Source organism: Burkholderiales bacterium (genome assembly GCA_035560005.1).
In the GTDB taxonomy this organism is placed as follows: Bacteria; Pseudomonadota; Gammaproteobacteria; order Burkholderiales; family Eutrophovitaceae; genus DASRFY01.
On sequence record DATMAN010000057.1, the window covers coordinates 1 to 57671 of the forward strand.

Below are 57671 nucleotides of genomic sequence, written 5' to 3' on the forward strand. Positions count from 1 at the left end.
CTGAGCCAGGATCAAACTCTTCAGTTCAATCACTGCTGCTGCCCGATTGCTCGGGCCGCCCAAACGTTCACTCTCAAAGAATCCACCAAGGATCCTTCAAAAAACGCATGAGCACTTCGTCAAACTTCAAGTCACCCAGCACCAAGATCCAGGCCCCCAGGCCACCTCTCTCGGCCCCTCAAGCCCAAATCCCTTCGCACCAGGCAGGCGCAATTCCCCCCGCGCTTCCACTCAAAGCACCCCAAAGCACCCACACGCTTCGGCTGTTCAGATTGTTAAAGAGCGGGATAGAAAAAATTGGTTGCGGGGATAGGATTTGAACCTATGACCTTCGGGTTATGAGCCCGACGAGCTGCCAGACTGCTCCACCCCGCGACCGTGTGAGCCGAAGATTCTAACAATCGGCACCTTGCAGCGTCAACGTAACAGCTCAGCCTGGTTCGAGCAGCCAAATGCCGATGGCCAACGACGCGCTACGCTGGAACGGCCGCCCCCTCCTTCCGCGGCGGTGCCGGGCCTTCTAGGCCACCTCTATGGCCAGCAACGCCCCTCGCGGTTCTCAATATTGTCGAACAGAATGTTAAGAGCTAAACATCAAGTTGTTTCTAAGTTAATGGACCGGCTCTGCAGGCGCTGCGCTCCAACGGGTCGTGTCCAAGTCAGCCACTCTTGGAGAAGTCGTAGCTGAGCTTTCCACCAGGGACCCCAAGTCGTCGAGCGGTGGCAACTCCTCCAGCGAGCGCAGCCCAAGGTCGTCGAGGAATGCTCTAGTCGTCGCATACAGTGCCGGCCGCCCGGGTGCTTCCTTGTGGCCGACCACGTCGATCCATCCCCTGGATTCGAGGACCTTCAAGATGTTTGACGAGACGGTGACGCCGCGGATTTCCTCGATGTCGCCTCGCGTAACTGGCTGACGATATGCAATGATTGCCAATGTCTCGAGCACGGCGCGAGAGTATTTGGGTGGCTTGTGGGGATTGAGGCGGTCCAGATATGGCTGGAACTCCGACCTCACCTGAAAACGCCAACCTGAAGCTACACTCTTGAGTTCGACGCTGCGGTTATCCCACTCAGCCCTCAGTTCCTCCAGAACGCGTCGAATCAGGTCCAGCCCATAGTCCTGGTCGAACAATCGGCGCAGATCCCCTAATGCGATCGGCTCTGGACTGGACAGCAGCGCCGCCTCTAGCACGCGCTTGATGATTTCCAACTCAGACTGCGGCAAGTCCATGATTCAACCTGATGTATATCGGTGAAAAGACCCCTTGCTGGGCCACCTGAACGAGGTTTTCGCGCGCGAGTTCCAATACCGCGAGAAAGGTCACAATGAGCACCGGGGCGCCCCGGGTGACATCGAACAGATCCTCGAACCTGACGAATTGCAGGTTCTGCAGGCGTCGCAAAATCAAGGTCATATGCTCGCGAACCGAGAGTTCTTCGCGAGTAATCCGATGATGCCGACGTACCCGGGCCCTGGCCAGGAGACCAAGCCAAGCTGCTCTGAGGTCCTCGGGATGGACGTCCGGGAGTCGTTCTTCGGCAGCCCTGTCCAACCAGACCTGAACGACAGCGAAATCGCGCCCCGCCTGCGGGAGTTCGTCGATCTTACGCGCGGCAAGTTTCATTCGTTCGTATTCCAGCAGCCGCCGCACCAGTTCCGCGCGAGGGTCTTCTTCCTCGGTCGACGGGGACACCTGCCTTGGCAGCAGCATCCGGGACTTGATCTCGATCAGCATTGCCGCCATGAGCAGATACTCCGCAGCCAACTCGAGATGTTGCGAGCGCATCATCTCGACATAATGCAGGTATTGACGGGTCAGTTCCGCCATCGGGATATCCAGTACATCGAGGTTATTGCGCCGGATCAGGTAAAGCAGCAGGTCAAGCGGTCCCTCGAATGCCTCGAGGAAGACCCTCAGGGCGTCTGGCGGGATGTAAAGGTCGGCCGGAACGTCGACAATCGCTTCACCCCGATAGCGGGCGACCGGAGCCGGCGAAGGAGCGCTCGATGCAGTTTCAGTAATCACGGTCCAGCATGTTAACCGCCTTTTGCCGGAATCGGCACTCGGCTGGCGGCCATGCTAGCAGCGCTGCGGAACATGCTGTTCCAAGTTGCTTGAAAATCAGCAAACAGCTGCCGTCCAATGCTAGCCCGCCCCAGCCGCAACCGCTGCGCTTTGCGGTGGTCGCACTCGCTCGAACGCGATCCTTCCTTCGGTCATGGTGACACGGATCGTGTCCTTGGGGCCATAGCGTCCCTCCAGCATCTCGCGAGCCAAAGGATTTTCTAGCATCTGCTGGATGGCCCGTTTCAGCGGTCGCGCTCCGTAGACCGGATCGAAGCCGATTCTCGCGAGTTCCGCAAGGACACTATCATCGACCTGCAGCTTCATTTCCATTGCCGCCAGCCGCCGCTCCAGGTGGCCGAGCTGGACCCGGGCGATCGACTTGATGTGCTGCTCGTCCAGCGCGTGGAACACCACGACTTCGTCGATGCGGTTGATGAACTCGGGGCGGAAGAAGCTCTTCACTTCGCCCATCACCGCCAGCTTGATCACCTGATAGTCGTCTCCTGCCATCTGCTGGATCATCTGCGACCCGAGGTTGGAAGTCATCACGATGACCGTATTCTTGAAGTCAACCGTGCGTCCCTGGCCGTCGGTCATGCGCCCGTCATCGAGCACCTGCAGCAGCACGTTGAAGACTTCCGGATGCGCTTTCTCGATTTCGTCGAGCAGGATGACCGAATACGGTTTGCGCCGCACCTGCTCGGTCAGCTGGCCACCCTCCTCGTAACCCACGTACCCCGGCGGCGCACCGATCAACCGCGCGACGGAGTGCTTCTCCATGTACTCGCTCATGTCGATCCGGATGAGGTGCTCTTCGGAATCGAACAGGAATTCTGCGAGCGCCTTGCACAACTCGGTCTTGCCTACCCCGGTGGGGCCGAGGAAGAGGAATGAACCGTAGGGCCGGTTCGGGTCCGCAAGCCCTGCGCGAGAGCGGCGTATGGCGTCGGCGACCAGTCTCACGGCTTCGTCCTGCCCGACAACGCGCTGGTGCAGCCGCTCCTCCATTTTTATCAGCTTTTCGCGTTCGCCTTCCATCATCTTCGCGACCGGGATTCCGGTCCATCGCGACACCACCTCCGCGATTTCCTCGGTACCGACCTGGGTGCGAAGCAGTCTGAACACCTGCTTCTTGCCGTTTCCCGTCTCGGCCTTCTTGAGCTGTGTCTCGAGCTGCGGAATCCGTCCGTACTGCAGCTCGGATACTTTTTGCCAGTCACCCTTGCGCTTGGCCGCTTCCATTTCAAATCGCAGCCTGTCGAGTTCTTCCTTGATGTGCTGAGCGCCCTGGACCTGGGCTTTCTCGGACTTCCAGACTTCCTCCAGGTCCGAATACTCGCGCTCGATCCTCTTGATCTCTTCTTCGATTAGCGCGAGGCGCTTTTTGGATGCTTCATCCGTCTCCTTGCGTATCGCCTCGCGCTCGATCTTGAGCTGGATCAACCGCCGGTCGAGACGATCAAGGGCCTCGGGCTTGGAGTCGATCTCCATCTTGATCCGAGCCGCGGCCTCGTCGATCAGGTCGATCGCTTTGTCTGGAAGGAAGCGATCGGTGATGTAGCGATGCGACAGTTCCGCTGCCGCCACGATCGCCGGATCGGTGATCTCCACACCATGGTGCAGTTCGTATCTCTCCTGCAAGCCCCGCAGGATCGCGATCGTGTCTTCGACCGTGGGTTCTTCCACGAGCACTTTCTGGAAGCGACGTTCCAGCGCGGCATCTTTCTCGATGTACTTTCGATATTCGCTTAACGTCGTCGCGCCGATGCAGTGCAACTCTCCGCGCGCCAGGGCGGGCTTGAGCATGTTGCCAGCGTCGATCGCGCCCTCGGCCTTGCCGGCACCCACCATCGTATGCAGTTCGTCGATGAAGACGATCGTCCGGCCTTCGTCCTGCGCCAGCTCCCGCAGAACACTCTTCAGCCGTTCCTCGAACTCTCCGCGGTACTTGGCCCCTGCCAGCAGGGCAGCCATGTCCAGTACCAGCACCCGCTTGTCCTTCAGAGAGTCTGGCACTTCGCCGTTGACGATTCGCTGGGCGAGTCCCTCCACGATCGCCGTCTTGCCCACCCCGGGCTCGCCGATCAGCACCGGATTGTTTTTGGTGCGGCGCTGAAGGATCTGGATAACGCGACGGATCTCATCATCGCGGCCTATCACCGGATCGAGCTTGCCCTGGCGGGCCCGCTCGGTCAGATCCAGCGTGTACTTCTTGAGCGCCTCGCGGCTGGATTCCGCCTCGGCGCTGGTGACGCTTTCTCCGCCACGGACCGCGACAATCGCCTGTTCCAGCGCCTTTCGGTTGGCGCCATGCTGTTTGAACAGCCGACCTGTCTCGCCTTTGTCCTCAAGCAGCGCCAGCAAAAACAGCTCCGAGGCCACGTACTGGTCGCCCCGTTTTTGCGCCTCCTTGTCGACCAGATTGAACAGGTTCGCCAAGTCACGGGACAAATTGACTTCCCCCCCATGGCCCTCAACCTTGGGTAGCCGGTTGATGGAGGCCCGCAGCGCTTCCCGCAAGGACTGCACGTTCACGCCGGCTCGCGCCAGCAGCGAACTGGTGCCACCTTCCTGCTGATCGATAAGTGCCGCGAGCAGGTGTTGCGGCTCGATATAGGGATTGTCCTGACCGACCGCCATGCTTTGCGCGTCGGCCAGCGCTTGTTGAAAGAGTGTGGTCAGTCTGTCCAGTCGCATGATTGCATCCCCCTTGGCATTTGGTGCCTAGGTGGGGGTTGTGGCGCGCTTTTCAACCGCAGGCACCAGCTGAAGTTGCCCGCTCGGTCCAAAACTGGCAAATTTGATTCGAGTTCCTGCACAAGTACCCCCGATCGACGACCAGTGGACCTGCGCCGGTTTATCGTGTTCTTGCTGATCGCGTTGCCCTGCACGGCCAGGGGGGATGACGTCGCCGCTCGCATGCAGGCCGCGCGTATCGTGGCCAACGAGCTGGCGCAAAAGCTCGGGGCCGCGCTCCGGGAGCAGTTGGCAGCTTCTGGCCCCGAAGGAGCCATCAGCGTGTGCAAAGACATGGCGCCGCAACTGGCTGGTGAACTGTCCCGGCGGACCGGGTGGCGCGTGGCTCGCGTCAGTCTCAGGACCCGCAATCCCCTGCTCGGTCTTCCCGACGCATGGGAACAGCTCGCTCTGCAGCGCTTTGACCAAGCCGCTGTGCGCGACGAGGCCCCCGAGAAGCTCGAGTTCGGCGAAATCGTCGTCGAGCCGCAAGGACAGTACTTCCGCTATGTGAAAGCTCTTCCGGTTCAGCCTCTGTGTCTGATCTGTCATGGTCCACAGGAGGTCATTGCAGAATCGGTGAGGAGCAGGCTTGCAGCCGAGTATCCCCATGACCGGGCGACCGGTTATGTAATGGGGCAGATCCGGGGTGCGGTCACGATCAAGCAGCCCCTCCGGGGAACCGCGCCGTGATTTTTCGTCAGCTGTTCGACCCGGGCTCCGCGACCTATACCTATCTGCTTGCATGTGCGCGCACGCGCGAAGCGGTGCTCGTGGATCCGGTGCGCGAGCAGTTCGAGCGCGACCTCGCCGTGATCGGCCAACTGGCCCTCAGACTCATGTACATCCTCGAGACGCACGTGCACGCCGACCACGTCACGGGAGCGCGCCGGCTGCGTGAGAGAACCGGTGCAAGAACCGCGGTGAGCCGCCATTGCGGGGCAAGCGGCTACGACCGACTGCTCGATGAAGGCGACGTGATCGTATTCGGCGACGAGGTGCTGCGTGCTATCGCTACGCCTGGCCACACGCCGGGCAGTACCTGTTTTCTGTGGCGCGACCGGCTGCTCACTGGGGATACGCTGTTGATCGGCGGCTGCGGCAGGACGGACTTCCAGCATGGTGATCCTGCCCTGCTCTACCAGAGCATCACCCGTCGGCTGTTCCAGTTGCCCGACGATACCTTGGTCTATCCAGGCCATGACTACAAGGGGCGGCGGGTCAGTACCATCGGGGAGGAACGCACGACCAACCCGCGGCTTGCTGGCAGATCCCAGGAGGAGTTCGTCGAGATCATGAAGAATCTCGATCTGCCGCTACCGAGCCGGTACGACGAGGCCGTGCCCGCCAATCTGCGCGGCGGAGACGGCTGAGCAGCCCGACCAGTGACCGCCTATCGCTGAACAAGACAATGCCTTCCCAGATCGGTGCCGTCGCATTCGATGCGTACGGAACGCTCTTCGACGTGCATTCGGTCGCGGCCGAGTGCGAACGGTGCTTTCCCGGCCTGGGGGCCCGGTTCTCGGCCCTCTGGCGCACCAAGCAGCTCGAGTACACTTGGCTGAAGAGCCTGATGGGGCGCTATGAAGCGTTCGAGGCAATTACGCGTGCGGCGGCCAAGACCGCGGCGGCCAACCTTGGGCTGGAGCTTTCGCATGCCACGCTCGAGCAATTGATGCGCGCCTATGACCGGCTCTGTCTGTTTCCGGACGCGAAAGAAGCCTTGGCCTCGCTCGACAGACACCGGCGCGCCATTCTTTCCAATGGCTCGCCGCGCATGCTCGACGCAGTGGTTTCAAATTCAGGCCTGGGCACACTGCTAGACCGCGTACTGAGCGCCCACGAGGCTGGCATATTCAAGCCGCATCCATCGGTCTATGCACTGGTTTGCACCGCGTTTGCGCTCCAACCAGGCGCAGTCGCCTTTGTCTCGTCCAATTTCTGGGATGTCGCGGGCGCATCCTCGTTCGGCTTCCGCACCTTCTGGATCAACCGAACGCAGTCCCCGCCCGAAGAGCTGGGCTGCCAGCCAACCGCCGTATTGACCAGCCTTACGGAGCTCGCTTCAAGGTTGGCCGGCTAGCGCTGTGGTTCCAAATTGCATGCACGTGCCGGACCTGGCTTCGGAAGTACGACGAAATGTCGCTGCCGCCTTGGTCGAAGACCTTGGCAGCGGAGATATCACTGCTGCGCTCGTTCCCGAGGCGGCTGAAGCCCGGGCCCATGTCATCACGCGGGAAGACGCAGTTCTGTGCGGCTGCGCCTGGTTCGAGGAAGTCTTCAGGCAGCTCGACTCTTCAGTACGCGTTTCATGGCAGGTTCCGGAAGGCTCGCGCCTGCGCACCGGCAGCACCATCTGCGAACTCGTCGGGAAAGCGCGCCCTCTGTTGAGCGGTGAGCGCACTGCGCTTAATTTTCTTCAGCTGCTTTCTGGCGTCGCTACCAGAACGCGACGCTACGTGGATACAGTGGCCGGAACCCGTGCAAAGATTCTCGATACCCGCAAGACACTCCCGGGGCTGCGCAGTGCGCTCAAATATGCCGTGAGAACGGGCGGAGGAACCAATCACCGCATGGGGCTCTACGATGGCGTCCTGATCAAGGAAAACCATATTGCGGCGGCGGGCGGCATCGCACAGGCTCTGGCCGCGGCTCGCGCGCTCGCGCCGTCGTTGCCGATTCAGATCGAGGTCGAAAGCCTCGCCGATCTCGCGTGTGCCATCGAGAACGGTGCAAGGCTGATCCTGCTCGACAATTTCGGCGTCGAAATGCTGCGCGAAGCGGTGCGAGTAGCGAACGGGCGCGCCGAATTGGAAGCCTCTGGTGGCATCACACTCGACAATCTGCGCGCCGTGGCGGAAACCGGCGTGGATCGCATCTCGATCGGAACTCTGACCAAGGATATCGAGGCAATCGACCTCTCGATGCGTTTTCTTTGATACCGCAAGGTGTCGTCCGCGGTTGCCAAGTGCGCCTGAAGCTGCAGCCGCCGTACCCGGTACCCGTACCACACGACGAATTACTTGCGCAGATGGTCGGTAATTACGCGTTCGATCGCGACACGGGAGGCGTCCACCACCATGGGTTGGGCGCTCTGGGCCATGGCCGTGTCCGGATCTTTCAGGCCATGGCCGGTCAGGGTGCAAACGATGGCACTGCCCTGCCCGATCACCCCGCGCGCGAGATCCTTGATCACGCCCGCCACCGAGACCGCCGAAGCCGGCTCGCAGAAAATTCCTTCGCAATCGGCGAGCAGTTTCTGCGTCTTGAGGATCTCCGCATCCGTGCACTCGTTGAACCAGCCGCCCGATTCCGTCTTGGCTGCCCAGGCGAGCTTCCAGGAAACCGGATGACCGATCCGGATGGCGGTGGCCACGGTTTCTGGGTCGTCCACCATCTGCCCACGGAGAAAAGGTGCCGCGCCCGCAGCCTGGTAGCCGATCATGATCGGACGGCGCCTCGCCAGACCGCCCGTGCGGTAAGCAAAGCTGCCTTCGAGCGGCGGTGCGCTCTCGGTCGGCACACCCAGCGCTTCGCTGTAACCGATCCAGTGCGCGGAGATATTTCCGGCATTGCCGACGGGCAGCGCATGGTAATCCGGCGCATCGCCCAGCGCCTCGACGATCTCGAAGGCAATGGTCTTCTGGCCATGCAGGCGATATGGATTGATGGAATTGACGATGTTCACCGGCATGTTGCTCGCGACCTCCTGCACAAGGCGCATGCCGTCGTCGAAGTTGCCGCGGATCTGGATCACCACCGCGCCGTGCATCATGGCTTGCGAGAGCTTGCCTAGTGCGATCTTTCCTTCCGGAATCAACACGAAGCAGGTTATCCCGGCCCGGGCCGCGTACGCGGCGGCGGCGGCGGAGGTGTTGCCGGTCGAAGCACAAATGATCGCGCGAGCCCCGGCCTCGACCGCTTTGGTCACTGCCATCGTCATGCCCCGGTCCTTGAACGAGCCGGTCGGATTGAGTCCTTCGAACTTGCACAGGATGCGTACGTCGCAGCCCAGCCGCTTGGGCACATTGTGTAGCTCGATGAGCGGCGTGTTGCCCTCGTTGAGCGTGATAATCGGGCTGTGCGCGCCGACCGGCAACCGCTCGCGGTAGCGATTGATCAATCCGGTGTAGTGAGCCGCCATCGCTATTTCCCGTCCAGGGACTCGATGCGGATGCGCGTGATTTTCTCCGCGACCACGGGCAATGCTTCGATGCGCGCGATCGCGATATCGACGTTCTTCTCGCGCGTCTTGTGCGTGAGCATGATGATGTCGACCTGTTGCTCGCCCTCCGGAGGCTCGCGCTGCAACATGGCCTCGATGGAGATCGACAGATCGGCCAGTATCCGCGTGATGTCGGCCAGCACACCGGGACGGTCCAATACCCGCATCCGCAGATAGTAGGAGGTCTGCACCTGCGGCATCGGCAGAATGGGCACGTCCGACAGCCGGTCAGGCTGAAACGCAAGATGCGGAACCCGGTGCTCCGGATCGGCGGTATGCATGCGCGTGACGTCCACGAGGTCCGCCACGACCGCCGAGGCCGTAGGCTCCGCGCCTGCGCCCGCTCCGTAGTACAGCGTCGGCCCGACCGCATCGCCTTTGACGAGGATCGCGTTCATCGCCCCTTCCACGTTGGCGATCAGGCGTCGGCGCGGAATGAGGGTCGGGTGCACACGCAACTCGATACCTTCCGGCGTGCGTTTTGTAATCCCCAGCAGCTTGATGCGATAGCCGAACTCCTCGGCACAGCGGATGTCTTCCTTGGTCAGCCGCGAGATGCCCTCGGTGTAGGCCTTGTCCAGTTGCATGGGAATACCGAAGGCAAGAGCGGCCATGATGGTGAGCTTGTGCGCAGCATCCACGCCCTCGATGTCGAAGCTCGGGTCGGCTTCGGCATAACCGAGCCGTTGCGCCTCGCGCAGCACCTCCTCGAAAGCGACACCTTTGTCGCGCATTTCAGAAAGGATGAAATTGGTCGTTCCGTTGATGATGCCCGCGATCCACTCGATGCGGTTGGCGGTCAGCCCCTCGCGGAGCGCCTTGATGATCGGAATGCCGCCGGCGACTGCCGCCTCGAAGGCCACCATCACGCCTTTGCGCTGCGCTGCGCGGAAGACTTCGTTGCCGTGCCGGGCCAGCAGCGCCTTGTTGGCAGTGACAACGTGCTTGCCCTCCTCGATCGCACCCAGAACGAGTGTTCTCGCAGTGTCTGTTCCGCCAATCAGTTCAACCACGATATCGATGTCCGGATCGCGCACCAGCAGGAACGGATCGTCGGTCAGACGTACCTCCGGGCCAACCACCTGGCGCGCCTTTTCCAAGTTGCGCGCGCAGCCCATTGTGACCCGGATTTCGCGGCCGGCGCGGCGGCTGATCTCCTCGCGGTTACGACGCAATACCGTGTAGGTACCGCCGCCCACCGTTCCGATGCCGAGCAAGCCGACGTTGATCGGTTTCATGTCAGCTCCTTTTTGAATCAGCATCCGGTGATCGTAAAATCTTCACGGCAATGGGGTCGCGCCCTTTCGCGCCGAACGCGACTCGGTCCGGACAGCCTGCGGTGGGCGGTCGCTTGAGGCGCAACCGGCGCCCGGTCAGTCCGCTCAGGCGGACGACCCGGACCTCATTCTGAATCATCGCGGGATTGGCCGGCGCCAACCGGCCCGCGCTCGAGTTGCCTTCAGCCTGTGGAGACCAGGCGCGGCGGCGTCATCAAGCCGTCGCGCCGGAACATCTCCTTGATGCCGCGAACGGCCTGGCGAATCCGCGCCTCGTTTTCGATCAGCGCAAAGCGCACGTGATCGTCACCATACTCGCCAAAGCCGACTCCCGGCGACACCGCCACCCTGGCGTCGCCGAGAAGCTTCTTGGCGAATTCCAGCGAACCCATCGCCTTGTACGGCTGCGGAATCTCCGCCCACACGTACATCGAGGCCTTGGGCACTTCGACCATCCACCCGGTCTCGTGCAGTCCCTTGACCAGCACATCGCGGCGCTTCTGGTATTTCGCGCAGATCTCGGCCACGCACTCCTGCGGCCCTTCCAGCGCTGTGATCGCGGCGACCTGGATCGGGGTGAAGGTACCGTAATCATGATAGCTCTTGATGCGTCCTAGCGCGGCCACCAGATCTCGGTTTCCGACCATGAAGCCCACCCGCCACCCCGCCATGTTGTAGCTCTTGCTCATGGTGAAGAACTCCACCGCGACATCTCTTGCACCGGGCACCTGCATCAGCGAAGGCGCCTTCCAGCCGTCGAAACAGATGTCGGCGTAGGCTAGATCGTGCACCACGAGAATATCGTGCTCCCGAGCCAGCGCGACGACGCGCTCGAAGAATTCCAGTTCGACGCACTTGGCGGTCGGATTGCTCGGGAAACCGAGGATCATCATCTTCGGTTTCGGAATCGATTCGCGGATCGCCCGCTGCAATTCCTCGATGAAATCGACCCCCGGTGTCATGCGCACGGAACGGATGTCGGCTCCGGCGATCACAGCCCCGTAGATGTGAATCGGGTAGCTGGGGTTGGGCACCAGCACCGTGTCGCCGTGATCCAGCGTGGCCAGCATCAGATGCGCCAGCCCTTCCTTCGACCCGATGGTGACAATCGCTTCCGAATCGGGATCGAACTCCACCCCGAAGCGTGTCTGATACCAGTTGCAGATCGCCCGGCGCAGCCGCGGGATGCCCTTGGACACCGAATAGCCGTGAGTGTCGTTGCGCTGCGCCGCTTCAACGAGCTTCTCCACGATATGCCTGGGCGTAACTCCGTCGGGGTTGCCCATGCTCATGTCGACGATGTCCTCGCCACGTCGCCGAGCCGCTTGCTTCAGCTCGCCGGTGATGTTGAATACATAGGGTGGAAGTCGCCGGATGCGCGGGAATTCCTTCATATTTGAATCTGCCGGACCGTGGACCTAAGCCATTGAAAGCTATAATGCTACCGGAAGCGTTTGCGCGCAGCAAAAAAACCTCACGGGAAGCATTCGAGTGAAATTGCATCTGACCACCGCCGACGGTCGCAATTTCTTCACCGCCTATGGACCCGGCTACGTGAAGGTGGGCAACGTGCGCCATGAGCGCAGCATCGTGGTTCTCCCGGACCGGGTGATCGAGAACTGGAGTGCAGTTTCGGGTGAACCGCTGGACGAGACCGCGGTGGCGCTGCTGGCGAAGCTCGGCGTGGAGATCGTGTTGCTCGGAACCGGCGAGAGTCTCGCCTTTCCTGAGCCTCGCGTGCTGCGCCCGCTAGTCGAGGCCGGGATCGGCTTTGAGGTGATGGACACGCGCGCCGCCTGCCGCACGTACAACATTCTGACGGCGGAGAACCGCAAGGTCGCAGCGGCGCTGATTCTGTAGTGCGTCGGCAACATTGGCGAGGCCGGGCGGCGCGCACCGTCTTTATGGCCTCATGCCGGAAATAAGGCGCGAGGCCGACGTGCGGGCCGCGAGCCCGAGCAGCGCTCAGCCAAAGCTGCCAAAGCGCGGCCGTTCAATCATCGATTCCGGACAGGGCTCGCAGATGTGCCGCCACGCTGCGCGCCAGCGCGCTCAGTTCATAGCCGCCTTCAAGCACGGACACGATCCTTCCGCGCGCCGAGCGCAGCGCCTGCTCACGGAGGCGACACGTCACCCAGGCGTAATCGGCTTCGGTCAGATTGAGCATCGCCATGTCGTCGTCGCGATGGGCATCGAAGCCTGCCGAAACGTAGATCATCTGGGGCGCGAACCGTTCGAGCGCAGGCATCCAGATCTGCTCCACCGCTTCCCTGAACTCGCGACTGCCGCTGTAGGCGGCCAGCGGAACGTTGACCATGCGCGGCGAGCGCGCATCGGTTCCGCTGTACGGGTAGAACGGATGCTGAAAGGTCGATACCATCATTACGCGCTCGTCCCGCGCGAAGATGTCCTCGGTACCGTTGCCGTGATGTACATCGAAGTCGACGACGGCCACTCGCTCCAGGCCGTGAGCCTCGAGCGCGTGAGCCACTCCCACCGCGACATTGTTGAAGAAGCAAAACCCCATGGCGCGGCGGCGTTCGGCGTGATGTCCGGGAGGGCGCACACAGCAGAAGGCGCTCTCGGCTTGCCCGGAGATCACCAGGTCGGTGGCTGCGACCGCCGAGCCGGCCGCGCGCAGCGCCGCCTGCCAGGAGTGCGGACACATCGCCGTGTCCGGATCGAGATGCACGATGCCGTGGCGCGGAACCGAGGACTGGAGCGCGTCGTAATAGGCCGGATCATGGACTCTCAGGATCTCCTCGCGGCTGGCGAGCGGCGCGTCTCGTTCAATCAAGTGCTGGAGCAGTCCGGTAGCGAGAAGATGATCCTCGATTGCATCGAGCCTGGCCGGACTCTCCGGGTGGTGCGCGCCCATATCGTGGAGCCGGCAGTCGGCATGGCGTAGTAAAGCGGTCGGCATCGCATCGGATCTCGACGTAGGCGATGATCTTAAATCTGGCTGTATCGCCTTGTCCACGCGAGCGGTAGCGTGTACAAGCTTGGTTTCGAAGGTCGTATCGAACGCGAAGCCCCCGCGCTCAAGCGCGTGGCCTGGTCGCTGGCGCACGTCTGACCTCTGCCCTGAGGTAAACTCTCGCCACGCCGGCAACCTTTCTTCCGGCCAGCCGCCCAGGTACGCAGACCGAATGGCACGCCCGATCGAAGCCGTCGTTGCCCAGATCAGCCGCATCATCCTCGGCAAGGAGCACCAGATCCGTCTCACGCTGGCTTGTCTGCTTGCCAGAGGACATCTGCTGATCGAAGATCTTCCCGGTGTAGGCAAGACTACCCTGGCACACGCGCTGGCCAAATCGTTGGGACTGGACTTTCAGCGCATCCAGTTCACCAGCGACCTGCTCCCCGCCGACATCCTGGGCGTATCGGTGTTCGACCGCAACAGCGGGTCGTTCAAATTTCATCCGGGTCCGGTGTTTTCGCAGGTCATTCTGGCCGACGAAGTCAACCGGGCCACACCCAAAGCGCAGAGCGCGTTGCTGGAGGCGATGGAAGAGCATCAGGTAACCATCGAAGGACAGACGCGGCCGCTTCCCGAGCCCTTTTTCGTCGTGGCGACGCAGAATCCCTCGCACCAGATCGGGACGTTCCCGCTTCCGGAGTCTCAGCTCGACCGCTTCCTGATGCGGATTCATCTCGGTTATCCGGATGCCAGCGCCGAGCGCGCGTTGCTGGAGGGTCGTGAACGGCGCGACATGATCGTGGATCTCGCGCCCGTGATCACGCCGCAGGAACTGGTTCCGTTACAGCGGCGGGTGCGCGAAATTTTCACGGCTCCGGCCCTGCTCGACTACCTTCAGGCGCTGATCGCGTACACGCGCCGTTCGGCCGATTTCGTCACCGGCTTGAGCCCGCGCGCCGGCCTGTACCTGCTCAACGCGGCGCGCGCTTGGGCCTTCATGGACGGTCGCCGCGAAGTCATTCCGGAAGACCTTCAGGCGGTGCTGCCCAGCGTGGTGGGGCACCGGCTGCATCCGGTGAACGGATATGCCTCGCTGTCGGGCATGGACCTGACGCAACGCCTGCTCGAAGAGGTGGCGATCCCCTGATGGCAGCGGATACCTCGGCCGCGCGCGATTGTCGCAGGCTGGGAAAGCGAGGATTGCCGCTGCGGTCGCGCTGCTCGGCAGACGCGCTTGTAATGCGATGCGCCTGAGCCGCATGCCGCCATCGGGTTTTGCCTCGGGTTCTCGTTCTGCGCTGGCATTGCGCGAGCGCATCGGAGACTGGATTTCTCCGCCAAGAGGCCCGGAATCGGGTCCGGTCGAGCTAACCCAGCGGCGCGTGTACATCCTTCCCACTGGCACCGGAGTGCTGTTCGCCGGGACGCTCGTGCTGATGCTGATCGGTTCGATCAATTACAACCTGAGCCTTGGTTACGGCCTGACGTTTCTGTTGGCGGGGACGGGCGTCGTGACGATGTTGCATACTTGGCGCAATCTTGCCCATGTGCAGCTGCGCCCCGGCAAGTCCATGCCGGTGTTTGCCGGTGATCGGGCGCGCTTCGTCGTGTTCGTGTCGGATCCCGGACGACTGACCCGCATCGGCCTGGCGGTGCAGTTTGCCGGACAGCAAGCCGCTTTCTTCGACCTGCCGGCCGCTGGCGAAACCGCGGTGAGAATTCGATTGCCCGTCACTCGCCGCGGCGTGTACCGGCCGGGACGGTTCCGGATTTTCACGACCTATCCGCTGGGCCTGTTCTACGCGTGGGCCAACGTCGAGCTCGACCTGTTCTGCCTGGTCTATCCAGCACCGGAGGCTGGCGTGGTGCCCCTGCCCGAAGAGCGGGCCGGCGCGGGGCAGGGGGTCGTCAGCACAAGAGGTGAAGAGGACTTCGCCGGATTGCGGCCTTACCACATCGGCGACTCGACGCGCCGCATCGCCTGGAAGGCCGTGGCACGCAGCGGCATCTTCGTCACCAAGCAGTTCGCGGGATCCGCGGGTGCCGATTTGTGGCTCGACTTGGCCGACACGCCAGCCAGCCTCGGACTCGAAGCGCGTCTGTCGCGGCTGGCGCGCTGGGTGATCGACGCCGATGCCTGTGGCGCGCGCTACGGCTTGCGCCTTGCCGGCAAGGAAATCGATCTCGGTGCGGGCGAAGGGCATCGCGCGCACTGCTTGGGCGCGCTCGCGCTGTTTCAGAGCAGCGAACGGGAATGACGACGACGGCTGCGCTGGGTCCGCGCAACCTTGCGGCGATCGTGATCTCGGTGGCGGTGGTCATGGCACCGCACGCGGCCCGCTCGCCGCTCTGGACCAGCGGCTTGTGTTGCCTAGCACTGGGGCTGCGGGTCTATCTCGGGTGGCGGCGCAAAGCAGCTCCCCGCCGCTGGATCGTCTTGGCGCTCGCGGCGGCGGGCGCGATCGGCGTGATCCTGTCCTACCGCACTCTGCTCGGGCGCGACTCGGGCGTGACTCTGCTGTTGGTGATGGCTGCGCTGAAGGTCCTTGAAATGCAGCACCCCCGCGACGTCACGGTGGTGATCGTGTTGAGCTATTTTCTTTCCATCACGAATTTCTTCTACACGCAAAGTATCCCTACAGCGCTCTACACGCTTGCCGCGGTGTGGCTGGTGACCGCGATGGTGGTAAGCCTGCAGCACCGGGCAGCGCCCGCGCGCCTGGCGTTCGTGGCACGCACCAGCGGCGTGCTGCTGCTCCAGGCGACGCCCCTGATGCTGCTGCTCTTCATCCTGTTTCCGCGAGTACAGGGGCCGCTGTGGGGGTTGCCGCAGATTCAAAGCGCAGCGCGCAGCGGGCTGTCGGACACGATGTCGCCCGGTACCATCGCCGATCTTTCGCTGTCCGACGAGATTGCGTTTCGCGCCGAATTCCTGACTCCGCCGCCCAACCCGCAGCAACTGTACTGGCGCGGCCCGGTCATGTGGGACTACGACGGCCGCACCTGGCGCACGGGGCTGCCGACTTCCCTGTCGTCTCCGCCCCACGAGAAGCGTTCCGCGCCAATCAGCTATGCGGTGACGCTGGAACCGCACCAGGAACGCTGGCTCTTTCTGATCGATCTGCCGTCTGGGCTGCCCCCGCGCAGCCTGCTCACGCGCGACTATCAGGTGCTGTCCTTTCGCCCGGTGCGCGAGCGCATCCGCTACGAGGCACAATCGGTGCTCGCCTACCGGATCGGTGCAGAGACGCTGCAGGGCGAGTTGCAGCGCGCGCTGAGTCTGCCCGACCAAGCAGCGCCCGAGGCGCGGGCGCTGGCGCGCGGCTGGCGTGCGGAAAGCAGCGACCCGCGAGCGCTCGTCGAACGCGCGCTGCAGATGTTCCGCGATCAGCCCTTCGTCTACACCTTGGCGCCACCTGAGCTGACGAAGGATCCGGTCGATCAGTTTCTGTTCGAGACGCGGCGTGGGTTCTGCGAGCACTACGCGTCGAGTTTCACGGTGCTGATGCGCGCCGCCGGGGTCCCGGCGCGCGTGGTGACCGGCTATCTCGGCGGAGAACTCAATCCGCTGGATGGCTACCTAGTCGTGCGCCAGTCGGAGGCTCACGCTTGGAGTGAAGTGTGGATTCCCGATGAAGGATGGGTGCGCGTCGATCCGACCGCGGCGGTCTCTCCCCTGCGAATCCAGCAAGGGCTGGCCACGGCCGTGCCGGCCGGCGATCCGTTGCCGCTGTTCAAGCGGGTGCGTGCGGAGTGGCTGCGCAAGGTGCGCCACACCTGGGATGCGGTCGGAAACAGCTGGAACCAGTGGGTACTCGGCTACAGCCCGGAGCGCCAGAACCGGTTGCTGACCACTATCGGATTCCCCGACGTGACCTGGCGCGATCTGATTGTCGCGCTCAGCGCGACGACTGGCGCTGTTGTTCTGGCCTTTATGCTGGTCATGTTCCGGCGCTTGCGCACCGGACGCAGGGATCCGGTCCAGCGGCTCTGGCTGCGGTTCTGCGAACTCATGGCGGCGCGCGGGCTGCCGCGCGGGCCGGCCGAGGGGCCGCGCGATTTCGCGCAGCGTCTTGCTGGGTCGCTGCCGCATTTGCGCGAGCGGATCGAGCAGATCGCGGCGCTGTATATCACGCTGCGCTACGGGCGCGAGCCGGACTCCGGTCAGCTCGCCCGCCTGCGCGGTCTCATCGGCGCACTGGGTTAAATCCGCACTTTGCTGCAGCAAGCGGGCCGCCGCGCGCCGCCAACCGATCCGCCCTAGAGCAGCGTTTCGCGCGACATGCCCGCGCGGCGCAGGATCTTGCGCAGCGAAGCGAGCGCCTCGATCTGAATCTGGCGTACCCGCTCGCGGGTCAGGTTAAGGTTGCGTGCCAGCTGCTCCAGGGTCTGGATGTCGGAGCCATTCAGGCCATAGCGGCGCTCGATCACGTTGCGGTGGCGCTCGGAGAGCTGCGACAGCCATTGGCGCACGTAGCCGGCGATCTCTGCGGCCTCCAGCCGGACTTCCGGCGCTGGCGTGGTCTCGTCGGCGATAGACTCGCCGATCGAGAGCATGGGATCAATTTCCAGCGGCGCATCGAGCGAGGTCATGCGCTCGTTGAGCGCGAGCAGCCGCCGTACGTCCTCCACGGTATATCCGAGCAGATGCGCCACGTCCTCGGGCGAAGGTTCGCGCTCGGAGTGGGTTTCGAGATGGCGCATCGCGCGCAGCACGGTGTTGAGTTCCTTGATCACGTGCACCGGCAGGCGGATGGTGCGCGATTGATACATGATCGCCCGTTCGATCGACTGCCTGATCCACCAGGTCGCATACGTGGAAAAGCGGAATCCGCGGTCCGGGTCGAACTTCTCCAGCGCATGGATCAGGCCGAGATTGCCTTCCTCGATGAGATCGAGGAGCTGCAGTCCTCGGCCGCTGTAGTGCTTGGCGATGTTGACCACCAGCCGCAGGTTGTGTTCGATCATCTTCTGCCGGGCCAGGAAGTCGCCCTGCTTCGCCAGCCTGGCATAGGTTTGTTCTTGATGTGCGGTCAGCAGCTCGTTCTGACCGATGTCGTTGAAATAGAGCTGGGTGACGTCGCTCAACAGGTCGGCATTGAGGAAATCGTCGCCGCTGTTGTCCTCGGACGGCGCCGATGGCTCGCTTTCTTCTTCCTGCGCCGGCAGGTATTCCTCGTTCATGAACTCTTTTCGGGCAAGTATTTCAGCGGATCGATGGGCTTGCCCAGCCGTCTGATCTCGAAATGCAAGCCCACCCGGTCGCTGTCGCTGTCGCCCATCTCTGCAATCTTCTGCCCCTGCGCAACCGTCTGCCCTTCCCTCACTAGCAGCTGGCTGTTGTGCGCATACACGCTCAAGTAGCTTGCGTTGTGCTTGATGATGATAAGTTTGCCGTACCCCCGCAGTCCACTGCCGCTGTAGACGACCCTGCCCGGAGCGCTTGCCAGCACCGGCTGCCCGATGGCACCGTCGATGCCGATGCCCTTGAAGTTCGGTCCTTCGCCGAACCCGTACAGCAGGCGGCCGTTGGTCGGCCATTCCCAGGTAAGCCGCTCGTCCGCAAGGTCGCTCATGCCGGCTTGTACAGATCTTGGGGCGCTTGCCGCCGGTTTCGGCGCCGCCGCCGCGGGTGGTGGCGAAGGCGGTGCCGCCGCGGTAGTCGGCGTGCGTCTGTGCACGGCGCTGCCGTACTGAGTAAGTTCGGCCAGCGCCTGCTCCGAGTAAGCCATGCGCCTGGCTTTAGGTTCGGTCAACGTAGGCACTGGCGGCGGTGCGGGCACCTTGGCGGGCGCGATCGTCGCGGGCGGCAGCGCAACCGGCTCGGGCGTCGCCAGGACGGCGGAATCGCCCGGAGGAAACAGCCGCAGGCGCTGGCCGACCTGAATGTAGGCAGGATCGGAGAGATCGTTCCAGGCGGCGAGATCGCGGTAATCGTGGCCATGGTCCAGCGCGATGCTGTAGAGCGTGTCGCCGCGCTTGACCGCGTAGTATTCAGGCCGCCAGTCGCCCTCGCGATACGGACGAATGGCCGGCGCATCGGCCTCCACCTCCTTTGGCGCCGAGGTCGGTGCCGCGGCGCGAACCGCAGGCGCCGGTTCCGGCGCTCCTACAGGTGCGGCCACCGGAGACCCGACCGGCTTGTCGAGGGAAGCGGTCGGCTTCGGTGGGAAGTCGCGCGCGGGCAGCGGTGGTCTGGGTGGCTCTACCGCTTTTGCTGCGCTAGCCGTCGTTGAAGGCGCCGGCGCGGGCCCGGCAGAGGGCATGGATGGCCCTGATGCGCTGCCCGTGCCACTGGGCGAGCGATCGATGATCGGTGCCGGCACATCGGTTGAGGCGCACCCTGCCAGGACCGCAAGGCCGCAGAGCGCTATCCCGATACGTATCATGCCGATACTCCACCCAGCAGCGGAACGAACTTCACCTCATCCAGCGTAGACTGCTCCACCCCAGCCGCGGTGCGGGCAATCAGCATCAGTCTTTGTTCGCGCGTGCCGAGCGGCAGAACCAGACGGCCGCCCTCCGCGAGCTGTTCGGTGAGCGCTTCGGGAACGTGGCTGGCCGCCGCGGACATGATGATCGCGTCGAAAGGCGCTGCTTCCTTCAGTCCCCGGTGGCCGTCGGTGTGTTTCAGTCTGACGTTACGGCAATTCAGCTCGCGGAGGCGCGTCCGCGCCTTGGCGATAAGGCCCGCGATGCGCTCGACAGAATAGACTTCCCGTGCCAACCGCGACAGGATCGCGGCCTGGTAGCCGCACCCGGTGCCGATCTCCAGTACACGCCCGAGTGGACGTCCGGCGCGGGCCAACTCGCACATGCGCGCCACGGTAAACGGGTGAGAAATGGTCTGGCCGAAGCCGATCGGAAGTGCGACATCGTCGTAGGCACGACTCGCGAGGGCTTCATCCACGAAGATGTGGCGCGGCACGTCGGACATCGCGCCGAGCACGACTTCGTCGCGAATCCCCTCCGTGCGCAACCGTTCGACCATGCGCAGGCGAGTGCGCTGCGAAGTCATCCCGATCCCGGACAGACGCGAGCTCATGGCACCAGCGCCGTCTCGCTTTGCGTGGCCTGTAGCCATTGCCGCACAGCGTCCAGACTGGCGTACTGCGTCAGATCGATCTGCAGCGGCGTGATCGACACCCGGCTCTCGGCGAGCGCGTGAAAGTCCGTGCCCTGCCCCGCATCCTGCGCATCGCCCGCCGCGCCGATCCAGTACACCGTTTCTCCACGCGGGTTCTTGGCCCTGATGACGCCCTCGGCTTTGTGGCGCCTGCCCAAGCGGGTAACCTCCACTCCGCGCAGGGCTTCGACAGGAACATCGGGAACATTCACGTTGAGCAGCACGGGGGTGGGGATCGGGTGCTGCCGAAAGCGTCGAATCAGGTCGCACGCTACGCGCGCCGCGCTCGCGTAGTTGCCGCCCTGCTTGCTGGCCAGGGATATAGCGAGTGAGGGGATACCGAGAAGAAAGCCTTCAGTCGCGGCCGCCACGGTCCCGGAGTAGATCGTGTCGTCTCCCATGTTCGCACCGTGATTGATGCCGGAGATCACCATGTCGGGGGGCGCTTCCAGCATTCCGGTCACGGCCAGGTGTACGCAGTCGGTGGGCGTGCCGTTGACATAGTAGAAGCCGGTATGGGCGCGCTTGACCTGCAGCGGGCGGTCGAGCGTGAGCGAATTACTGGCACCGCTGCGGTCGCGTTCCGGAGCGACGACCACGACATCAGCGAGCTTGGACACGGCTTCGGCCAGGATGGCGAGGCCTGGCGCGAAATACCCGTCATCATTGCTCAGCAAGATTCGCATGTCGGGGAGGTGCGGAAGATGCGAGATCGAATGACGGAACCGGAAAGATCTCCTTCCACCCGTCCACTCTGTTCAGGTATTGGCTTCCTCGTGTTTGCGCCGGAGGACTGGTCGGGGCGGCGAGATTCGAACTCGCGACCACCTGCACCCCATGCAGGTACGCTACCAGGCTGCGCTACGCCCCGTGACGGCTTGCGATTATATCAGCCGCAGTCCAGCGTTCGCGCGCAGGGTGCTCAGCTGCCCAGCAGCTCGATCACGCTCTGGATTTCCTTGCGCAGCTGCGCGGGTGAGAGCTTCAGGGAAGCGCCCGGCTTGTCGTCGCCGGCGCTCTGGTCGAGCCGCGCGCGCGCGCCGCTGATGGTGAAACCCTGCTCATAGAGCAACTCGCGGATCCTGCGGATGAGCAGCACTTCGTGATGCTGATAGTAACGGCGGTTGCCGCGCCGCTTGACCGGCTTGAGCTGCGTGAATTCCTGCTCCCAGTAACGGAGAACATGGGGCTTGACGCCGCACAACTCGCTGACTTCACCAATGGTGAAGTAGCGCTTGGCCGGGATCGGCGGCAGCTGCGTCTTACGGCTGCTGCTGTTGCTGTGACTGCTGCTGGTGCTGCTCTCCATGGTAATTCTTCTCTACCATCGCCTTGAGTTTCTGGCTGGCATGAAACGTCACGACGCGCCGCGCCGTGATCGGAATTTCCTCCCCGGTCTTGGGGTTGCGTCCGGGGCGCTGCGGTTTGTCCCTCAGTTGAAAATTGCCAAAGCCGGACAGCTTGACGCCTTCTCCGCGCTCCAGCGCCTGGCGCACCTCCTCGAAGAAGGATTCAACCATGTCTTTGGCTTCGCGCTTGTTCAGCCCGACCTTTTCAAATAGAAGATCGGCCAAGTCGGCTTTGGTGAGCGTCATGGTTTCCCCTTAATGCCTGAGCTTTGCTCCGTATTGTTGCTCCAGGACTTCAAGTAGACCCGCAACCGCGGCGTCCACCTCCGCGTCGGTGAGAGTTTTTTGAGTATCTTGCAATAACACCCGGAAAGCAAGACTTTTTTTCCCTGGACCGACACCTTTCCCGCGGTACATGTCGAACAGCGAAATGCTCTCTACGATCGCTGTTCTGCGCGCCTGCATGGCATCCAGAAGAGCCTGGACCGGGTAGCGCTCATCCACCTCCACTGCGAGATCGCGGCGCACCGGAGGGAACTTGGAGACTTCCCGGTAACGCGGAACCGGCTGATGTTGCGCCGCCTCAGCTTCGACCTCGAAGACCACCGCGGGCGCGGGAAGCTCGTACTTCTGGACCCAACGGGGATGAAGTTCCCCGATCCATCCGGCGGCATGTCCATCGAGCAGCACGCGCGCGCAACGCCCCGGATGAAACGCCGGATGGGTCCCAGACTCGAAGCGTGCTTTTCGCGGCGCCAACATCGCTTCCAGGTCCGCCTTGACGTCGTAAAAATCGACCGGCCGCTCCGCCTCGCCCCATTGCGCCTCCAGCGCGGGACCCAGAGCCGCCGCCGCCACCCGCAGCGGCTGGCGCAGTCCCGCGACCTTCAACGGCCCGTCGCCGCTTCCAGGATCCCGAAGGAACACGCGCCCGATTTCGAAGATCCTGACGCGCGGCAGCTTGCGCGCCACGTTGTATCGGAGCGCATTGACCAGGGATCCGATCAGGGATGAGCGCATGACCGACAGCTGGCTGGCGATCGGGTTGAGGACCCTGATCGGATGGTCCTCGCCGGCAAAATCGCGTTCCCACTGCGCATCGACGAAGCTGAAATTGATGACTTCCTGGTAGTCGCATGCCGCCAGGCGCTCGCGCAAGGCGTGCAGGGGCAGCTGCGCCTCCGCCGTGGCGCGCATGCGTGCCTGGCCTCGCGGGGGTTGTGCCGGGATCCGTTCAAAGCCGTAGACGCGCGCGATCTCTTCGATGAGATCCTCCTCGATTTCCAGATCAAAACGGTAGGATGGCGGGGTCACCGCAAACACGTCGTCCTGGACCGTGAATGGCAGCGAAAGCCGCTCGAAGATGTCAGCCGCCTCCTGGCGCGAGACCGCTATGCCGAGCACCTTTCGGGCGCGCTCCAGCCGCATGCGCACTGGCAGCCGTTCAGGCAGGCTAGCGACCTGATCAACGACCGGCCCGGGCTCTCCTCCGCAGATCTCCAGGATCAGCCGCGTGGCCCGCTCGATTCCGTCGACGTTGCTGCGGAAATCCACACCGCGCTCAAAGCGGTGCGAGGCGTCGCTTGCCAGGTTCCAGCGCCGCGCGCGACCGGCGATCGCCGCAGGGTAAAAGAACGCCGCCTCGAGGAATACGTGCACGGTATCCAGATCCGCCTTGGTGGACTCACCGCCCATGATTCCGGCCAGGCCGATCACCCCGGAGGAGTCGGCGATGCAGAGCACCGACTCGTCGAGCTCCACCTCCTGCTCGTTGAGCAACCGCACCCGCTCGCCGCGCTGCCCGAAGCGTACGTCGATCGGTCCCTCGAGCTTATCCAGGTCGTAGACGTGCAAGGGCCGGCCCAGCTCCAGCATGACGTAGTTGGTGACGTCCACCAAGGCCGAAATGCTGCGCTGACCGGCTCGCTCCAAGCGCTGCCGCATCCAGATTGGCGTCGCGGCCCGGGCATTGACGTTGCGGATGACGCGTCCGGTGAAACGGCCGCAGCCTTGCGGATGGGTGATGCGTACCGGATGCGCCCAGTGGCCAACAGCCGGCACCGGCGAGATCACCGGCGGCGCGAGCCTGCAGCGGCTCAGCGCCGCCAGCTCGCGCGCCACTCCCAGCACGCTCAGGCAATCGGCGCGATTGGGCGTTAGCTTGATGGTGAGCACGCGGTCGTCCAGCACCAGCACCTCACGCAGGTTTCGCCCTACCGGAGCCTCTTCGGGCAGTTCGAGCAAGCCCGCATGATCTTCCGACAGCCCCAGCTCGCGGGCCGAACACAGCATCCCGGTGCTTTCCAGACCACGGACTTTGGTGGTCTCGATCCGGATCGGCTGGCCCCCTGCGCCCGGCAGTAGAGCGCCCACCACCGCCAAGGGCGCCTTCATTCCCGGCCGGACGTTTGGCGCCCCGCACACCACCGTCACGCAGCGAACGCCGTCATCGACTTGGCACACCGTCAGCTTGTCGGCGTTCGGGTGCTTGTCGACCGAGACGACTTTCGCCACGACTACGCCCGAGAAGTCAGGCGCAACCGGCTCGATCGATTCCACCTCGAGGCCCGACATCGTGAGCAGATGCGCGACCTGCGCAGTCGAGAGCGGCGGATCGACCATGCTTCGCAGCCAGCTTTCAGGTACCTGCATGGTCAGCTAAACTGCCTGAGAAACCTCAAGTCGCCATCGAAGAACAAACGCAGATCGTCGATGCCGTAGCGCAGCATGGTCAAGCGCTCCAACCCCGAACCGAACGCAAAGCCGATGTAGCGCTCCGGATCCAGCCCGAAGTTACGCACGACGTTTGGATGGACCTGGCCAGCGCCCGAGATTTCCAGCCAGCGCCCTTCCAGAGGTCCGCTGTCGAACCGCATGTCGATCTCCGCCGAGGGTTCGGTGAACGGGAAGTACGACGGCCGGAAGCGCACGTCGAGCCCATCGGTCTCGAAGAACCGATGCAGGAAATCGGTGTACACGCCCTTCAGGTCGGCAAAGCTGATGTCTTCATCGATCCACAGGCCCTCGACCTGGTGGAACATCGGCGAATGGGTGGCGTCGGAATCGACCCGGTAGGTGCGTCCTGGCGCGATCACCTTGATCGGTGGAGAATGCATCCGCGCGTAACGCACCTGCATCGGGCTGGTGTGCGTGCGGAGCAGTAGCGGCCTGCCGTCCGCGTCCATGCAGTCGACATAGAAGGTGTCGTGCATCGAGCGCGCAGGATGATTCTCCGGCTGGTTCAGGGCGGTGAAGTTGTACCAGTCGCTCTCGATCTCCGGGCCATCCGCTACATCGAAGCCGATGGAACCGAATATCTGCTCGATGCGCTGCCAGGTGCGCATGACGGGATGGATGCCGCCTCGGCTGCGCCCGCGCCCGGGAAGCGTCACGTCCAGGGACTCCTCGGCCAGCCGTCGCGACAGCTGTGCGGCCTGGATCGCCTCGCGCCGTGCCGCGAGCAGCCGCTCGACCGCTTCCTTCGCCTGATTGATGCGCGCTCCTGCCTCTGGGCGCTGCGCTGCTGGCAATTTGCCCAGACTCTTGAGAAGCCCGGTGATCACGCCGCTCCGACCCAGGTAGCGCGCCTTGGCCTGCTCTAGCTCAGCTGGCTCGTCGATCGCCTCGAACGCGGCACGCGCTTCGGCAACGATATCCTCGAGATTCTCCATGGTGTAACAAAAAAGGAGGCTCGCGAGCCTCCTTCCCGGTCTGACTCGCGGTTCAGCCGCCCAGACTCGCCTTTGCTTGCAGTGCAAGCTTCTCGAAAGCGACCTTATCGGCCACGGCGAGGTCGGCGAGCACCTTGCGGTCCACGTCGATCGCGGCCTTCCTCAGCCCGTTCATGAGCCTGCTGTATGACAGTCCAAGCTCGCGCGCTGCCGCGTTGATCCGCACAATCCACAACGCCCGGAATACCCGCTTCTTCGCGCGCCGGTCCCGATACGCATACTGGCCTGCCTTGATCACCGCCTGCTTGGCAACCTTGAACGTGCGGCTGCGCCGACCCCTGAAGCCCTTGGCCTGTTCCAGCACGCGCTTGTGACGCGCACGGGTCGTTACCCCTCGTTTGACTCTTGGCATGGCTGTCCCTCGCTACGCGTACGGCAGCATCGCGCGCACGGCGCGCCGGTCGCCGGCAAACACTTCGGTTGTCCCGCGCAGCCGGCGCTTGCGCTTGGTGGGTTTCTTCGTGAGGATGTGACGTAGATTGGCCTGAGCGCGCTTGATGCGCCCGCTTCCCGTAATCTTGAAGCGCTTGGCCGCGCCACTCTTGGTCTTCAATTTCGGCATAGCAACTGACTCCTGTTCTGGCCTGGCGCCGGGTGGCCTTGCGGCGCTTGCGTTACCCGGACACCACTTCTGAAGGGCGGTCAACCGTTCGCCGCGAATCGCCCCGCCCATTGCTGCGAATCGCCCCGCAACTAGCAACTACTTGTGCTTCTTGGGCGCCAGCACCATGACCAGCTGCCGGCCCTCCAGCTTGGGAAACTGTTCCACCTGCCCATAGGGTTCCAGGTCCGCCTTGACGCGCTCGAGGAGCTTGATCCCGAACTCCTGGTGCGCCATCTCGCGCCCGCGAAAGCGCAGCGTGACCTTAGCCTTGTCGCCCTCGCCCAGGAATCGGATCAGGTTGCGCAGCTTGATCTGGTAGTCACCTTCGTCGGTTCCAGGCCGGAACTTGATTTCCTTGACCTGGATCTGCTTCTGCTTGAGCTTCGCCTCGTGCCGCTTCTTGGCCTCGGTGTACTTGTACTTGCCGTAGTCCATCAGCCGGCATACCGGCGGCTTCGCGGTCGGCGCGATTTCCACCAAATCGACCTCGTGCTGCTCGGCAAGCTGCAGCGCCTTTTCGATCGGGACGATGCCGACCTGCTCACCGTCCTTGCCGATCAGCCGGACTTCCGGCGCCGTAATCTCTTGGTTGATTCGGACTTCTCTTTCCTGAGCTATAGGCAGGTCTCCTTAGTACCAAAAAAAAATTACGCCGCGCCGCCCGGGAGCTCGGATTTCAGCCGCGTGATGAAATCAGCCAGCGGCATCTGCCCGAGATCGTCACCCCCCCGAGTGCGCACGGCGACCGTGTGCGCTGCCATCTCCTTGTCGCCCACGATGAGCTGGTATGGCAGCTTCTGCAAACTATGTTCCCGAATCTTATAGGTTATTTTCTCGTTCCTCAAGTCGGCAAAAACCCTGAGGCCGGCTTTGACGAGGGCCGCGGCAACTTCCTGCGCATACGCTGTCTGGTGTTCGGAGATGTTCATGACGACCACTTGCTGGGGAGCGAGCCAGAGTGGCAGCGCCCCCGCGTAGTGCTCGAGAAGAATACCGATGAATCGCTCCAGCGAGCCCACGATGGCGCGATGAAGCATGACCGGCACCTTCCGCGTGTTGTCTTCATCGACGAACTCGGCTCCGAGCCGGCCGGGCATCATGAAATCGACCTGGATCGTTCCGCACTGCCAGGCCCTGCCGATGCTGTCCTTCAGTTGGTACTCGATCTTCGGTCCATAGAACGCACCTTCACCCGGCAGCTCCTGCCACTGTACACCGCAGCTTCCAAGTGCTTGGCGTAGAGCGCTTTCTGCCTGGTCCCATACCGCATCGGAGCCGAGCCGCCTTTCGGGGCGCAGCGCCAGCTTGATCGTGACGTCGCTGAAGCCGAAATCGGCGTAGACCTTCAGCGCCAGCCGGTGAAAGGCCACCACTTCTGACTCGATCTGCGCCGGCGTGCAGAAGATATGACCGTCGTCCTGCGTGAAGGCCCGCACTCGCATGATGCCGTGCAGTGCGCCAGAGGGCTCGTTGCGGTGGCAGCTTCCGAATTCTCCATAGCGCAACGGCAGATCCCGGTAGCTGCGCAATCCGCTGTTGAAGATCTGGACGTGGCCAGGGCAGTTCATCGGTTTGATGGCGTATTCCCGGTTTTCCGACGAGGTGAAGAACATGTTCTCGCGGAAATTGTCCCAATGTCCCGAGCGCTGCCAGAGCGACACATCGAGAATCTGCGGGCAGCGTACTTCCTGATATCCGTTGTCGCGGTAGACGGCGCGCATGTACTGCTCGACCTGCTGCCAGATGGTCCAGCCCTTGGGGTGCCAGAACACCATTCCCGGCGCTTCGTCCTGGGTGTGGAACAGGTCCAGTTGCCGGCCCAGCTTGCGGTGGTCGCGTTTCTCGGCCTCCTCGAGTCTGAACAGGTAGGCGTCGAGATCCTCTTTTCTGGCCCAGGCGGTACCGTAGATCCGTTGCAGCATTTCGTTGCGCGAATCGCCGCGCCAGTAGGCTCCGGCCACCTTAAGCAGCTTGAAAGTCTTCAGCTTGCCGGTGGAAGGCACATGCGGTCCGCGACACAGATCGACGAAACCGCCCTGCCCGTAGAGCGAGATCGGCTCGCCCTCCGGAATGGCCTCGACGATCTGCGCCTTGTAGTGCTCACCCTGCTTTCTGAACAGCTCGATTGCCGCCCTGCGATCGATGACCTGACGCTCGATCCGGTAGTCGCGCCTGGCGATCTCGGCCATTCTTTTCTCGATCGCCGCGAGATCCTCGGGTGTGAACGGCCGCCGGTACGCAAAATCGTAGTAGAAACCGTCCTCGATGACCGGACCGATCGTGACCTGCGCATCGGGAAACAGCTCCTTCACCGCATGAGCCAGCAGGTGTGCCGTGGAGTGGCGGATGATCTCGAGACCGTCTTTTTCATCCGCGGTGACGATCGCCACTTCGGCGTCGCGGTCCACCACGAAGGCGGTGTCGACCAGCTTGCCGTCCACCCGCCCTGCTACAGCGGCACGTGCCAGTCCCGGGCCGATCGCGGCCGCGATCGCTTCCACTGTCATCGGCTTATCGAACGACTTTACCGAGCCGTCGGGGAGGCGAACATTGGGCATTGCTCTTCAAGTTGTGTCGAATCCAAAAAAAAAGTGCGGCAGAGCCGCACTTTCTTCTGAGGCAGAAAAACCGGCTCATCCGCCCTGTCGGCCGTTGGTCGTGAGCGCTTTCAAGAAGGCCATCTACTCTGCCCCGCAGTCCTGGTAGGCGCGATTGGACTCGAACCAACGACCCCCACCATGTCAAGGTGATGCTCTAACCAGCTGAGCTACGCGCCTTTGGAGCGGCCGATTCTAGCCGAATCGGCTCTCCGCTTCAAACCAGGCCGCGTGCTAGCGTCGCTGCGCGCCGTTTACGCCTGGCAGCGCGCGGATCTGCTTCAGCAGCAACTCCAGCTGTGTCACGCCTTCGACTTCCAGCGTCAACAGCAGGCGTGCGGAGAGATCGCGTACCTGGGAGTTGCTGGACAGTACCCGCACCTTTTCCCGCGACATTATGTCGAGCACGTCGCGCATGAGATTCGGATGGCCACTACCGAGTACCTCCACGTCCACCGCGAAGCGCGTGGACGAATCGCGCCGTCCCCATTGCGCGGCAATGAGCCGTTCCGCCGGCAGCTGCGCCACGTTGCTGCAGGCGACTCGATGGACCGTCACGCCGCGCCCACGGGTGACGAAGCCGATGATCGGATCGGGCGGCGCAGGCTTGCAGCAGCGCGCCAGTTGCGTGAGCAGCTTGTCTACCCCCACCAGCAGGATGCCAGAGGCAGGCTGCCGCGCCGGGAGTCCCGCCAGCGGCATCACTTGTGCCGCTGGGGCTACTGCGGCCCCCGGGCTCTTTAGCGCGTTCTGCAGGCTGCGCGCGCTGATCTCGCCGCGCGACTGGGCGAGAAACAGTTCCTCCACGCTGCCAAATTTCAGCGCCGCTGCCAGTTCCTCCAGTCCCGTGTGGATGCGCCCGAGGCGGGCCAGCTCCTTCTCGAGCGCAATGCGCCCTGCGGCCAACGCTTGTGCATGCTCGCGGCTGTTGAACCACTGGCGCACCTTTGCCCGCGCTCTGCCGCTGCGGATGAAGCCCAGCTCGGGATTGAGCCAGTCGCGCGATGGCCCCCCTTCCTTGGCGGCCACAATCTCGACCACTTCTCCGTTGGACAACTGGTAGTGCAGTGGGACCATCTGGCCGTTGACTTTGGCGCCGCGGCAGCGGTGTCCCAGCTCGGTGTGCACGTGGTAGGCGAAATCGATCGGCGTGGCGCCTTTCGGCAGATCGATCACGCGTCCCGCCGGCGTAAGCACGTAGACCGAGTCTTCGAACAGCTCGGTCTTGAACGACTCCGCCAGTTCCCCGGCATCGGACAGTTCCTCGCGCCAGTCGAGAATCCTGCGCAGCCACGACAGCCTGCGGTCGAAGCGCGCGTCGACGCCGGCCGATTCCTTGTAGCGCCAGTGCGCCGCCACGCCCAGCTCGGCGTGCTGATGCATCTCGTGCGTCCGGATCTGCACCTCCAGAATCTTGTCCTCCGGACCGACTACAGCGGTGTGCAGCGAGCGGTAATCGTTGGCTTTGGGCTTCGCGATGTAGTCGTCAAACTCTCCCGGCACGGGGCTCCACAGGTTGTGCACGATGCCCAGCGCGGTGTAGCAGTCCTTGACGTCGTCGACCAGCACGCGTACGGCACGCACGTCGGAGAGCTGGTCCAGCGCCACACCCTTGCGCATCATCTTCTTGTAGATGCTGAAGATGTGTTTCGGTCGCCCGCTCACCTCGGCCGCGATGCCCCCAGCGGCTAGCTGTTCGCGCAGGACCCGGATGACGCGCGTGATATAGGCTTCCCGATCGGCCCGCTTCTCGTCGAGCCCGCGCGCGATACTTTTGTAAGTCTCGGGCTCTTGACAGCGGAACGCCAGGTCTTCCAGCTCCCATTTGAGCTGCCACACGCCCAAGCGATTGGCCAGCGGCGCAAGCAGCTCGAAGGTATCCTGCGCCGCTTGCGCCCGCTGGTATGCGTCCGCGTGCACCGCGACGTAACGCAGGGTCTGCACCTGATCTGCGAGCTTGATCAGCACGACGCGGATGTCCTGCACCATGGCAAGCAGCATCTTGCGCAACGCCTCCAGTTGCGCGGACTTGTCCGCGGAGCGTGCCAAGGCATCGGCTCTGCCGCGCAGAGCCTGAATCGGCGCCATGCTGTGGACACCTTGGACCAGAACGACGACCGGCTGGCCGAGGCGCCTGGCGAGCGCCTCGCGGGTCGCGGGATCCGCAAGCTCGGCGCCCAGCAGCAACGCCGCGGCGAGCGCTTCGCCGTCCATGCGCAGGACACCCAGCGCGCTCGCCGTGCCGCGCGCATGGTCGAGCCAGGACTCACCGCAGGGATGGATGCGGCCGGCGTAGGCAGCCGCCGCCCAGTCGAGCGCTCGTGCAACAAGGTCGCGCTCGCGGGCAGGAAGGCGCTCCACCAGGGCCTGCAACCAGGGCTGCGGCTGCGCGCCGCATTCGATTTCAGCTGTCCCACCCATACCCTTGACTCTCTCAGAGCCCATGCCAGAAGCGCGAGTACGCCAGCCGCCACTGTTCCACAGCGGTCCCGTCCGGTCGCAGCCTGAAGGTCACCGCTCCGGAGACGTCGGTGCGCAGCAGATTTGCCCCAGCAGCACGATAGCGGGCCGCGACGAGCGGGTGGGGATGGCCGAAGCGGTTCCGATAGCCGGCGCAGAACACTACGTGCCGCGCACCCACGGCCTCTACGAAATCGGCACCGGAGGAGGTTCTGCTGCCGTGATGAGGCGCGACCAGGATCGCAGCTGACAAGCGCGCAGGCAAATGCGCAAGGAGTTCGCGCTCGGAACGTTGTTCGATGTCGCCCGCGATCAGCACGGCGCCGTAGGGCGTGATGACGCGCAGCACACAGCTGCGGTCGTTATCTTTCAGTTGCGGCCGATTATAGCTGTGTGCCTGCGGGTGAAGAATCTCGAAGGTGGTCGCTCCCCATCGCCAGGTCTGACCGGCCGCGCAGCGCGAAGCGGTATGCGACGCGATGTTGATCGGATGCGTCGTCGGCAGCGAGGACAACGTCAGTGCGACCGGCATCGCGGACAGGACCGAACTCGCACCCCCGGCGTGGTCCGTGTCGTCATGGCTCACGATCAAGGCGTCCAGGGCGCGCACCCCTTCGCCGCGCAAATACGGGATCACGACCCGTTCGCCCGCGTCGCTGCCCCCCGGATATGCCGGGCCTGCGTCGAACAGCAGTGCGCGGTTGGCCGTGCGCACGACAACCGCGAGCCCTTGTCCCACGTCGAGCGCTGTGATCCACACTTCGTCGTGGGCAGGACCGGCAGGTCGCGTCAGAAACAGCGGCAGCATCGCCACAGCGCCCACCCATCTCGAGGGGAATCCGCGTGGCAGCAGCAGCCAGCCGGCGCCAAGTAGTGCCGCCGCCACGGCCCACGGCGGCGGCGCATGCTGCTGCCACGCGGCTCCCGGCATCGAGGCCAGCCACTGCAGCATCGCGACGCACACTCCCGCCACCGCGTGGGCCCCCTGTGCCAGAAGATCCAGCGGCACAACGATGAAGGCGAGCGCGAGCGGCACGACGATCAGGCTGATGAGAGGAATGGCTGCAGCGTTGGCCAGGGGCGAGATGACCGAGACCTGCTGAAACAAGGCAATGAGCAGCGGGACGAGCGCCACGCTGACCGCCCATTGGGCCCGGCCCCAGGCGCGCAGCACCCCCGTGGGCCGAAGACGGCCACTGCCGACGAGTGTCAGGGCGGCTACCGCCCCGAAGGACAGCCAGAAGCCGGCCGATGCCGCGGCCCAGGGGTCGATCGCCACGACCAAGACCAGGGCAACGCCCAGCACGCTGGCTGCGGGCCAGCGCCAGCCGCTCCACAGCGCGATTGCGATCACGGCGAGCATGTAGACCGTGCGCTGCGCCGGAACGGCGAAACCTGCCAGCAGCGCATAACCTAGCGCCCCGAGCAGGCCCACGGCCGTGGCCGCGCGCACCACCGGAATCCGGGCCGCCAGCCGACCGGTTCGACGCCAGATCGCCGCGACGGCGACGAACAGCAGGCTCGCCACCATCGTGATATGCAGACCCGAAATGCTCATCAGGTGATTGACCCCGGTCCGCGTAAACAGGGTCCACTGCGGGGACGGAATCGCTTGCTGGTCACCGACCGCCAAGGCGACGATGAGCCCGCGATATGGCGCCTCGCCCAGGGCATCGAACAGCCGCTGCCGTACGCGCTCGCGTGTCCGGGCGATCAGATGGCGCGGCGAAGCACGTGACTCGCCCAGCGCATTGGGGTGCGGGCTGGCGCGCACGTAACCGGTAGCTCTTATGCCGCGCTCGAGCAACCAGCGTTCGAGATCGAATCCGTGGGGATTGTAGTTTCCGTGCGGCCTCTGCAAGCGGACGGTCAATTGCCAGCGCTGCCCTGCGTGCAGCTCGCGCTGTGCCGGCAATGCGCCGCTTCGCTCGTCGTACCAGTTCAGGATCACGCTACGCGGCACGATCGCGCCCGGCGTGAGGACTTTCTCCACGTCGAAGCGGATCCGGCTGCCGCGCGCGGATCGTTGCGGCAGGTCGGCCACGACGCCTTCGATTCGAACATCCCGGCCTTCCCACCATGGCGGCAGCCCCGACTGCAGTTTCCAGTGCGCGACCGCCGCCGCCCAGTGAAATCCGGCGAGCGCGCAGGCGGCGGCCGCGCTCGCAGCCGCCACCAGCGACAGTGCGCGACGCTGGGCGAACATTCCCAACAGCACGAGCGGCGGCAACGCGGCGATGCCCGACCAGGAAGGCAGGATTGGCTGCTGCAGTAACCACCAGCACCCGAGCGCGAACGCGGAGGCAAACAAGAGTGTGATCATGGAGTTCCGGTAAGATGCCGCTGTTCGATGCCGCGCAAACTGTTCCGCAAGTATCTTCCCAGCCACGAGAGCATGCGCCAGCATCGCTGGCTGCGGTTTTTTGGCACCGCCGTGCATCACCACAACCTGTGGCACCTGAACCGCCGGTCGGTCGCCGGCGGTGTCGCCGTGGGTCTGTTCGCTGGGCTGATTCCCGGCCCTTTCCAGATCCTCTCCGCAGCCCTGCTGGCGATCGTGCTGCGCGTCAATCTCCCGGTCGCGGCGGTGGTGACCTTCTACACCAATCCCTTAACGATCGTGCCGCTTTATTTTGTGGCCTATCGCCTTGGTTCCCTTGTCCTGGGCCACGACGGCTCCGCCCTGCCCCAGGATCAGATCGACCTGTTCGATCTGCCGTTGCGCGACTGGATTCCGGCACTGGTCTCCTGGATGGGCGCGATGGGCAAGCCGTTCCTCTTCGGGCTGTTCCTGCTCGCCACCCTCCTTGCGGTCACCGGCTACGTCGCGGTGATGGCCGCGTGGCGACTGCACGTCTGGTGGAGCTGGCGCAGGCGCCATCGCGCCCGGCCCGGAACGCTCAGACGCTGAGAGGAGGTGGCCGCGGGCCTGGACAGTCGCGCAGTGTTTGCCGCCCTACGCTGTACCGCGCCCTTGAACTGTATACTTCGCCCCTTCCGCGCGCGATGGAGTTCGCGGCGGCATCGGTACGCTACCCGATCGGACGCTTCGCGATCATGACCCCTTCCTACTGGTCTCGCGCCACGACGGAGCTTTCCGCGCGCGATGCCGTGCTGCGCGTATTGATCCGCAACCATGATGGGCCGCGCCTGGAAAGCCGCGGCGACGCATTCGTCACCCTGGCCCGTTCCATCGTGGGCCACGAGATCTCGGTGCAGGCCGCCGAGAGCGTCTGGCAGAAACTCCTCGAATCCGTCGGCGTTCTGGGACCGGCGGCCATCGCGCGGATGGACCCGGTGCGGCTGCAAGCTTGCGGATTGTCGAGCAAGAAATCGAGTTATCTGATCGATCTCGCCGAACACTTCCTGAACGGGTCGCTGGACGCCGCGCGCTGGGACGAGCAGGACGACGAACGGCTCATCGAGCAACTGACCAAAGTCAAGGGAATCGGCCGCTGGACCGCGGAGATGTTTCTCATCTTCTTCATGATGCGCCCCGACATTCTGCCGGTCGACGATATCGGCCTGCAGCGCGCGATGAGCCTGCATTACAACAACGGAAGGCCACTGTCCAAGCTCAAGATGCGTCAGGTCGCCGCCGCCTGGCAGCCCTGGCGCACGGTCGGCACCTGGTATCTTTGGCGCAGCTTGGACCCGATCCCCGCGCAGCGCCGGAGCTAGATTCCGGGGGCGCGGCCGGGCATGCGCGGCGACTCCGGCTTCGACGCGGCCTCCTGTTGCAAAATCCCGTCCTCCAGACGCAGCACCCTTTGCATCCGCCGCGCGATCTCGGGGCTGTGCGTCACGACGACGAAGCTGGTGCCGAAGTCGGTGTTCAACCGCAGCATCAGATCGAGCACCCCCTCCGCAGTATGCCGGTCAAGGTTGCCGGTGGGTTCGTCAGCGAGCACGCAGGCCGGCGCCGTGACCAGCGCCCGTGCGAGCGCCGCGCGCTGGCGTTCGCCACCGGAAAGCTCGCCGGGGGTGTGCCTGACACGCCCGCCGAGTCCCACCCGTTGCAGAATGTCCGAGGCGCGTCGCATGGCTTCCCCGGGCGGGATGCGCCGGATCAGCAGAGGCATCGCCACGTTCTCAAGCGCAGTGAACTCCGGCAGGAGATGATGGAACTGATAGACGAAACCGAGGCCGCGGTTGCGCAACTCGCCGCGTTTGCGCTCCGAGAGCCGGAAAAGATCCTCGTCGAGCAGCCACACGCGGCCGCCGGTCGGCGCATCCAGCCCGCCGAGCAGATGCAACAGCGTGCTCTTGCCGGATCCCGAGGCACCGACGATGGCGATCGTTTCACCCGGCTTCACCGCAAGGTCGACACCGAGCAGGACCGGGACGGCGTAATCTCCCTGACGGTAGGTCTTGCGCAGGTCCTGGCAGCTCAGCACGGTTTGCATCCGTGGTCGCACTATTCGTAGCGCAGCGCTTCGGCCGGGTTGACGCTCGCCGCCCGAAGGCTCGGATAGATCGTCGCCGCCAGACTCAGCCCAAAAGCGGTGGTCGCGATAGTGACGACGTCGCGCAGCTGCAGATCGGAAGGCAGATCGCTGATGTAGTACACGTCCTTGGCCAGAAACTGGACGCCGAACGCGTGCTCGATGGCGGGCACGATCACGTCGATGTTCAGGGCGACGGCCACGCCCAGCAGCACGCCGCCCAGCGTCCCGATCACGCCGATCAGCGCGCCCTGGATCACGAAGATCCTCATGATGTCGGCGGGCGCGGAACCCAGGGTGCGCAGAATGGCGATGTCGGCTCGCTTGTCGGTGACGGCCATCACCAGCGTGGAGACGATGTTGAAGGCGGCCACGGCCACGATCAGCAGCAGGATGATGAACATCACCCGCTTCTCGATCTGAACGGCGCGAAAAAAATTCGCGTGGCTGCGCGTCCAGTCGGTGACATAGACGTCCTCGTCGATGCTCTTCGCCAGCTCCCGCGCCACGCGCGGGGCATCGAACAGCTCCACGAGCTTCAATCGGATGCCGCTCACCGCGTCGCCGAGCCGATAGAGGCGCTGTGCGTCCGCCAGATGAATGAACGCCAGCCCAGCGTCATACTCGTACATCCCGACCTCGAACACGCCCACGACCGTGAACTGACGCAGCCGCGGCAGGACCCCGGCCGGCGTCACCTGACCCTGGGGCGTGATCGCCACGACCCGGTCGCCAAGTCCCGCGCCCAGCGCGCCCGCCAGTTCGCTGCCCAGGACGATGCCGAACTCGCCGGGGCGCAGCGCTTCCAGGCGGCCTTCCTTCATGTGCCGGCCCACGTCGGCGACGTTGTCTTCGTTCTCCGGGAGGATGCCCCGCACCATCGTGCCCTGCACCGACCGGCGATGCGAGAGCAGCCCCTGGGCCATGACGTAAGGCGCGGCCGCGACCACCTCAGGGTTGCGCGTAGCCTGTTGCGCGAGCCGTGGCCAGTCTCGCAAGGATCCGCCCAGGCCGACGATCTGCACATGCGCGGCCACGCCCAGGATGCGGGCGCGCAGCTCCTTCTGGAATCCGTTCATGACCGACAGCACCACGATCAGCGCCGCCACGCCCAGCCCGATGCCGAGCATCGACGTGATGGAAATGAAGGAGATGAAGTGATTGCGGCGCTTGGCCCAGGCATAACGCAGGCCAATGAACAGCTCGTATCGGCCCTGCATCAGCAAGCCACGCCACCGGAGGTTTTCATTTGGGCGTTGAAGTCTGCCATATCCCGCGCCTTCTGACTAAGCGCCGATGCTAAACTTCGCGCGCTTCTGCAACCCGACGCCGTGCGCACACTGACGCTGCTGGTCCGCCAAGCGCCGTTTCACGATCGAACCGGATCGGAGGCGCTGCCGGCAGGGGTCGGTTTCATCGTTGCTCGCGGCCGCTCGAGCCGACCTTTCCCGGTCGACGCGACCTCCTGGCTGTGCCAGCGTTTCGGGCTCGCGCGCGGCCCCGACTGGTCCATCGCGCCGATCCTTGCCAATGCTGCCGGCCAGGCCGGCCGACATCCGGCCTGGCTGTGCGCCGATCCCGTGCATGTCGAAATTCGACCGTCCGGGATCAAGGTGGTGCCAGCGGCGGTGCTGGCTTTGACCGATGCGCAGAGCGCCGCCCTGGTATCCGCGCTCGACCAGCACTTCGCACGCTGCGGCGTGCGTGTCGTGGCCTTCGAACGCGACCGCTGGCTGATCAACGCCCCTGGCTCGATCGCGCTGGATACCGCTCCGCTGGACGCCGCGGGCAACACGCGCCTTGTCACCGTGCGCGGCCGCGATGCGCCGCGCTGGAACGCTTTCCTGACCGAGGCCCAGATGCTGTTGCACGCGCATCCGGTCAACGCCGCCCGGGAAGCGCGCGGCGAGCTTCCGATCAACAGTGTCCATCTGTGGGGTGGCGGGTCGGTCTCCGAAGTGGCATTGCAGCCGACCGATAGCCTTGCCGCTGCTGACGACCGTCTGGTAACCGCCCTGTGCAAGGCAGCGGGAGTCGAAATGTTCGCCGACGCGGCGCAGCTGATCGAGCGCCTCCAAACCCTGCCGCGGGGATCTGCGCTCGTGGTCGGAGCCGCCGCCGGACCCTTGCACCAAGCAGTCGCGGCGATCGCGCATGACTGGCTCCAGCCGGCCTTGCAGGCGTTGAAGTACCGCAGCTTGGACCAGGTGCACCTGCTATGGGCGGACGCAACCGGGCTGATCGACCATTCGCTCACCCGCGGCGCCTTCTGGCGATTCTGGGAGGCGTTGCGCGGACCGGCAGCCGCTCGAGCGCATTCCCGTCTCCGGTGACCAGCACGCGGATCGTCACCCGGCCCGTCCCGGCCGAAGCCTGCAGGAGACTTATCGAGGCTGGCGTGCTGCCGCCGCTGGCGCGCGTGTTCTGCGCCCGCGGCATCGACCGGCCAGCCCGGCTCGATACCGCGTTCGGCGCGCTGCTACCATTCGATCAGTTGCGCGGCGTCGAAAGCGCCGCGGCGCTGCTCGCCGATGCGATTGCCCGGCACCGGAAACTGCTCGTCGTCGCGGACTACGACGCCGATGGCGCGACTTCGTGCGCTCTGGCCCTCGCGGCGCTGCGCGCAATGGGTGCGCAGGTCCACTATCTCGTGCCCAATCGGTTCGAGTACGGCTATGGGCTGACGCCCGAGATCGTGGAGGTCGCCGCGCAGCAACGGCCGGACTGGCTGATCACCGTGGACAACGGCATTGCCAGCGTGGATGGAGTCGCGGCGGCGCGCCGGCTCGGCATGCGCGTTCTGATCACCGACCATCATCTTCCGAGCGAGCAGTTGCCGGAGGCGGATTGCATCGTCAATCCCAATCAGCCCGGCTGCGAGTTCCCCAGCAAACACCTGGCGGGCGTGGGCGTCATGTTCTACGTGTTGCTCGCGCTGCGCGCCGAGCTGCGGCGGCGCGGCGCCTTTGCCAACCGACGGGAGCCCAATCTTGCGGATGCGCTGGACCTGGTGGCGCTGGGAACTGTCGCCGACGTAGCCAGGCTCGACGACAACAACCGTATCCTGGTTGCGCAAGGATTGCGGCGCATCCGCGCCGGCCGCGCCAGACCCGGGATCGCAGCGCTGTTTCGCAGCGCTGGCCGCGACCCGGGGCGCGCATCGACCTACGATCTGGCCTACGTTCTCGGCCCACGGCTCAATGCCGCCGGACGACTCACTGACATGAGTCTGGGCATCGAGTGTCTGCTCGCACGGGATGACGCCCGGGCCGCGGCGCTCTCCGCCGAGCTGGAACGGTTGAATCGCGAGCGGCGCGACATCGAGGCGCAGATGCACGACGCCGCGCTTGACATCGTCGGGCGGATCGAGGTCGTGGACCGCTACTCGCTGGCACTCTACGATCCGCAATGGCACCAAGGCGTCATCGGAATTCTGGCGTCGCGGCTCAGGGAGCGTTTTCACCGGCCGGTATTTGCCTTCGCACCGGGCGTCGACGGTGAGGCCAAGGGCTCGGGCAGATCCATCCCGGGTTTGCACCTGCGCGACGCGCTGGATCTTCTGTCCAAGCGCCACCCGGGCCTAGTGCTGCGCTTCGGCGGTCATGCCGCGGCGGCCGGGGCAAGCGTGCGCATGGGCGACGTTCCCAGATTTGCCGATGCCTTCGAAGACGTCGTCCGCTCGCTGCTGGAGCCTGGTGATCTGCACCAGGTCCTCGAAACCGATGGAGCACTCGCGCCCGACGAGATTTCGCTCGCGTTGGCGGAAGCGATCGAGGCCCAAGTCTGGGGTCAGGGTTTTCCGCCACCGCTGTTCTGCCAGGAATTCGAGGTCGTCGAGCAGTTCGTGGTCGGTGGCCGACACTTGCGGTTGAAGATGCGCCAAGCCGGGACCCACGGTGTCGTAGAAGCGATCCGCTTTGGTGAGGACACGGGCCTGCCTTCCCGCGTACTGGCCGTCTACCGCTTGCAGATCAACGAATTCAACGGTGCGCGCAGCCCCCAATTGGTCATCGAGCGATGGAGTGCGGCCTAGATGGAATTGTTCCCGGCTCGAAGGCAGCCGGGGGAGCATCTGCCGGCGTTTGTGGCCAGCCTGGCGAGGGGTCTTTTGATCGGCCTCGCGCATCAACGCCATCCCGAAGCGAAGGTCGGACTGCACCCTTTGCGCTCGTCGCGCTGGTTCGGTGCGCTCGCCGCCTTTTCTCCGCTGGTCTGCGCCGCCCCCGGCCGACAGTCGGCAGACCTTTGCTGGTGGGCGCCATGATCATCGCGGCCTGCGGCGCGAAAGACCGGAAGCCGAACGCGGTACTACGACCGTGGCGGCCGTTCCGGTCCGCTGCACATTGGCCGCCATGAGCCGTAGGTACGCACAGGCTGCCGTGATGCGCGCGGTGATCGCCACGCCGCTGCTCTACTTCAAGGCCGAGTTGCGCGGCATCAGGCGCCGCCAACGTCCGCGCTCGCCGCGGGCCTGGTCGCCGGGCTGCTGTCGGTCAAACGCAGCCGCGCGCGGCGCATCGGGTAGAATTCCTGCCTTTCCTTCGGAACCGCCCATGGACGCGGAACGCATCAACGCCATCGAGTCCAAGCTCAACGATCTCGACGCCCGAGCTGGAGAGCTGCGGAGGTATCTTTGACTTCGACGCCAAGCGCGCGCGCCTGGAAGAGATCCTTCGGCTGATCGAGGACCCCCGCATCTGGGACGACCCCAAGCGGGCGCAAGACCTCGGGCGGGAAAAGAAGGCACTGGAAGGGGTGGTGAGCACTCTGGAGCGCATCGGCACCGGCCTGCGCGATGCCCGCGAGCTGTTCGCGCTCGCGCACTCCGAGCGCGATGAGGCTACATTGGGCGCCGTCGAGCGCGATCTCGACGCGATCGAGGACGCCGTCGGAGACCTGGAGTTCCGTCGCATGTTTTCCCACCCGATGGACCCGAACAACTGTTTTCTGGACATCCAAGCTGGGGCCGGCGGTACCGAAGCACAGGACTGGGCCGCGATGCTCGAGCGGATGTACGTCCGCTACTGCGAGAAGAAGGGGTTCGACGTCGAAGTGCTGGAAGAGTCGCCAGGAGAGGTCGCCGGAATCAAGAGCGCGACGCTCAAAGTATCGGGCGACTACGCGTTCGGCACCTTGCGCACGGAGACCGGCGTGCACCGTCTTGTCCGCAAGTCTCCTTTCGACGCCAACGCCCGGCGCCACACATCATTCGCCAGCGTCTTCGTCTATCCGGAGGTCGACGACACGATCCAGATCGACATCAACCCGGCCGATCTGCGCATCGACGTCTATCGCGCCTCCGGCGCTGGCGGTCAGCACGTCAACCGTACGGAGTCGGCGGTGCGCATCACCCACCTGCCGACCGGCATCGTGGTCCAATGCCAGAACGACCGCTCCCAGCACCGCAACCGCGACGAGGCCATGGCGATGCTGCGCTCGCGGCTCTACGAGTTCGAATTGCGCAAGCGCCAGGCCGAGCAGCAGAAACTGGAGGACTCCAAGACCGACATCGGCTGGGGTCATCAGATTCGCTCGTACGTGCTCGACCAGTCACGCATCAAAGACCTGCGTACCCACGTGGAGATCGGCAACACGCAGGCGGTGCTGGACGGAGATCTGGATCCGTTCATCGAAGCGAGCCTGAAGCAGGGCGTATGACGACCCGCCGTGTGCCCGGGCATCAGGCTCGACAGCAGTGATTATGCAAGACGGCAACCATCCGCCGCCGGCGGCCGACACCAATCAGATCATCGAGGAACGCAAGGCGAAACTCGCCCGGTTGCGCGCACAGGGCAACGCCTTCCCCAACGATTTCCGGCGCACCCACCTGGCGGCCGAGCTGCACGGCCGTTACGGGACCTGCTCCAACGACCAGCTCGAATCGCTGGCGATCGACGTCGCGGTGGCCGGCCGGATGATGCTCAAGCGCGTCATGGGCAAGGCGAGCTTCGCGACCGTGCAGGACATGTCGGGGCGGATCCAGTTGTACGTGGCCAACGACGTGACCGGGGAACAAGCCCATGCCGCCTTCAAGCATTGGGATCTCGGCGACATCGTCGGAGCCGAAGGTTCGCTCTTCAAGACCAGGACCGGCGAGCTCACCGTCAAGGTCCGGCGCATTCGGCTGCTGGTGAAAGCGCTGCGCCCGCTGCCCGAGAAGTTCCGAGGACTGGTCGACCAAGAACAGAGATACCGCCAGCGCTACCTGGACCTGATCGTCAATCCGGAAACACGCCGCACGTTCGAGGTGCGCTCGAGGATCGTACAGTCGATTCGCAATTTCTTCGTCGACCGCGGCTATCTGGAAGTCGAGACCCCGATGATGCAGCCGCTGCCCGGCGGGGCCGCGGCACGGCCGTTCGTCACCCATCACAACGCGCTGGACATGGATCTGTACCTGCGCATCGCGCCCGAGCTCTACCTCAAGCGGCTGGTCGTGGGCGGCCTGGAGAAGGTCTTCGAGATCAACCGCAACTTCCGCAACGAAGGCATCTCGACCAAGCACAATCCGGAATTCACAATGCTGGAGTTCTACGAGGCCTATCAGGACTACCACTACCTGATGGACTTGACCGAAGAGCTGTTGCGCAAGGTCGCGGTCGACGCGGTGAACACCACCACGCCCGTTTATCAAGGCGAAACCATCGATTTTGGCAAACCCTTCGACCGCCTGACCATGAGTGAGGCGATCGCCAAGTACAACCCGCGCTATGCCCTGTCCGAGCTGGACAAGGCCGAGTACCTGAAGGTCGCACTGGCGCCGTTCGACGTGGAAGTGTTTCCCTCCGACAGCGTCGGGGTGCTGCAACTGAAGCTCTTCGAGCAGACCACCGAAGCGAAGCTCGTCCAGCCGACCTTCATCGTGGCGTTTCCCACTGATGTGTCGCCGCTCGCCCGGCGCAACGACGCCAACCCCGCGGTCACCGACCGCTTCGAACTGTTCATTTGCGGGCGCGAGATCGCCAACGGATTCTCCGAGCTCAACGATCCCGAGGACCAGGCCGAGCGCTTTCGCCGGCAGGCCGATGCCAAGGCGGCAGGAGACGAAGAAGCGATGTTCTACGACGCCGACTACATTCGCGCGCTGGAATACGGACTGCCGCCGGCTGCCGGCGAAGGCATCGGCATCGACCGGCTGGTCATGCTGTTGACCGACAGCCCTTCGATTCGCGACGTCATCCTCTTTCCGCACATGCGCCCGGAGTAGGGACGGATTGCGCAGCACGCGGATTCGTTGCCTCAGGAACACCGCACATGAACCGAGACATTCCGCCCGTTCTCTGGACACCGTCACGGGAACGGATCGCCCGATCCAACATCGTGCGCTTCATCCGTCTGATCAATCGCCGCTGGAAAGCGGGGGTCGAGGATTCACCGGGTTTGTACGAGTGGTCGATCCGCGAGCCGCAGAAGTTCTGGACCGCGGTGTGGGATTTCTGCGGAGTCGTGGGCGAGACCGGCGGTGAGCGCGTGCTGGCGGACGCCCACCGCATGCCCGGCGCGCAGTGGTTCCCGGATGCCCGCCTGAACTATGCGGAAAATCTGCTCCGGGCACGCAGCAGCGACACGGCACTCGTGTTCTGGGGTGAGGACAAGGCGCGCCGGCGGCTCGGTTTCGACGAGCTGTACGACGCCGTTTCCAGGGTTGTGCAGGCGCTGGAAGGGGCAGGCGTGCGCGCAGGCGATCGGGTTGCAGCGTTCATGCCGAATCTGCCAGACACCATCATCTTCATGCTGGCAACCGCCAGCCTGGGTGCAATCTGGTCGTCGTGCTCGCCGGATTTTGGTGTCCAGGGGGTGATCGACCGCTTCGGCCAGATTGAACCGAAGATCCTGTTCGCGGTCGAGGGCTACTACTATAACGGCAAGGCCCACGACACCCTGTCCCGCGTCGCCGAGATCGCGGCCGGGCTGCCCACCGTCGAGCGCGTGGTCGTCTGCTCGTACACGCGCGAACGGCCGGACATTTCCGCAATACCCCGCGCGCTGCATCTGACTGAGTTCCTCGCGCAATACCGGCCGCGGCCGATCGTCTTCCGCCGGCTGCCGTTCAACCACCCACTGTTCATTCTCTACTCGTCGGGAACGACCGGCGTGCCGAAATGCATCGTGCATGGGGCTGGCGGTACCCTGCTGCAGCATCTGAAGGAACATCAGCTGCACACCGATCTGAAGCCGGGTGACCGATTCTTCTATTTCACCACCTGCGGATGGATGATGTGGAACTGGCTGGCGAGCGGGCTGGCCAGCGGCGCCACGCTGCTGCTCTACGACGGCTCGCCGTTTTATCCGGGTCCGAGCGTGCTGTTCGACTACGCCGATGCCGAGCGCATGACGGTGTTCGGCACCTCCGCCAAATACATCGACGCGCTGCACAAGGCCGGCGTCAGACCGATCGAAACGCATCGTCTTTCCAGTCTGAAAACGATGACCTCCACCGGATCGCCGCTCATCGCCGAGAGCTTCGACTACGTCTACCGTGCGATCAAGCGCGACCTGCTGCTGTCGTCGATCTCTGGAGGCACCGATATCGTCTCCTGCTTCGTGCTCGGCGACCCCACGCTGCCGGTCTATCGCGGCGAGATCCAGTGTCGCGGTTTCGGAATGAAGGTCGAGGTATTCGACGAGGCCGGGCGCAGCGTCGTCGGCCAGAAGGGCGAGCTGGTGTGTACCGCTCCTTTCCCGTCGATGCCGGTGCGTTTCTGGAACGACCCGGACGGAGCCAAATACCACAACGCCTACTTCGCCCGCTACCCCGGCGTGTGGTGTCATGGCGACTTCATGGAGCTGACACCGCGCGGCACCGCCATTATCTACGGCCGCTCGGACGCCACGCTCAACCCCGGCGGCGTGCGCATCGGCACTGCGGAAATCTACCGGCAGGTCGAGCAGCTCGAGGAAGTCGTGGAAAGCCTGGTGATCAGTCAGGACTGGGACAACGACGTGCGCATCGTGCTTTTCGTGCGGCTGCGCGAGGGCCTCACGCTCGACGAGACGCTGATCGCAAGGATCAAGGAGCAGATTCGCCGCAACACCACGCCACGCCACGTGCCGGCGAAGATCGTGCAGGTTTTCGACATTCCGCGAACGAGGAGCGGAAAGATCGTCGAGCTGGCGGTACGCAACGTCGTCCACGGCCAGCCGGTGCGCAACTTCGAGGCGCTGGCCAACCCAGAAGCGCTGGAGCAGTTCAAAGACCGGCCAGAACTGAAGACCTGACCGGAAGACGGGGTGCGCCTGCGGCCAGGATTGCCGCCGGAGCGATCCGTGCGGTTCACCAATACCCCCATAGGGTATATGATTCCGCTCCATGGATACCGCGATGAACGCCGGCTCCGGCAGCGCGGGGGGCCGAGAAGTCGAGCTTGCTCTCGAAGGGATGACCTGCGCGGCCTGCGCCAGCCGCATCGAGAGCGCCTTGAACCGCGTGCCGGGCATCGAGGCCGCAGTGAACTACGCTGCCGAGCGCGCGCGCATACGCATGCGGTCCGATGTCGCGCTGCAAGACTTGCTTGCCGTCGTGCGCAAGGCCGGCTACGACGCCCATGCAATCGGCGAGTCCGCGGACTCGAGCAGTAAGACCCGGCCCGCCGAAGGTTACCGGCGCGACCTGCGACTGTTCTGGCTCTCGGCGGCCCTTGCCGCGCCGCTGCTGGCTCAGATGCTGGGGATGCTCGACGGCCGGCATGTCGATCTGATTCCGCGCTGGTTGCAGATGCTGCTCGCCACTCCCGTTCAGTTCTGGGTGGGCTCGCGCTTCTACGCCGGTGCCTGGCGTGCGCTGCGCGGCGGCTCGGCCAACATGGACGTGCTGATCGCGCTCGGCACGAGCATGGCCTACCTGTTCAGTGCCGCGGTCACCCTGTTCGGGCTGCACGAGCGGCATGTGTACTTCGAGGCCTCGGCAGCCATCATCACCCTGGTCCTCATGGGCAGGTTGCTCGAGGCCCGTGCCCGAGGCCGTGCCTCGGCGGCGATCGAGCAATTGCTCAGACTGCAACCGCGGCGCGCGACCGTGCAGCGCGACGGGAAACGACGGGAAGTCGAGGTGTCGGAAATCGCGGTCGGCGATCGAGTCCTGGTCGCGGCAGGCGAGCGCCTGCCGGTCGATGGGGAAGTCCTCGAAGGTCGTTCGAGCGTGGATGAAAGCCTGCTGACCGGCGAGAGCCTGCCGCTCCCGAAGCGCAAGGGTGCGCGAGTCTACGCCGGCACCCAGAACCTCGACGGGCTGCTCGAGGTGCGCGCGACGGGCACCGGTGCGCGCACGCGCCTGGCTGAAATCGTCCGCCTGACTGAACGAGCCCAGGGCAGCAAGGCACCGATCCAGCGGCTGGCCGATCGGATCTCCGGCGCCTTCGTTCCCGTCGTGCTGGGCATGGCCCTGCTCACCCTCGCCGGATGGTGGCTTTCCAGCGGTTTCGCCGAGGGACTGACCCACGCGGTCGCCGTGCTGGTCATCGCCTGTCCGTGCGCGCTCGGCCTGGCCACCCCGACCGCCATCATCGTCGGCACCGGGCGCGGCGCACAGGCGGGAATCCTAGTGCGCGACGCGGCTGCGCTGGAGCGTGCCGGGAAGATCCGCACGCTGGTCGTGGACAAGACCGGAACTCTCACGCAGGGCCGCCCGGCAGTCGTCGAAGTCCAGGCGACAGGCGATGAACGCCAATTGATCGTCGTGGCCGCGGCGCTGGAACAAGGTTCGCGTCACCCACTTGCCCGGGCCATCGTCGAATTTGCTCGCCAGCACCACACGCCGTTGCCGTCGGTTGGCACGCTGACGGCTCACTCCGGGCTCGGGATGTCCGGGGACATCGATGGCCGGGCCGCGCTGCTCGGTTCCGTGCAGTTTCTGGCCGGTCAAGGAATCGCCTTCGACGCCAAGCAGGCCGAACGCCTGGCACGTGCCGGCAACACGGTGGTCGGCGTCGCGTTGGATGGAAAGGCGCTGGGTTTCATCGCGCTCGCCGATGCGGCGCGCCCGACTTCGAAACCTGCGGTCGAACGCCTGCGACGCATGGGCGTCGACACCATGATGCTGACCGGGGACAACGAAGCGGCGGCCGGCGCGGTGGCGCGCGCCGTGGGAATCCGGCATTTCCGCGCGAAAGTATCGCCCGCCGACAAAGCCGCCGCAGTGGCCGCCCTGAAAGGTGAAGACGGGCTGGTCGGCATGGCGGGCGATGGCATCAACGACGCGCCGGCGCTCGCAGCCGCGGACATCGGTTTCGCCATCGCGGCGGGTTCCGATATCGCCATTGAAGCAGCTGAGGTCACGCTCATGCGCAACGATCTGGCCAGTGTGGCCGATGCCATCGACTTGTCGCGCGCCACGTTGGCGAAAATCCGCCAGAACCTGTTCTTCGCTTTCATCTACAACGTCCTCGGCATTCCGCTGGCGGCGCTCGGCCTGCTCAACCCGGTGATTGCCGCGGCGGCGATGGCGTTGAGTTCGGTGTCGGTGGTCACTAATTCACTGCTGCTCAAGCGCTGGTCCCCCATGTCGCATGACCGGCAGCCGGCGTGAACGGCGGCACATTTTTCGATCGCCCCATCTCGGAGGCAAGAATGGAGATATTGGTACTCAAGATCGGTGGAATGACCTGCGGTGGCTGCGAGCGCAGCGTAGCCAATGTGCTCAGTGCTGTTCCCGGCGTGCGTAAGGCACAGGTATCGCTCGAGCGTGGGGAAGCACGGGTCGTCTTCGACCCGGCGAAAACCGGCACGACACGGATCAAAAGGGCGATTCTGGATGCCGGCTACCAGGCGGACTAGGAAGCGCACCGCGCCGCACCGCAGCGACAAGCCCGCGCTGCTCAGGCGGCTGAACCGCGTCGAAGGACAGATTCGGGGCATCGCACGCATGGTCGAAGAGGATCGCTACTGCGTAGACGTGTTGACCCAGATCGCCGCGGTGCGTAGCGCGCTGGACGCGATCGCAAAAGGCCTGTTGGAGGATCATGCCCATCACTGCGTCCAGGCCGCGGTGAAGTCCGGGCGGGGCCAGGCCGCGATCGACGAACTGCTCAGAGTCGTCGACGCGTTCTCCCGTTGATGGGCGCATTTCGGAGGCGGTGAAGCAACTCTCCTCGCCCGCCGGCTGCCGGTTGCGCGGGGTCCCATGCCGCTCGCGATGCGGTCCGGACCTACCAGAACATCCACCAGGAGCGCTCGCGGCCGTTCCTGATCGCCAGCGTGTTGTCGGGGAAGTTCGCCTTCAGCGTGCGATGAGCATCGTCGCGCAGATCGTTCATTCCCATGGCATCGTAGGCTTTGACCATCACGACCAGCGCACGCTCGATTGCCGGGGCCTGCGGGTACGTAAGGAGCACGTGCTGCGCGCGGTTCACGGCGGCCACGTAGGCGGCGCGCCGAAAGTAGTATTCGGCGACATGCGCCTCGTGCGAGGCCAGCGCATTCACCAGGTATGTCATACGGACGCGCGCGTCGGACGCATACTTGCTTTCCGGAAAGCGGGTGACCAGTTCCTTGAACGCGTCGAAAGCATCGCGCGCCGCCTGCGGGTCGCGCTCGGTGAGATCCTTGCGGCTGATAAAGCCGAGAACGCCCAGATCTTCGTTGAAGTTGATCCGTCCCTTCAGGTAATAGGCGTAGTCGACGTCGGGATGGTTCGGATGCTCGCGAATGAAGCGGTCGCAGGCGGCGAGCGCCAGCGCCGGCTCGTCGTCCTTCCAGTAGGCGTACGCGGTGTCGAGCTGCGCCTGCTGGGCAAACCGTCCGTATGGATAACGCGATTCCAGCTTCTGGTAGTAGCTGATGGCCTTCTTGTAGTTCTTGTCTTGCAGCTCGGCGCGCGCCGCGAAGTACAGCTTGTCGGGGCCCCAGTCCCTGGTTTCGTCCACCGGGTCGAGCGCACAGGCGGCAGCCAGCAGCAGAACAATGGCTAAACTACGTCTCACGTCGAACTCCGAAAAAAGTGCGGTGAATTATACGGTAAGGCATGACGAGCCCGGGATCCGGCAGCTGGTGGTCCCGGCCGAATGCGCCGGCCTACGACTGGATCAGGCCCTCGCGCGACTGCTCACGGAGCACTCTCGCAGCCGACTGCAGCAATGGATTCGTGCGGGCCACGTGCGCGTGGAGGGTCGCGCGGTCACGGCGAAGTCGAAAGTCCGGGGCGGAGAGACCATTCGCATCGCGGTCCAGCCCGAGCCGGCCGCTCAGGCCTTCGTGCCCGAAGACATGGGGCTGCGCATCGTTTACGAGGACGCGGCGATTCTGGTCATCGACAAGCCCGCGGGGCTGGTGGTTCATCCTGGCAGCGGAAACTGGAGGGGAACGCTGCTCAATGCGCTGCTCGGATATGCGCCACAGCTCGCGCAGTTGCCGCGCGCCGGTATCGTTCACCGGCTCGACAAGGACACCAGCGGGCTGCTGGTGGTCGCCAAGACAGTGAGCGCTCGAACTGCGCTTGTGCGCCAGTTGCAGGCCCGCTCCGTGGGACGCGAATATCTCGCGCTGGTCCATGGTGAACTGGCGCGTCCGGGGGTTGTCGATGCGCCGATCGGGCGCCACCCGACCGCGCGCACACGCATGGCGGTTGTTGCGCGCGGAAAACCCGCCACCACCCATTACTGGCCGGTCGAACACCATCCAGGCTGGTCGCTCGTGCGATGCAGGCTCGATACTGGGCGTACACACCAGATCCGGGTGCATCTGTCCTCGATCGGACATCCCTTGATCGGCGATTCCGTGTACCGCGCAAGGCGCTCGGGCGCTGCGCCGACCGCGGCTGCGATAGGGTTTGCGCGCCAGGCATTACATGCAGCCCGCCTGCGTCTGCTCCATCCCGAGCGCGGGCAAATGCTGGAGTGGGAGTCACCGTTGCCGCCCGATCTCGAGCAGCTATTGCAGCAATTGCGCCATGGCCGACCTGTCGCAGCATGACTGGATCGTTCCTGACTGGCCCGCTCCGCCCTCGGTGCGCTCGTTCATCACGACGCGGCGCGGCGGGGTGAGCCGCGGGCCGTATGCGTCTATGAATCTCGGATCGAGGGTCGCGGACGACACCGAAGCCGTTCGAAGCAACCGCGCATTGCTGCGAGCCCACCTCCCGGAAGAACCGAGATGGCTGCGCCAGGTCCATGGCAGCGATGTGGTCGAGGCCGATGAAGTCTTCTCGGAAGTCGAAGCGGACGGGGCATACACGTGCAGCGCCCGCGTGGTGTGCGCCGTGCTGATCGCCGATTGTCTTCCGGTGCTGCTCACCGACCGTAACGCGACCGCCGTTGCCGTAGCCCACGCTGGTTGGCGCGGGCTTGCGCGCGGGATCATCGAAGCCACAGTGGCCGCCCTGAGGGTACCAGCGGGCGAGCTGCTGGCTTATCTTGGCCCCGGCATCGGTCCGCGGGCATTCGAGGTCGGGCAAGATGTGTTCGATGCGTTTGTCTCGAACGACCCGCAGGCCGCCCGAGCCTTTGTGCCCCATGACAGGGGCAAATGGCTCTGCGATTTGTTCGCGCTCGCGCGCCGGCGGCTGGGTGCAGCGGGCGTGCGAGAAGTCTACGGCGGCGGAATCTGCACGTATTCGGACCCTGTCCGCTTCTTCTCGCACCGTCGGGATCGGATCACCGGGCGCATGGCCGCGCTGATCTGGCGCGAACCCGATTGAGCGGTTCCACATCGAGGGGCTTGACAGGCCCCTTATACTGACCCGGTCTGTCATTCCGCTTCCCGCACCATGTCCGTACTCGGCTGGATCATGCTGTCCACGCTCGCTGGCGCTCTGATCAGCGTATTCGCGGCCGCGGGCTTTTCGCTGAGCGTGCCGCGCTCACGCGTGTCGATGTTGATCAGCTACGCCGTCGGCGCGCTGCTCGGTGCGGTCTTTCTGGAAATCCTGCCTCACGCGCTGGAAGAAACGGCCAACGTTCACGCGCTCACGGCGACGGTGCTCGGCGGCATCCTCGGGTTCTTCATTCTGGAAAAGCTGGTTCTCTGGCGGCACTGTCACGTCGAATCCTGCGAGGCCCACGACCGTCACTCCGAACCGACCGATGATAAACGCAGCGGCCTGATGATTCTGATCGGCGATACGATCCATAACTTCGTGGATGGTATTCTGATCGCCGCGGCGTTTCTGACCAACGTCGAACTGGGTATCGTCACGGCAGTGGCCATGATCGCGCACGAAATACCGCAGGAAGTCGGGGACTTCCTGATCCTGCTGCACTCGGGGTTTTCTCGCACCAAGGCCCTGATCTTCAACCTGCTCTCGAGCGGCGCCACGCTGATCGGCGCGTTGCTCGCGTGGATCGCCCTGCAGACCCTCCAGTCCTGGGTGCCGCCTCTGCTGGCGCTGGCGGCGGCGAGCATGATCTACGTGGCTGTAGCGGATCTGATTCCCGGGCTGCACAGACGGCCGGAACTGCGGCACACGGTCGAGCAAGTCACGCTGATCGGCCTCGGCATTTTCTCCATTGCGGGCGTCAAGTGGCTCGCAGCCAATACTTCCGCGTGACGCGGCGTCAGTCGATCCATCCGCCCGCTGGCGGCAGCAGGACTGCATTGCTTCGGTTCTCAACCCCGATCTGACGAATCTCCCTCTTTGAAAATGGAATCCACAACCGGATTGCGATTCGAGCCCATGGACATGCTGGCTCGGTCCGAACAGAAGCTGATCGAGTCGCTCGTTCGCGACCTGCCGCTGCGGGGCCTCGATCTCGCGGCGCTCCTGACGGCATTCCTCGCCAACGAGGACACCCGCGGCAGGCTGGCGGCCCTGCAGTCGCGGTTCTACCGGGAGTGGCTGCGGCTCTGGACCAATCCTGCGCAAGTTCCGCGCACTGCGGCTGCCGACCGCAGATTTCAGTCTCCGGAGTGGGACCAACTGCCGTGGTTTCGCTTCCTGCTGGCACAGTACGAGTTGTTCAGCGACTACTTGATCGGGCTTGCGGAGCTGCCGACGCTGGAACCCCGTTTGCAGCGCCGGCTGCGTTTCGTCATCCGCCACCTGGTCGATGCCCTCGCGCCCACCAACTATCCGGCTTCCAACCCGGAGGTCGTCAAGGCGGCGATCGGCAGCCGCGGCGAGACCCTGGCTCGGGGCCTGCAGCGGCTGAAGGCCGACCTCGCCCGCGGCCGTATCTCGATGACCGATGAGTCGGCATTCGAAGTCGGCCGCAATCTGGCGGTCACCCCCGGCGAGGTAATCTTCGAGAACGAGGTGATGCAGCTGATTCAGTACCGGCCGGCTACGCCGGAGGTATTCGAGCGGCCGCTGCTGGTCATTCCGCCCTTCATCAACAAGTACTACGTGCTCGACCTGCAGCCCGACAATTCGTTTGCTCGTTTCTGCGTCGAGCGCGGCTTCACGACCTGCATGGTCTCCTGGCGCAACATCCCGCCACAGCTCGGACATCTGTCCTGGGACGACTACATCGCCAAGGGAGTGCTCGAGCCGCTGGATGTGGTGCGCGACGTGGGGGCAGGCAAGCCGGTGAGCACCCTGGGCTTCTGCGTCGGAGGCACTCTGCTCGCATGCGCGCTCGCGGTGCTCGCTGCCCACCGGCGCAGCGGCGTGTGCTCCCTGACCCTGCTCGCCTCAATGCTCGACTTCTCGGATACCGGGGAGATCAGCGTCTATGTCGACCGCGACTACGTGCAGTGGTGCGAGCGGGAATACGGCTCCGGAGGCGTCATCCCGGGCACCAGGCTGGCTGCGGCCTTCGCGACGCTGCGTGCCAACGACTTGATCTGGTATTTCGTCGTGAACAACTATCTGCTCGGTCGCGATCCGAAGCCGTTCGACCTGCTCTACTGGAATGCCGACGGCAGTAATCTCCCCGGCCCGCTCTATGCCTACTACCTTCGCAACATGTATCTTGAGAACAACCTGCGCGTTGGCGGTAGACTGCGCATGCAGGGCGTGCCCGTGGACCTGTCGAGAATCACGCTTCCAGCGCTCGTATTCGCGGCGCGCGACGACCATATCGTGCCTTGGCGCACCGCATACGAAAGCGCGCGCCTGCTCGGCGGTCGCACGGAATTTGTGCTGGGCGGGAGCGGCCACGTAGGTGGAGTGGTGAACCCGCCGTCCAGGAATCAACGGCAGCACTGGATCAACGCTGAACTGCCCGCCGACCCGGACGACTGGCTTGCGGCGGCGCAAATGCACGGCGGGAGCTGGTGGAACCATTGGAGCCAGTGGCTGGCGAAGCGTTCCGGAGCGCGAAGGCCCGCGCCTGCCAGCCCCGGGAGCTCGCGATTCCGTCCGATCGAAGCTGCACCGGGACGCTACGTGCGCGAGCATTGCTGACACCGAACTTCAACGCAAGGGAGGAGCGCTTTAATGGCGAATCGTATCGTTCTCGTAACTGGCGGAATGGGCGGCTTGGGTGAATCGATCTGCACCAAGATGGCCGACCAGGGCTACAAAGTGGTGACGACGCACTCGCCCCGGAACAAGACCGCACCCGAATGGCTCGCCATCATGCAAGGCCGCGGTTATGACTTTCGCGCGTATCCCGCCGACGTGGCGGATTTCGACTCTTGCGCGGAATGCGTCAAGAAGGTCCAGGCCGAGGTGGGTCCGGTGGATGTTCTCGTGAACAACGCCGGAATCACGCGCGACATGACGTTCAGGAAGATGACCAAGGCCGACTGGGATATCGTGCTGCGCACCAATCTCGACAGCGTCTTCAACATGACCAAGCAGGTACTGGACGGAATGGTCGAGCGCGGCTGGGGCCGCATCATCAACGTGGCCTCGGTCAACGGTCAAAAAGGCGCGTTTGGTCAGACCAATTACTCGGCCGCCAAGGCCGGAATGCACGGTTTCACCAAAGCCCTGGCGCTGGAGGTGGCGCGCAAGGGGGTCACCGTCAACACCATCTCGCCCGGATACATTGGAACGAAGATGGTGACCGCGATTCCGGAAAACATCCTGAACGAGAAGATTCTGCCGCAGATTCCACTGGGCCGGCTCGGCCGGCCGGAGGAAGTTGCCGGATTGATCATCTATCTCGCCTCGGATGAGGCGGCTTTCATCACTGGTGCGAATATTTCGATCAACGGCGGACAGCACATGTACTGACAGGTGAAAAAGGGTGGGCGACCTCAAGCCCGTCAGTTCCAGACGGACTGCGGCCGGCCGCCGATCTGACGCACTGCGTCAAGCGTTGGACACAAATTGCGCACCAAAACAGGGCTGAGCGGACCAAAAAAAACCCCGATGGGAGAACCCATCGGGGTCAACCTTTACTAAAGGCGAAACCTTTAGGTAAAGGGGGAGGAGCCCTGCAATCCATGACTGGCGAAGCTGCCCTCTCGCCTTCGCCGCTTCAGTGGCCGCTTTCGCGGCGCCTGAGCCATTGCGACAGTTGGTTGGCTGCCGCAGAAAATCCTTTCTACTTCAACTTGCGCGGCTCAAAACTTCCCAAATTCCTTTGTTTCTTCGCGTGGCCTTGAGCCCTTGGTAAGCAACCTTTATTCCATAGCATGCCTCTTCTTCTCCGGGGCCTATTGACCCTACGCCCCTGGAGCCGGGCTGCGATCGCCCTGCCATTCGCGCCGATGCCTGATCGCAGCAGCACTCAAGCCGCCGTCCCGGTTTCAGCCACGAGCCGGATTTGTTCACTGCAAGAAGCCAGCGCTCTGACCAGCCTTGCCTGCTCAACTCGGTTTCTCAATGGCTTAAGCGGCTGTCCCTGATTTTCCGGCACGAACCTGTTGCGATGCAACACACGCATTATGGAGAACGATTGCCGGCTCTGTCAAACGGCGCGGGTTTTCGCGTTGCATGACCCTGTGTTCTCCGTGTTATTCAAAGGGTTATAATCCTCGCACCACGCACCGCGTCAGGCACTCACAGAGCAACCGGCCGCGACTCACCGATGAGATGAACGCCAAATGACCCAAGAGATCCGCTTGATCAAGAAGTACCCGAATCGCCGGCTCTACGATACGGCGACCAGCAGCTACATCACCTTGGCCGACGTGAAGCAATTGGTCCTTGATCAGGTCCAGTTCAAGGTGGTCGACGCCAAGAGCGAGGAGGATCTGACTCGGAGCATCCTGCTGCAGATCATTCTGGAAGAAGAAGGAGCGGGCGCGCCGATGTTCTCCTCGTCGATGCTGGCGCAGATCATTCGCTTCTACGGAAACGCCATGCAGGGAATGATGGGGAGCTATCTCGAGAAGAATATCCAGACGTTCATCGAAATCCAGAAGAAGCTCCAGGAGCAGGGATTGCCGCGATTCGGTGAAAACCCAATGCTCAATCCCGACGCCTGGTCGCAATTCGTCAAGATGCAGGGACCTGCCATTCAGGGACTGATGACGAACTACCTTGAGCAAAGCGCGAACGCATTTCTGGAAATGCAGCAGCAGATGCAGAAGCAGGCGCGCAACCTTTTCGGCGCCTTTCCTTTCGGCGGTCTGGGAACAACCTCCTCCACCACCGGCGAAGACAAGCCCGCTAGCGAGGACGATCCGGCCAAGCAGGCCCAGAAGAAAACCGGTTCGTGACAAGGACCGCGTGCGCAGCCGCGCGGCGCCACCTCGATGAGCGGTAAAGACCATGCGCCGAACTGAGCGCCATTCGCTGCGCGCACCGAAGATCGGATTCGTCTCGCTGGGCTGTCCGAAGGCGCTCGTCGACTCGGAACGCATCCTTACCGAGCTGCGGGCAGAGGGCTATCTCATCGCGCCGTCCTACCAGGAGGCTGACCTGGTCGTGGTCAATACCTGCGGTTTCATCGATGCGGCAGTGGAGGAATCATTAGACGCGATCGGCGAAGCAATCGCGGAGAACGGCAAGGTGATTGTCACTGGCTGTCTCGGCGCCAGGGGCGATCTCGTAAGGCGGTCCTACCCGCAGGTACTGGCCGTCACCGGTCCCCAGGCCACAGCGGAAGTCCTGCAGGCGGTGCACAACCACCTGCCCAAGCCGCACGACCCCTTTGTCGACCTGGTGCCGCCGCAGGGGGTTCGCCTGACACCCCGGCACTATGCATACCTGAAGATCTCCGAGGGATGCAATCACCGCTGCAGCTTCTGCATTATCCCGTCGATGCGCGGCGAGCTCGTCAGCCGTCCTGCCGGAGAAGTCATGCAAGAAGCCGAAACCCTGGTGAAGTCGGGCGTGAAGGAACTGCTGGTTATCTCGCAGGACACCGGTGCTTACGGGGTGGATGTGAAGTACCGCACCGGTTTTTGGGGAGGACGCCCGATCAAGACCCGGATAAACGATCTGGCGCGTGCCTTGGGGGAGCTGGGCGTGTGGGTGCGGCTCCACTACGTGTATCCGTATCCGCACGTCGATGAGCTGGTGGCCCTGATGGCCGAGGGAAAGATACTCCCGTACTTGGATGTTCCCTTTCAGCACGCCAGTCCGCGCATTCTGAAGTTGATGCGGCGGCCGGCGAACATGGAGAAGAACCTCGATCGCATCCGGCGCTGGCGCGAGGTCTGCCCGGATCTCGCCATTCGCAGCACTTTCATCGTGGGATTTCCGGGTGAAACGGAGGCCGATTTCGCGGAACTGCTGGCGTTCCTGGAGGAGGCGCAACTTGACCGGGTTGGCTGTTTCGCCTACTCACCCGTGCAAGGCGCTCAAGCCAACGAGCTGCCCGACCCGGTGCCCGAGGAGGAAAAGGAAGTGCGCAGAGCGCGCTTCATGACGCTGCAGGAAGAAATCAGCACCCGCCGCCTGGCTAGCAAGGTGGGTCGCGTGCTCACCGTGCTGGTGGACGAGTTGCGGGACGAGCAGGCGATTGCAAGATCCAGCGCGGATGCTCCGGAAATCGACGGTGTCGTTCACGTTCGAAGCGCTCCCCAGCTCCGCCCCGGCCAGTTCGCGACAGTCCAGGTCACGAAGGCGGACGCCCACGATCTGTACGCGGAACCGCTCGCGGAGCGCTGATCGTTCGCTGCGGCCGGCGCCACACGCCCCCTCCGTCGACATGGCACTACGCGACCGGATCAAAGCGCGCGCGGCGCTGCTCAAGCGTGACGTCCTGGCATTGTGGTTTGCGGTGCGCGACCCGCGCACGCCCTGGTCCGCAAGGGCGCTGGCGCTGCTGGTGGTGACCTACGCGCTGTCTCCCATCGACCTGATTCCGGACTTCATCCCGGTGCTCGGATATGTCGACGAGCTGCTGCTGCTGCCACTCGCGATCTGGGCCATTTTCAAGCTCGTTCCACGCGAGGTTCTCGCCCAGTCGCGGGCCATGGCCGAGGACTGGCTGGCAAGCGGCCGTCGGCCGCCTCGCAGCCGCGTGGGAGCGGTGCTCGTGATCGCTGTGTGGGTCGTGCTGGTCTGGTGGCTGATCGCCCTTTTTGCGCCCTCGCTCGGTTTCGTGCTCAATTCAAACCGCGCGTAAACAGGAAGTTGTTGTCCGCGTGCGGAATATGGCACGAGAAGCACGCCTTGCCTCCGTCCTTCACCACGCGGGCGCCGGGGTCGCCCCCCTTGAATGCCTCGAACCCCCAGCCTCCGGTTTCCTTGAATCGGGTTTCGTCACGAAGCATCACCGCTACGACCTTACGCGCGCCCTGAGTGATCGTCTTGTTCTCTCCAGTCTCGTACTTGAACCGATCCACGGCGAACATCGCGCCGTCCCGGAACTTGCCGGATTTCAGCCCTTCCACGGCCAGTTCGTTGGCGTACACGTGCTGAATGCCGACATTGCCTTCGGGAACGTGCCCCTCGAGATTCACCGTGCTGTGGTGGTGGTACCACGTGCGATATCCGCTGGGAAAGGGAATTTCGCCCTCGGCGGCGAACGCGGTCGCGACAGCCGCGGTACAGGCCAGAAATACGATGGATGCAGGTTTCATTGCTCCTCCTGATCGACAGATCTTGCGTGTGCAAGCCGATGTCATTGCACGCGAACCATTCTAGGAAACTCTCGCCGTATCGATCTACGGGATTGACGCGAAAACGCCGCACGAGAATCACGTAATGGGCACTACAGATTTTCCTGAGAGCCCTGGACGACTGCTCACACTCTCGCACCGCAGGTAGCCCGGGCACGCGCGAAGAATCGGCGGACCTCCCCCAGATCGCGGGTCCGGGTCATCGGCGGCAGGCTTTGCCAGATGCGGCGGCCATAGGGTTTGGAAACCAGGCGGGGATCGCAGATCATGAGCACGCCCCGATCCGCTTCGTCCC

At 64.0% G+C, this 57671-nt stretch carries 52 protein-coding genes, 3 tRNA genes and 1 pseudogene (1 of these 56 running past the window's edge); 27 read left to right on the forward strand and 29 right to left on the reverse strand.

Going from position 1 to position 57671, the window contains the following annotated elements; translation table 11 throughout:
* Nucleotides 1-298: 298 nt before the first annotated feature.
* The 4 genes and pseudogenes from VNM24_08470 to clpB form a co-directional block, all read right to left on the reverse strand.
* Nucleotides 299-375, reverse strand: a tRNA-Met gene (locus VNM24_08470).
* Nucleotides 376-709: 334 nt separating this feature from the next.
* Nucleotides 710-1231, reverse strand: a pseudogene (gene scpB, locus VNM24_08475) (SMC-Scp complex subunit ScpB).
* A complete protein-coding gene (locus VNM24_08480; protein HWQ38627.1) occupies nt 1212-2027 on the reverse strand; it encodes a ScpA family protein in 816 nt (271 codons plus the stop codon). Before VNM24_08480 ends, scpB begins: the two are co-directional and overlap by 20 nt.
* 120 nt (nt 2028-2147) lie before the next feature.
* Entirely contained in the window at nt 2148-4766 is a 2619-nt protein-coding gene (gene clpB, locus VNM24_08485) for an ATP-dependent chaperone ClpB (GenBank protein ID HWQ38628.1), read from the reverse strand.
* A 144-nt stretch (nt 4767-4910) separates the two neighbouring features.
* On the opposite strand from clpB, the gene VNM24_08490 reads away from it, so the two are divergent.
* From VNM24_08490 to nadC, 4 genes are all read left to right on the forward strand, one after another.
* Complete coding sequence (locus tag VNM24_08490; GenBank protein ID HWQ38629.1) at nt 4911-5498, forward strand: DUF3365 domain-containing protein; 588 nt, start codon at nt 4911-4913, stop codon at nt 5496-5498.
* Nucleotides 5495-6178: an MBL fold metallo-hydrolase gene (locus VNM24_08495; protein HWQ38630.1), complete on the forward strand. Its 684-nt coding sequence runs from the start codon at nt 5495-5497 to the stop codon at nt 6176-6178. Before VNM24_08490 ends, VNM24_08495 begins: the two co-directional genes overlap by 4 nt.
* A gap of 92 nt (nt 6179-6270) precedes the next feature.
* Nucleotides 6271-6888, forward strand: coding sequence for a haloacid dehalogenase type II (locus VNM24_08500; protein HWQ38631.1), 618 nt, complete (start codon nt 6271-6273; stop codon nt 6886-6888).
* 19 nt (nt 6889-6907) lie between these two features.
* A complete protein-coding gene (nadC, locus tag VNM24_08505) occupies nt 6908-7744 on the forward strand; it encodes a carboxylating nicotinate-nucleotide diphosphorylase (GenBank protein HWQ38632.1) in 837 nt (278 codons plus the stop codon).
* Nucleotides 7745-7824: 80 nt separating this feature from the next.
* Here the strand turns inward: nadC and thrC are convergent, their stop codons facing one another.
* From thrC to alaC, 3 genes are all read right to left on the reverse strand, one after another.
* On the reverse strand, nt 7825-8955 hold the full coding sequence (thrC, locus tag VNM24_08510; protein HWQ38633.1) for a threonine synthase: 1131 nt from the start codon (nt 8953-8955) through the stop codon (nt 7825-7827).
* Complete coding sequence (locus VNM24_08515) at nt 8952-10268, reverse strand: homoserine dehydrogenase (protein HWQ38634.1); 1317 nt, start codon at nt 10266-10268, stop codon at nt 8952-8954. The genes thrC and VNM24_08515 overlap by 4 nt, the downstream gene beginning before the upstream one ends.
* Nucleotides 10269-10489: 221 nt before the next feature.
* Nucleotides 10490-11701 (reverse strand): alanine transaminase, encoded by a 1212-nt coding sequence (gene alaC, locus VNM24_08520; GenBank protein ID HWQ38635.1) that lies wholly within the window; start codon nt 11699-11701, stop codon nt 10490-10492.
* Nucleotides 11702-11798: 97 nt separating this feature from the next.
* On the opposite strand from alaC, the gene VNM24_08525 reads away from it, so the two are divergent.
* Entirely contained in the window at nt 11799-12167 is a 369-nt protein-coding gene (locus VNM24_08525; protein HWQ38636.1) for an Mth938-like domain-containing protein, read from the forward strand.
* A 133-nt stretch (nt 12168-12300) separates the two neighbouring features.
* Here VNM24_08525 and VNM24_08530 read toward each other — a convergent pair whose 3' ends face one another.
* On the reverse strand, nt 12301-13230 hold the full coding sequence (locus tag VNM24_08530) for a histone deacetylase family protein (protein HWQ38637.1): 930 nt from the start codon (nt 13228-13230) through the stop codon (nt 12301-12303).
* Nucleotides 13231-13456: 226 nt separating this feature from the next.
* On the opposite strand from VNM24_08530, the gene VNM24_08535 reads away from it, so the two are divergent.
* From VNM24_08535 to VNM24_08545, 3 genes are all read left to right on the forward strand, one after another.
* Complete coding sequence (locus tag VNM24_08535) at nt 13457-14374, forward strand: AAA family ATPase (GenBank protein HWQ38638.1); 918 nt, start codon at nt 13457-13459, stop codon at nt 14372-14374.
* Nucleotides 14375-14531: 157 nt separating this feature from the next.
* Entirely contained in the window at nt 14532-15485 is a 954-nt protein-coding gene (locus tag VNM24_08540; GenBank protein ID HWQ38639.1) for a DUF58 domain-containing protein, read from the forward strand.
* Nucleotides 15482-17434, forward strand: coding sequence for a DUF3488 and transglutaminase-like domain-containing protein (locus tag VNM24_08545; protein HWQ38640.1), 1953 nt, complete (start codon nt 15482-15484; stop codon nt 17432-17434). Before VNM24_08540 ends, VNM24_08545 begins: the two co-directional genes overlap by 4 nt.
* A gap of 53 nt (nt 17435-17487) precedes the next feature.
* On the opposite strand, the gene rpoS is transcribed toward VNM24_08545, so the two are convergent.
* From rpoS to VNM24_08625, 16 genes are all read right to left on the reverse strand, one after another.
* The gene (gene rpoS, locus VNM24_08550) at nt 17488-18411 is read right to left on the reverse strand and encodes an RNA polymerase sigma factor RpoS (protein HWQ38641.1); all 924 of its coding nucleotides are present in this window, start codon (nt 18409-18411) and stop codon (nt 17488-17490) included.
* Nucleotides 18408-19277: a peptidoglycan DD-metalloendopeptidase family protein gene (locus tag VNM24_08555; GenBank protein HWQ38642.1), complete on the reverse strand. Its 870-nt coding sequence runs from the start codon at nt 19275-19277 to the stop codon at nt 18408-18410. Before VNM24_08555 ends, rpoS begins: the two co-directional genes overlap by 4 nt.
* Before the next feature lie 335 nt (nt 19278-19612).
* Nucleotides 19613-20272, reverse strand: coding sequence for a protein-L-isoaspartate(D-aspartate) O-methyltransferase (locus VNM24_08560; GenBank protein HWQ38643.1), 660 nt, complete (start codon nt 20270-20272; stop codon nt 19613-19615).
* Nucleotides 20269-21039: a 5'/3'-nucleotidase SurE gene (gene surE, locus VNM24_08565; protein ID HWQ38644.1), complete on the reverse strand. Its 771-nt coding sequence runs from the start codon at nt 21037-21039 to the stop codon at nt 20269-20271. The genes VNM24_08560 and surE overlap by 4 nt, the downstream gene beginning before the upstream one ends.
* A gap of 108 nt (nt 21040-21147) precedes the next feature.
* A tRNA-Pro gene (locus VNM24_08570) sits at nt 21148-21224 on the reverse strand.
* Nucleotides 21225-21275: 51 nt separating this feature from the next.
* Nucleotides 21276-21662 (reverse strand): MerR family transcriptional regulator, encoded by a 387-nt coding sequence (locus tag VNM24_08575; GenBank protein ID HWQ38645.1) that lies wholly within the window; start codon nt 21660-21662, stop codon nt 21276-21278.
* The gene (locus tag VNM24_08580) at nt 21616-21948 is read right to left on the reverse strand and encodes an integration host factor subunit alpha (GenBank protein HWQ38646.1); all 333 of its coding nucleotides are present in this window, start codon (nt 21946-21948) and stop codon (nt 21616-21618) included. Before VNM24_08580 ends, VNM24_08575 begins: the two co-directional genes overlap by 47 nt.
* A 9-nt stretch (nt 21949-21957) precedes the next feature.
* Nucleotides 21958-24354, reverse strand: coding sequence for a phenylalanine--tRNA ligase subunit beta (pheT, locus tag VNM24_08585; GenBank protein ID HWQ38647.1), 2397 nt, complete (start codon nt 24352-24354; stop codon nt 21958-21960).
* Nucleotides 24355-24356: 2 nt separating this feature from the next.
* Entirely contained in the window at nt 24357-25373 is a 1017-nt protein-coding gene (gene pheS / locus VNM24_08590; GenBank protein HWQ38648.1) for a phenylalanine--tRNA ligase subunit alpha, read from the reverse strand.
* 52 nt (nt 25374-25425) lie between these two features.
* Nucleotides 25426-25785 (reverse strand): 50S ribosomal protein L20, encoded by a 360-nt coding sequence (rplT, locus tag VNM24_08595; GenBank protein HWQ38649.1) that lies wholly within the window; start codon nt 25783-25785, stop codon nt 25426-25428.
* A gap of 12 nt (nt 25786-25797) precedes the next feature.
* Nucleotides 25798-25995, reverse strand: coding sequence for a 50S ribosomal protein L35 (gene rpmI, locus VNM24_08600; GenBank protein ID HWQ38650.1), 198 nt, complete (start codon nt 25993-25995; stop codon nt 25798-25800).
* A 138-nt stretch (nt 25996-26133) separates the two neighbouring features.
* Nucleotides 26134-26655, reverse strand: a complete 522-nt coding sequence (gene infC, locus VNM24_08605) for a translation initiation factor IF-3 (protein HWQ38651.1) — start codon at nt 26653-26655, stop codon at nt 26134-26136.
* A gap of 29 nt (nt 26656-26684) precedes the next feature.
* The gene (gene thrS, locus VNM24_08610) at nt 26685-28595 is read right to left on the reverse strand and encodes a threonine--tRNA ligase (GenBank protein ID HWQ38652.1); all 1911 of its coding nucleotides are present in this window, start codon (nt 28593-28595) and stop codon (nt 26685-26687) included.
* A gap of 142 nt (nt 28596-28737) precedes the next feature.
* Nucleotides 28738-28814: transfer RNA gene (locus VNM24_08615), tRNA-Val, on the reverse strand.
* Nucleotides 28815-28868: 54 nt separating this feature from the next.
* Nucleotides 28869-31055, reverse strand: a complete 2187-nt coding sequence (locus VNM24_08620; GenBank protein HWQ38653.1) for a bifunctional (p)ppGpp synthetase/guanosine-3',5'-bis(diphosphate) 3'-pyrophosphohydrolase — start codon at nt 31053-31055, stop codon at nt 28869-28871.
* 13 nt (nt 31056-31068) lie between these two features.
* The gene (locus tag VNM24_08625) at nt 31069-33417 is read right to left on the reverse strand and encodes a DNA internalization-related competence protein ComEC/Rec2 (protein HWQ38654.1); all 2349 of its coding nucleotides are present in this window, start codon (nt 33415-33417) and stop codon (nt 31069-31071) included.
* 27 nt (nt 33418-33444) lie between these two features.
* Between VNM24_08625 and VNM24_08630 the strand changes: the two genes are divergently transcribed.
* A complete protein-coding gene (locus VNM24_08630; protein HWQ38655.1) occupies nt 33445-34005 on the forward strand; it encodes a DUF2062 domain-containing protein in 561 nt (186 codons plus the stop codon).
* Between the two features lie 95 nt (nt 34006-34100).
* Nucleotides 34101-34775 (forward strand): DNA-3-methyladenine glycosylase 2 family protein, encoded by a 675-nt coding sequence (locus VNM24_08635; protein ID HWQ38656.1) that lies wholly within the window; start codon nt 34101-34103, stop codon nt 34773-34775.
* On the opposite strand, the gene lolD is transcribed toward VNM24_08635, so the two are convergent.
* Together lolD and VNM24_08645 are read right to left on the reverse strand one after the other, a co-directional pair.
* A complete protein-coding gene (gene lolD / locus VNM24_08640; protein ID HWQ38657.1) occupies nt 34772-35500 on the reverse strand; it encodes a lipoprotein-releasing ABC transporter ATP-binding protein LolD in 729 nt (242 codons plus the stop codon). The genes VNM24_08635 and lolD overlap by 4 nt on opposite strands.
* Nucleotides 35501-35511: 11 nt before the next feature.
* Nucleotides 35512-36759 (reverse strand): lipoprotein-releasing ABC transporter permease subunit, encoded by a 1248-nt coding sequence (locus tag VNM24_08645; protein HWQ38658.1) that lies wholly within the window; start codon nt 36757-36759, stop codon nt 35512-35514.
* Nucleotides 36760-36870: 111 nt separating this feature from the next.
* On the opposite strand from VNM24_08645, the gene VNM24_08650 reads away from it, so the two are divergent.
* From VNM24_08650 to VNM24_08690, 9 genes are all read left to right on the forward strand, one after another.
* On the forward strand, nt 36871-37872 hold the full coding sequence (locus VNM24_08650; protein HWQ38659.1) for a hypothetical protein: 1002 nt from the start codon (nt 36871-36873) through the stop codon (nt 37870-37872).
* An 11-nt stretch (nt 37873-37883) separates the two neighbouring features.
* On the forward strand, nt 37884-39572 hold the full coding sequence (gene recJ / locus VNM24_08655) for a single-stranded-DNA-specific exonuclease RecJ (GenBank protein ID HWQ38660.1): 1689 nt from the start codon (nt 37884-37886) through the stop codon (nt 39570-39572).
* Between the two features lie 319 nt (nt 39573-39891).
* Nucleotides 39892-40176, forward strand: a complete 285-nt coding sequence (locus VNM24_08660; protein HWQ38661.1) for a hypothetical protein — start codon at nt 39892-39894, stop codon at nt 40174-40176.
* Nucleotides 40093-41197 (forward strand): peptide chain release factor 2 gene (gene prfB, locus VNM24_08665; protein HWQ38662.1). Its coding sequence is split into 2 segments (ribosomal slippage): nt 40093-40164 and nt 40166-41197, totalling 1104 coding nucleotides; the frame shifts between segments, so codons are not numbered across the junction. Before VNM24_08660 ends, prfB begins: the two co-directional genes overlap by 84 nt.
* Before the next feature lie 43 nt (nt 41198-41240).
* Complete coding sequence (lysS, locus tag VNM24_08670; GenBank protein HWQ38663.1) at nt 41241-42746, forward strand: lysine--tRNA ligase; 1506 nt, start codon at nt 41241-41243, stop codon at nt 42744-42746.
* Nucleotides 42747-42793: 47 nt separating this feature from the next.
* Nucleotides 42794-44758, forward strand: a complete 1965-nt coding sequence (locus tag VNM24_08675) for an acetoacetate--CoA ligase (GenBank protein ID HWQ38664.1) — start codon at nt 42794-42796, stop codon at nt 44756-44758.
* 91 nt (nt 44759-44849) lie between these two features.
* Nucleotides 44850-47063 carry a heavy metal translocating P-type ATPase gene (locus VNM24_08680; protein ID HWQ38665.1) on the forward strand — a complete coding sequence of 738 codons (2214 nt, stop codon included), beginning with the start codon at nt 44850-44852 and terminating at the stop codon, nt 47061-47063.
* A gap of 41 nt (nt 47064-47104) precedes the next feature.
* Entirely contained in the window at nt 47105-47311 is a 207-nt protein-coding gene (locus VNM24_08685; GenBank protein HWQ38666.1) for a cation transporter, read from the forward strand.
* A complete protein-coding gene (locus tag VNM24_08690) occupies nt 47289-47591 on the forward strand; it encodes a metal-sensitive transcriptional regulator (protein HWQ38667.1) in 303 nt (100 codons plus the stop codon). Before VNM24_08685 ends, VNM24_08690 begins: the two co-directional genes overlap by 23 nt.
* Before the next feature lie 91 nt (nt 47592-47682).
* Here the strand turns inward: VNM24_08690 and VNM24_08695 are convergent, their stop codons facing one another.
* Complete coding sequence (locus VNM24_08695) at nt 47683-48456, reverse strand: outer membrane protein assembly factor BamD (protein HWQ38668.1); 774 nt, start codon at nt 48454-48456, stop codon at nt 47683-47685.
* 22 nt (nt 48457-48478) lie between these two features.
* Between VNM24_08695 and rluD the strand changes: the two genes are divergently transcribed.
* The 8 genes from rluD (at nt 48479) to VNM24_08735 (ending at nt 56880) form a co-directional block, all read left to right on the forward strand.
* The gene (rluD, locus tag VNM24_08700) at nt 48479-49444 is read left to right on the forward strand and encodes a 23S rRNA pseudouridine(1911/1915/1917) synthase RluD (GenBank protein ID HWQ38669.1); all 966 of its coding nucleotides are present in this window, start codon (nt 48479-48481) and stop codon (nt 49442-49444) included.
* Nucleotides 49422-50168: a peptidoglycan editing factor PgeF gene (gene pgeF, locus VNM24_08705; protein ID HWQ38670.1), complete on the forward strand. Its 747-nt coding sequence runs from the start codon at nt 49422-49424 to the stop codon at nt 50166-50168. Before rluD ends, pgeF begins: the two co-directional genes overlap by 23 nt.
* Nucleotides 50169-50237: 69 nt before the next feature.
* A complete protein-coding gene (locus VNM24_08710) occupies nt 50238-51017 on the forward strand; it encodes a ZIP family metal transporter (GenBank protein HWQ38671.1) in 780 nt (259 codons plus the stop codon).
* A gap of 93 nt (nt 51018-51110) precedes the next feature.
* On the forward strand, nt 51111-52814 hold the full coding sequence (gene phaC, locus VNM24_08715; protein HWQ38672.1) for a class I poly(R)-hydroxyalkanoic acid synthase: 1704 nt from the start codon (nt 51111-51113) through the stop codon (nt 52812-52814).
* A gap of 33 nt (nt 52815-52847) precedes the next feature.
* Nucleotides 52848-53591: a beta-ketoacyl-ACP reductase gene (locus tag VNM24_08720; GenBank protein HWQ38673.1), complete on the forward strand. Its 744-nt coding sequence runs from the start codon at nt 52848-52850 to the stop codon at nt 53589-53591.
* 815 nt (nt 53592-54406) lie between these two features.
* Nucleotides 54407-55024 carry a polyhydroxyalkanoate synthesis repressor PhaR gene (gene phaR, locus VNM24_08725; protein ID HWQ38674.1) on the forward strand — a complete coding sequence of 206 codons (618 nt, stop codon included), beginning with the start codon at nt 54407-54409 and terminating at the stop codon, nt 55022-55024.
* 52 nt (nt 55025-55076) lie between these two features.
* Complete coding sequence (gene rimO, locus VNM24_08730) at nt 55077-56420, forward strand: 30S ribosomal protein S12 methylthiotransferase RimO (protein HWQ38675.1); 1344 nt, start codon at nt 55077-55079, stop codon at nt 56418-56420.
* Nucleotides 56421-56460: 40 nt separating this feature from the next.
* On the forward strand, nt 56461-56880 hold the full coding sequence (locus tag VNM24_08735; GenBank protein HWQ38676.1) for a YkvA family protein: 420 nt from the start codon (nt 56461-56463) through the stop codon (nt 56878-56880).
* On the opposite strand, the gene VNM24_08740 is transcribed toward VNM24_08735, so the two are convergent.
* Together VNM24_08740 and VNM24_08745 are read right to left on the reverse strand one after the other, a co-directional pair.
* Nucleotides 56861-57337, reverse strand: coding sequence for a cytochrome P460 family protein (locus VNM24_08740; protein HWQ38677.1), 477 nt, complete (start codon nt 57335-57337; stop codon nt 56861-56863). The two genes, VNM24_08735 and VNM24_08740, sit on opposite strands and share 20 nt — an antisense overlap.
* A 164-nt stretch (nt 57338-57501) precedes the next feature.
* On the reverse strand, nt 57502-57671 hold the final stretch of the coding sequence (locus VNM24_08745) for an ATP-dependent DNA helicase (protein ID HWQ38678.1). It continues 1777 nt past the right edge of the window; the window shows 170 of its 1947 coding nt (coding positions 1778-1947); the start codon falls outside the window, past its right edge; its stop codon occupies nt 57502-57504.

Excerpts from the sequence above, each read along its gene's own strand:
- VNM24_08660 (HWQ38661.1), top strand. The coding sequence starts at position 39,892 with ATGAGCCGTAGGTACGCACAGGCTGCCGTGATGCGCGCGGTGATCGCC.
- pgeF (HWQ38670.1), top strand. The coding sequence starts at position 49,422 with ATGGCCGACCTGTCGCAGCATGACTGGATCGTTCCTGACTGGCCCGCT.
- lysS (HWQ38663.1), top strand. The coding sequence starts at position 41,241 with ATGCAAGACGGCAACCATCCGCCGCCGGCGGCCGACACCAATCAGATC.
- VNM24_08575 (HWQ38645.1), bottom strand. The coding sequence starts at position 21,662 with ATGGAGAGCAGCACCAGCAGCAGTCACAGCAACAGCAGCAGCCGTAAG.
- surE (HWQ38644.1), bottom strand. The coding sequence starts at position 21,039 with ATGCGAATCTTGCTGAGCAATGATGACGGGTATTTCGCGCCAGGCCTC.
- VNM24_08620 (HWQ38653.1), bottom strand. The coding sequence starts at position 31,055 with ATGGGTGGGACAGCTGAAATCGAATGCGGCGCGCAGCCGCAGCCCTGG.
- VNM24_08690 (HWQ38667.1), top strand. The coding sequence starts at position 47,289 with ATGCCGGCTACCAGGCGGACTAGGAAGCGCACCGCGCCGCACCGCAGC.
- alaC (HWQ38635.1), bottom strand. The coding sequence starts at position 11,701 with ATGAAGGAATTCCCGCGCATCCGGCGACTTCCACCCTATGTATTCAAC.
- thrS (HWQ38652.1), bottom strand. The coding sequence starts at position 28,595 with ATGCCCAATGTTCGCCTCCCCGACGGCTCGGTAAAGTCGTTCGATAAG.
- clpB (HWQ38628.1), bottom strand. The coding sequence starts at position 4,766 with ATGCGACTGGACAGACTGACCACACTCTTTCAACAAGCGCTGGCCGAC.
- pheS (HWQ38648.1), bottom strand. The coding sequence starts at position 25,373 with ATGGAGAATCTCGAGGATATCGTTGCCGAAGCGCGTGCCGCGTTCGAG.
- VNM24_08545 (HWQ38640.1), top strand. The coding sequence starts at position 15,482 with ATGACGACGACGGCTGCGCTGGGTCCGCGCAACCTTGCGGCGATCGTG.
- VNM24_08560 (HWQ38643.1), bottom strand. The coding sequence starts at position 20,272 with ATGAGCTCGCGTCTGTCCGGGATCGGGATGACTTCGCAGCGCACTCGC.
- VNM24_08515 (HWQ38634.1), bottom strand. The coding sequence starts at position 10,268 with ATGAAACCGATCAACGTCGGCTTGCTCGGCATCGGAACGGTGGGCGGC.
- VNM24_08735 (HWQ38676.1), top strand. The coding sequence starts at position 56,461 with ATGGCACTACGCGACCGGATCAAAGCGCGCGCGGCGCTGCTCAAGCGT.
- phaR (HWQ38674.1), top strand. The coding sequence starts at position 54,407 with ATGACCCAAGAGATCCGCTTGATCAAGAAGTACCCGAATCGCCGGCTC.
- nadC (HWQ38632.1), top strand. The coding sequence starts at position 6,908 with ATGCACGTGCCGGACCTGGCTTCGGAAGTACGACGAAATGTCGCTGCC.
- VNM24_08685 (HWQ38666.1), top strand. The coding sequence starts at position 47,105 with ATGGAGATATTGGTACTCAAGATCGGTGGAATGACCTGCGGTGGCTGC.
- pheT (HWQ38647.1), bottom strand. The coding sequence starts at position 24,354 with ATGCAGGTACCTGAAAGCTGGCTGCGAAGCATGGTCGATCCGCCGCTC.
- phaC (HWQ38672.1), top strand. The coding sequence starts at position 51,111 with ATGGAATCCACAACCGGATTGCGATTCGAGCCCATGGACATGCTGGCT.
- VNM24_08530 (HWQ38637.1), bottom strand. The coding sequence starts at position 13,230 with ATGCCGACCGCTTTACTACGCCATGCCGACTGCCGGCTCCACGATATG.
- VNM24_08580 (HWQ38646.1), bottom strand. The coding sequence starts at position 21,948 with ATGACGCTCACCAAAGCCGACTTGGCCGATCTTCTATTTGAAAAGGTC.
- rplT (HWQ38649.1), bottom strand. The coding sequence starts at position 25,785 with ATGCCAAGAGTCAAACGAGGGGTAACGACCCGTGCGCGTCACAAGCGC.
- VNM24_08645 (HWQ38658.1), bottom strand. The coding sequence starts at position 36,759 with ATGCAGGGCCGATACGAGCTGTTCATTGGCCTGCGTTATGCCTGGGCC.
- VNM24_08720 (HWQ38673.1), top strand. The coding sequence starts at position 52,848 with ATGGCGAATCGTATCGTTCTCGTAACTGGCGGAATGGGCGGCTTGGGT.
- VNM24_08680 (HWQ38665.1), top strand. The coding sequence starts at position 44,850 with ATGGATACCGCGATGAACGCCGGCTCCGGCAGCGCGGGGGGCCGAGAA.
- rpmI (HWQ38650.1), bottom strand. The coding sequence starts at position 25,995 with ATGCCGAAATTGAAGACCAAGAGTGGCGCGGCCAAGCGCTTCAAGATT.
- rpoS (HWQ38641.1), bottom strand. The coding sequence starts at position 18,411 with ATGAACGAGGAATACCTGCCGGCGCAGGAAGAAGAAAGCGAGCCATCG.
- VNM24_08740 (HWQ38677.1), bottom strand. The coding sequence starts at position 57,337 with ATGAAACCTGCATCCATCGTATTTCTGGCCTGTACCGCGGCTGTCGCG.
- VNM24_08535 (HWQ38638.1), top strand. The coding sequence starts at position 13,457 with ATGGCACGCCCGATCGAAGCCGTCGTTGCCCAGATCAGCCGCATCATC.
- VNM24_08675 (HWQ38664.1), top strand. The coding sequence starts at position 42,794 with ATGAACCGAGACATTCCGCCCGTTCTCTGGACACCGTCACGGGAACGG.
- VNM24_08710 (HWQ38671.1), top strand. The coding sequence starts at position 50,238 with ATGTCCGTACTCGGCTGGATCATGCTGTCCACGCTCGCTGGCGCTCTG.
- VNM24_08635 (HWQ38656.1), top strand. The coding sequence starts at position 34,101 with ATGGAGTTCGCGGCGGCATCGGTACGCTACCCGATCGGACGCTTCGCG.
- VNM24_08630 (HWQ38655.1), top strand. The coding sequence starts at position 33,445 with ATGCCGCGCAAACTGTTCCGCAAGTATCTTCCCAGCCACGAGAGCATG.
- VNM24_08625 (HWQ38654.1), bottom strand. The coding sequence starts at position 33,417 with ATGATCACACTCTTGTTTGCCTCCGCGTTCGCGCTCGGGTGCTGGTGG.
- rimO (HWQ38675.1), top strand. The coding sequence starts at position 55,077 with ATGCGCCGAACTGAGCGCCATTCGCTGCGCGCACCGAAGATCGGATTC.
- lolD (HWQ38657.1), bottom strand. The coding sequence starts at position 35,500 with ATGCAAACCGTGCTGAGCTGCCAGGACCTGCGCAAGACCTACCGTCAG.